Genomic DNA, 57,671 nt, shown 5'->3' with positions numbered 1-57,671 from the left:
ATGGATTCTGTCACAAATTAAAAATATTCTTGAAATCTTCGGATTGGGATTAACAACGCCGTTGCAGGATATTCCGGAGGAAGCACTGGATTACATTTACAACGGATGTCACAAAGAATTTAATAAAGACCTGAAATATGCGGGAATTACTAAGAAAATAAAGATTGGTTTTGATGGTTTGATCGCTTTCATGGAAGAAATTATCGATGAAAGAGAATCCTACGAAGCCATTTTATTGGAAAGACATTTTACCACAGAAGAAACCTGCCCGGAATGTCACGGAACCCGTCTTCAGCCTTCAAGTTTAAGCTTTAAAATTGACGGAAAGAATATTGCTGAGGTTAACGGATTAAGCTTAGCAGATTTAAAAGACTGGTTGGCTGATGTTAAAGATAAATTCTCGGAAAAAAATAAAATCATTGCTCACGAGATCTTAAAAGAAATTGAAACCCGACTTCAGTTCCTGCTGGATGTAGGGTTGGATTATTTGAGTTTGAGCAGAAGTTCAAAAACCCTTTCAGGAGGAGAGTCACAGAGAATTCGTCTGGCAACACAGATCGGTTCGCAATTGGTGAATGTGTTGTATATCCTTGATGAACCAAGTATCGGGCTTCACCAGAGAGATAACGAAAGACTGATCCATTCCCTGAAAAACCTGAGAGACATCGGAAACTCTGTTTTGGTAGTAGAACATGATAAAGACATGATTCTTGAAGCCGATGAGGTGCTGGATATTGGTCCGAGAGCCGGAAAATTCGGTGGAGAAATTCTTTGGCAGGGAAAACCAAAAGACCTGTTAAAAGCAGATACCATCACTGCTCAATACATCAATGGAAAAAGAAAAATCGCAATTCCTGAAGAAAGAAGAGCAGGAAGCGGTAAAAATATTGTTTTAAAAGGAGCTACAGGAAACAACCTTAAAAATGTAACCCTGGATATCCCTCTTGGAAAACTGGTAGTGGTAACCGGAATTTCAGGAAGCGGAAAATCTTCCCTGATTAACGGAACATTATATCCGATCCTCAACAAACATTTCTACAGAGCGGTTCAGGAGCCGTTACCCTACAAAAAGATTGAAGGGCTGGATAATATTGATAAAATTGTAGATGTAGATCAGACTCCAATCGGAAGGACGCCACGTTCAAATCCTGCTACGTATACCGGAATGTTTACCGATATCAGAAACCTTTTTGCCGAGCTGCCGGAAAGTAAAATCCGTGGTTATAAACCAGGCCGATTCTCTTTCAATGTAAAAGGCGGAAGATGCGAAACATGTCAGGGTGGAGGATTGAAAGTAATCGAAATGAATTTCCTTCCGGATGTATACGTACACTGCGAAACATGCAACGGAAAACGTTTCAACAGAGAAACCCTGGAAGTTCGTTACAAAGGAAAATCAATTTCTGACGTCCTAGATATGACGATTGATGAAGCGGTAGATTTCTTCCAGCCGATTCCTAAGATTTTTGCGAAAGTGAAAACATTACAGGATGTAGGTTTGGGATATATTACCCTTGGACAACAATCGACGACTCTTTCCGGAGGTGAAGCGCAACGTATCAAGTTAGCAACCGAACTGGCGAAAAGACAAACCGGAAATACCCTTTATATCCTTGATGAACCAACAACAGGATTGCATTTTGAAGATGTAAAAATCCTGATGGATGCCATCAACCAACTGGTAGAACTTGGGAATTCATTCATCATCATCGAACATAATATGGATGTCATCAAATTAGCAGACCACATTATTGATGTTGGTCCGGAAGGTGGAAAACACGGCGGACAGATCGTAGCACAGGGAACTCCTGAGGAAATTGTGAAATCTAAGAAAAGCTTGACAGGGAAGTTCTTGAAGAGGGAACTGGAATAAGTATTCATAAAATTATATGGCATTTTGTAACTCTGAAATAATCTAAATAATTTACATTAGGATATTGATCAACTTTTAATTTAAAAATCAAGATAATAATTGGCTAAACTCATCAGGTTTAGCCATTTTTATACTTAAAATGAACTTCCAATATTAAATTTTCAATTATTTTTAAAATTTATTACACTGATATTCAGTGTTTTATATTTTAATGTTAACTCAATGTTAACTGAATGTAAAATTAATATGAATTATTTTTAATAACTTTGGGTAAGAGATACAAAATAAGGTTAGTATAATATTTAAAACCAAATAGTTATGAAAAATAAAATTCAAATATTGATCGCCTCACTTTTCGTTTGCGGATTTGCTGCTGTTTTGAACACTGCTAAAGCTCAGACTACAGATCATAATACCATTCAGGAAATTCAGTTGAACAAAAGTGAAACGTTTAACGATATAAGAAATAAACTGGAAGCCAATTTTGACCTTACCAACCCTGATTACAAACAGGGAACCGTAAATTCCGTGGTAAAATTTGATATTGCAAAAAACGGGAAAATTGTAAATGTTCATTCCAGCGGAGATTGCAAAACCGTAAGCAAAGAAATTGAAACCGTGTTAAGCGATCTTGACTACAGAGTAGACCGTAAAAAACTGACTGATAATATGGTTGCCTACACTTACGTAATGCCTGTGACAGTAGAGATCCACAACAGATAGTATTTACTGCATATTATTCAATAATGTGTGAATAATGAAAACTTATCCCATGAAGTTATAATAAACAATAGAATATAAGATTTTAATTTTGGGCTACCATAAAATTAAAACTATATGAAAAATTTAAAGAAGCTGACAAAATCAGAGTTGAAGTCAGTGAATGGAGGAGAACCTGTAAAATACTGTACATTTTGCGAATGGGCGAATAAAGTAATTTGCAGCGAAATTCCAATCGTTCAGTGCCCTTAAAAATAAAGCCGCTTTTATCAGCGGCTTTTCTACTGTTGTGAACTTTGAACAAATTCTGTTAATCTGGCTTTAAGATCTTTAGAATTTCCTATTGGATCAAAAGTAACATTATCTACTCTTCATCCTTTATCTGTCCATAAAATATTTTTTACCAATCACAAAAATCGATACATTTGAGTAGATAAAAAAATTGTGAATCCTATTCTTAACGTTGCCGTCCGTTCCCTCTGCGTTTACCTTTTTATGGTAATTGCTATCCGTTTATTTGGTAAAAATCAGCTTTCCCAGCTTAATGCAGGGGATGTTGTATTACTGCTGTTAATTTCAAATGCTGTTCAAAACGCAATGGTAGGTCCTGATACCTCTCTTCAGGGCGGAATTATTGCGGCATTGGTTTTGTTTGTTGCTAATTTTGTTTTGAAAAGGATCATGTTTTCCAGCCGCTCCTTTCAGACTCTTATGGAAGATGAGCCGGTTATTTTGATCAGAGATGGAGTTGCTGATCAGGCAGCCCTGAATCGGGTAAAAATCACCGAAAGCGAATTGGAGGAAGCTATAAGAGAACACGGAATTGAAAAAATAGATAATGTAAAGCTTTCCGTTCTTGAAGTGGACGGAAATATCAGTGTTGTTTCTCAGGATGAAAAGAGTAAACAGACTCACTATTCAAGAATTAAAAGAAAAATTAAAAGAAAATACCATTAAACAAGATGAATTACGAACTAAGAGAAATGCTTCCCAGTGATGAGCCCAGAGTCCTTGAGATTTTTAAGCAGGGAGTAGACGGCGGTATTGCAACTTTGGAAACAGAAGTCCCTACAGCTGAAGCCTGGAGCATGGAATATTTTAACGACTGCCGTTGGGTGCTGGAAAATGACAATAATGAAGTAATAGGATGGTGTGCCCTGAAACCAGTCAGCAAACGGGAATCTTTTAAAGGAGTCGCAGAAGTAAGCATTTATTTTGATAATGAATACCAGGGAAAGGGATTGGGTTCCGTATTGCTTAAAAAGATAATTTTGGATAGCGAGGATCACGGATTCTGGACATTACAGACCAACATCTTCTCCGAAAATGAAATGGCCATTAAATCTCATCAGAAAAACGGTTTCAGAATGGTAGGTGTCCGAAAAAAAATCGGAAAGCTCAACGGGGAGTGGAAAGATCTTATCCTGATGGAAAAAAGAAGCGAAGTCATTTAAAAAATTATAAATGATGAATGATGAATGATGAATTTGTTTGATAAGCACACTAATCCGTTGTTACAATAAGGATACAATGCATCCGGCCAGGTAAAGAAAGTGTATATTTATGACGATTGCGGGCATCATTACAAAGGTAAAGGCCGTGATCATGGACATCACAGATAAAAAGAAAAGCACTGAAATTTTTTCAGTGCTTTTTTATGATTAGTTATAATCGCGATTTTTTGGGATTAAGGAAAGTATTAAAGACCATAACTTCCTGTCCAAACTTTTTCTCAATTCTTTCAGAAATATTTAAAAGTTCACTTTTAATAAAGTCTTCACGCAATTCTTCATTATCAAAAATTAACAGGAGATTATAATTTTTGCCTTCCTCGATAAAGTCACTGTGAACCTCGGAAAGAATATATTTGTTGACATCCATCAGGTTTTCAGTCATCAGAACCAGTGTTTCATCAATATAATTTTCCCATTCTTCCAGATTATCTTTTGTGCAGTGGAAAGTTAAACTTAATACGCTCATTTTTTTATGAATTTTTAAGATTTTTTGGATAAATTCTACCACAAAAATCGGCATTTTTTTCGTAAATTAGCCCGTTAATAAAAATTGGAAATAAATAATTTTCAAACCTACAGCTAAGAGTTTGAATATCATTACAATAAAATTTGTTTATGCAAAAAGAAGGAGAAAGACTGATTCCTATCAACATTGTTGATGAAATGAAGTCGTCTTATATCGATTATTCGATGTCCGTTATCGTTTCAAGAGCGTTGCCGGATGTAAGAGACGGCTTGAAACCCGTTCATAGAAGGGTACTTTATGGTATGTATGGACTAGGGGTATTTTCTAACAGAAAATATTTGAAATCTGCGAGAATTGTTGGAGATGTATTAGGTAAATATCACCCGCACGGAGATTCCTCTGTATATGATGCTATGGTAAGAATGGCACAGGATTGGAGCTTACGTTATCCTCAGGTAGACGGACAGGGTAACTTCGGTTCTATGGATGGTGACCCGCCGGCAGCAATGCGTTACACCGAGGCAAGATTGAAAAAAATCTCTGATGAGGTTCTTTCAGACCTGGATAAAGAAACAGTTGATTTTCAGAATAACTTTGATGACAGTTTACAGGAGCCGACAGTAATGCCGACTAAAGTTCCCAATCTTTTGGTCAATGGTACTTCAGGTATTGCAGTAGGTATGGCCACGAATATGGCGCCTCATAACCTGTCAGAATCCGTAGATGCAATCTGTGCTTACATTGATAATAAAGAAATTACGATTGATGAGCTGATGCAGCATATTATTGCACCGGATTTCCCTACAGGGGGTATCATCTATGGATATGACGGAGTAAGAGATGCTTTCCATACAGGTAGAGGCAGAGTGGTTTTAAGAGCTAAGGTGAATTTTGATGAAATTGGGAACAGAAACGCTATCATCGTTACTGAAATCCCTTATCAGGTAAACAAAGCTGAAATGATCGCCAGAACAGCAGAGCTTGTTAAGGACGAAAAAATCCCTGGAATTCATGAAATCAGAGACGAATCGGATAGAAAAGGACTTCGTATTGTTTACGAATTGAAAAACGATGCTATTCCGAATGTTGTTCTTAACCTATTATATAAATATACAGCACTTCAGACCTCTTTCAGTGTAAACAATATTGCATTGGTACACGGAAGACCGGAACAGCTGAACCTTAAAGATATCATTCATCACTTTGTAGAGCACAGACATGAGGTAATTGTAAGAAGAACTCAGTTTGAGCTTAAAAAAGCCAAGGAAAGAGCACACATTCTTGAAGGATTCATGAAAGTGATCGGAACTCAGGATTCCCTGGATAGAGCAATCTCTATTATCCGTCACAGTGCCAACCCTCAGGCAGCGAAAGAAGGCTTGATTGAGGCTTTTGAACTTTCAGACATTCAGGCTCAGGCAATTCTGGATCTTAGGTTAGCTCGTCTTACAGGAATGGAGCTTGATAAAATCCGTGATGAATATGATGCAATCATGAAAGAAATTGCAAATTTGGAAGATATCTTAGCAAATGAGCCAAGAAGATTCCAGATCATCAAAGATGAACTGATAGAAATCAAAGAAAAATACGGAGACGAAAGAAGAACTGAAATTGATTATTCAGGAGGAGAAATGTCTATTGAAGATATCATCCCGAATGAATCTGTAGTTCTTACCATCTCTCACGCAGGATACATCAAGAGAACTTCGCTTTCAGAATATAAAATTCAAAGTAGAGGTGGGGTAGGTAACAAAGCCGCAACAACAAGGGATTCCGACTTCCTTGAATATATTGTTTCAGCAACAAACCACCAGTATATGCTGTTCTTTACCGAAAAAGGAAGATGTTACTGGCTGAGAGTATTTGAAATTCCGGAAGGCTCCAAAACAGCAAAAGGAAGAGCAGTACAAAACCTTATCAATATTGAACCGGATGATAAGATCAAGGCATATATCAGAACCAACAACCTTAAGGATTCCGAATATGTAAATCAAATGAGTGTTGTGATGGTGACCAAAAACGGGACCATCAAAAAAACATCATTGGAAGCCTATTCAAGACCAAGAGTAAATGGAGTAAATGCTATCGAGATCAGAGATAATGACCAGTTATTAGGAGCTTACCTTACCAATGGAACATCTCAGATCATGATTGCTACTAAAAATGGTAAATGTATCCGTTTCCCTGAAGAGAAAGTAAGAGAAGTTGGTAGAGGATCGATCGGGGTAAGAGGTATTGCCATGGAAGACAATGATGAAGCTATTGGTATGATTGTTGTGAACGATGTGGAAAACGAAACAGTTCTTGTAGTATCTGAAAAAGGATATGGAAAAAGAACTGCAGTAGAAGACTACAGAATTACCAACAGAGGAGGAAAAGGAGTTATTACTCTTAATATTACCGAAAAAACAGGAAATCTTATTGCTATTCAGAACGTAACAGACGAAGACGGATTGATGATCATCAACAAATCCGGTGTTGCCATCAGAATGGGAATGGATGAAATGAGAGTAATGGGTAGAAATACTCAGGGAGTAAAACTGATCAACCTGAAGAAAAATGACGAAATTGCAGCCATTGCAAAAGTAGAAATGGATAAAGATGTAGAAGAAGATTCTGAAGAACTTGAAGAAACAGAAGAAGGAGTTGTAGGATCGCTATTTGATAACCAGGAAAACGATGAGGCACCTCAGGCTGAAAATGAAAATTCCGCAGAGGAAAATGAGAATTCTGATTCTGAAGAATAAATTGTACAATTAAATATAAATAGTTATTATGAAGAAACTAATTTTAGGAATGGCTATCGTGGCATCTGCTTTTGCTTTTGGGCAGAAAAAAGATGCCAATGCTCTGAATGCTCAGCTTCAGGAAGCTAATAAAGTGGCTATGGACGCATATAATGCAAAAAATTATGCAGCAGCAGCACCTAAGTTTATTGAAGTTTATGACTTATTAAAATCTAGCGGTCAGGACAATAAAATATACATGTATTATGCAGGGCTTAGTCATGCGTTAGCTAATAACACTGATCAGTCTATCAAAATATATACAGACCTTATCAATTCCGGTTTTACAGGAGTAGAAACTACTTATACTGCAAAAGAAAAGAAAAGTGGCCAGGTGGTAAATCTTGATAAAGCTACCTGGGAACTAATGAAAAAGAACCCGGATTATAGTGATTTTAAAACAGAACAGACTAAAAGTATAGAATCTGATTTGTATGAAACTTTGTCTTCATTACTTTTGAATGCAAAAAAACCAACCGAAGCTCTTACTATTATCGAAAAAGGTTTGGTTAAGTTTCCAAACAATGCTAAGCTTAAAGAAGCTCAGACTACAGCATATCTTCAGTCTGGAAATACAGATAAGTTCGTTTCCGGATTAAAAGAGCAGTTGGCTAAAAACCCTAACGATGCTACCAACTGGTATAACCTTGGGGTAATGCAGGCTAAAAACCCGGCTACTGTTAATGATGCTTTGGAAGCATTCAAAAAAGCTATCGAGCTGAAGCCCGATTTCTCTGATGCATATCAGAATTTAGTATATACTACTATTGGTGATGATGCTAAAGTAGTAGGAGAGATCAACGCATTAAGAAAAGACAAGCCAGATGAAGCTTCTAAGCTGATTGATGGAAGAAGAGAAAGATTCGGAAAAGCATTACCATATGCTGAAGGATGGTATAAAGCAAATCCAAAGAGTCTTGATGCGGTTACTGCGTTAAAAGAAATTTACATTGTAACTAAAAACATGGACAAAGTTAAAGAAATGAAAGCTAAAGAAGCTGAACTTACAGCTGCTGGAGCAAAATAATCATTTTGACAACAACAAATATGAAAACCGGAACAGGAATGTTCCGGTTTTTTTGTTTTTAAAAAAGTGTTGACTGAAGATCTTATCCGGATTGTATATTTCATGCAGGAGCTTTTAGATCTGTTATGATTTTGAATTAGATTCTATAAAAGTAACAGGTTTTAAAAACCTGTTACTTTTCGCCCTGCTATGCAGTTTCTGTCGAAAATTCTTCATGCCGGATTCAGGCATTTAAAATTTCTGTTTTTATAGAGATGAACCTTTAATTTCAACCTGAGAATTTCTCTGTAATTCCGTATCTTTGAGAAAAATTTTTATAAGATGATCGAGTGGAAAACCGCCAAGGAATACGAAGATATTACCTATAAAAAATCTAACGGAGTAGCAAGAATTGCTTTCAACAGACCTGAAGTGCGTAATGCTTTCAGACCTAAAACAACTTCAGAGTTATATGATGCTTTTTATGACGCCTATGAAGATCCTTCAATAGGGGTTGTATTGCTTTCAGGAGAAGGGCCGAGTCCTAAAGACGGAGGATGGGCATTCTGTAGTGGAGGAGATCAGAAAGCCAGAGGACACCAGGGATACGTAGGAGAAGACGGAAGACACCGTTTGAATATCCTTGAAGTTCAGCGCCTGATCCGTTTCATGCCGAAAGTGGTGATCGCAGTGGTTCCGGGATGGGCAGTTGGTGGAGGACACTCACTTCACGTAGTATGCGACCTTACTTTAGCAAGTGAAGAACATGCCATCTTCAAACAGACAGATGCCGATGTTACTAGTTTTGACGGCGGTTACGGTTCTGCTTATCTTGCCAAGATGGTAGGACAGAAAAAAGCCCGTGAGATTTTCTTTTTAGGAAGAAATTATTCCGCTCAGGAAGCTTTCGAAATGGGAATGGTCAATAAAGTAGTTCCTCATGCAGAATTAGAAGATACTGCTTACGAATGGGCGCAGGAAATATTAGCCAAATCCCCAACTTCTATCAGAATGCTGAAATTTGCCATGAACCTTACAGACGATGGTATGGTGGGGCAGCAGGTTTTCGCAGGAGAAGCAACCCGTCTTGCTTATATGACAGAAGAAGCTCAGGAAGGAAGAAATGCTTTTCTTGAAAAAAGAAAGCCCAACTTCGGAGAAGATCAATGGATATCTTAAAAATATAATTGATAATTGATGAATGATGATTGATATTATCATTTATCAATTATCGCTTATCAATGATAAAAATATGACGGATTGGATAAAGGCCGCAAGGCTAAGAACTTTACCGCTTTCCTTAAGCGGGATTATTATGGGGTCTTTCATTGCAAAATGGAGACTTTACGGAGAAGGCGGAACCTGGGATTGGAAGATTTTTGCGCTTGCCCTTTTGGTGACGCTTTTATACCAGATTTTATCAAACTATGCCAATGATTACGGTGATGGAGTAAAAGGAACAGATGCCAAAAGAATCAATGAAGCAGAAGCAAGAGCAGTAGCATCAGGAAAAATTACGGCAAAACAGATGAAAAATGCTGTGATTATTTTCGCTGCTTTATCTCTCATTGCTACCATTGCTTTATTGTATGTAGCTTTCATTCCAAACTATATGAATGAATTCTATATCTTCATAGGACTGGGAGTGGCAAGTATTCTGGCAGCTATTGGATATACAGTAGGTAAAAAACCTTATGGTTACCTGGGACTGGGAGATGTCTTTGTGTTTATCTTTTTTGGATTGGTCTCTGTATGCGGAAGCTATTTCTTATTTACGAAAACTTTCAGCTGGGATATATTGTTGCCCGGAACAGCTGTTGGAATGATGAGTATGGCTGTTCTTAACCTGAACAATATGAGAGATATCGAAAGTGATAGATTATCTGGAAAAAACAGCTTTGCATTGAGGATCGGATTCAAAAATGCAATGATCTATGAAATGGTTCTGTTGCAGCTTCCATTATTGCTTATTCTTGTGTTTTTAGGAATGAATGGTTTTATGCAGCAGCAAAACTATTACGTTTTCATCGTCATGATTCTGTTATTTCCACTATCAAAGCTAAGAAGAAAGATTCTATCTGTAAAAGAACCGAAAGAACTGGATCAATATTTAAAGCAGGTAGGAATCATGACATTTGTAATGGCGATTCTAACGGCAGCCGGACTTAATTTATTTAACTAATCCAAAGAACATGGGATTAATTTCAACTTAATTGAATATAAATTCCCATCGAAATAATAAATCAAAGAAAACACAGATGGCACGAATGCTTTCACAAATATCACTACTCTCTTTGTGTCGTTTGTGAAATTATTTGAGTCATTTGTGTTTAATAATAATTGAAACTAAATTTAAAATGAAAATACAATTCTTAGGGCAAAATTGTTTCCTGTTCACCTACAAGGACAAAACAATTCTGAGCGACCCTTTTTACAACTACAAGAAAGCAGAATCAGGTTTTGATATTGCTGCTCAAAAAATCGACTACATCCTGCTGACCCATGCTCATGGTGATCATATTGCCGATGTAGCAGAGGTGTTGCAGCATTATCCGGAAGCTACCATCATTGGAGTTCCTGAAGTATGCGGTTACTTCCAGCAGGCAAAAAATACAGATGATGTGAACTTAGGAGGATCGGCAAAAATCGACGATCTTAAAATTTCCATGGTTCCGGCCCATCATACAAGTTCTTTCCCGGATGGAAGCTACGGAGGCGTTCCTGTAGGGTATATCTTCAGACTTCCTGAAGGTAAAAACATCTATTTGGCAGGTGATACTGGTGTAATGGCAGATATGGAACTGTTCCCGAGACTATACGGAAACATTAATCTGTCTATTCTTCCCATCGGAAGCCATTATACAATGTGCCCCAGAAAAGCTTCTTTTGCAGCGGCAGAACTATTAAAAACACCGAAAGTAATCGGATGTCATTTTGATACTTTCCCTGCTATTGAAATTAACCATGAAAGTGCATTAAAGCATTTTGCAGATAAAAATGTAGAATTGGTTTTACCAAAATTAGGTGAGACTTTCGAATTTTAATCAATAACTGAACCGGAGGTAATCTGAAAATTAGAAAAATGAAAATGATGCGTAAGGTATTAAAAACAAAAAAAGATAATTATCAAATTACCTCTCTTCTTATTTTAAACCAAAAAAAAAATGGCAAGCTACCTAAATCACACCGCTACGACCGATTACCTTTGCTGCGTTCCCACCCTGGAGGATTCTCAGGAGCTGGTTGTTTAGGACTTGCCGTTGCAAAGGTAGGAATATTTTATAAACTTCAAAACTTTATTAAAGAAAATTAGTCGAAAAAATGCAGTGGTAAAGCTAAACGCCTGACATTTAGAGGGAAAATTTTTCAACTTTTTTCTAAAAATTTACATATGACGAAAAGTCCATCAACACTAGGAATTATACTTTTTATCGCTACAATGATCGTTTTCTTTGTAGTATATACTTTTTTCTCGGGAATCAATTACTTTGATATCTCTTTGAAAGCCAATGCTTTCGTTTTGCCGCTTTTATATGCCGGAGTTGCTTTCTGGTCTGTAAAATCGTTTTGGAACAACCATAGAGTGGTAAAATTCAAAGAAGCTTTTAAAAGAGCTTTCGTTCCGATGTTCATCGGAGGAATTCTTTCCATCTTCAGTATTTATGCTTTTTTAACTTTTGTAGATCCTGCAGCTAAAAGCCTGTTGAATTATCAATATGTTCAGAGACAAAAATCAGAACTGGATACAGAATACACTTCTGCCAGAAAAATTCTGAAGCATCAGAAGGATATTGATGAACTTGATCAGAAATACAAAGAGAGATTGCAAAGCTTCACTCCTGAAGCGGTTAAAGGAAAAGATATGCTTACCGCAAGTCATTTTTCAGGATATTTTGCAGCAATTCTTATATTTTACGTAGTTTTGTCGGTGTTTTTCGGAGCGTTTTTCAGAACAAGAACGATACATCAGCCCGAAGAAACAAATCAAGCCTAATTTTTATTAAAATTAAATGAATTTATCTATAGTTATTCCGTTACTGAACGAAGAAGACTCTCTGGAAGAGCTTTTTTCAAGAATTGATAAAGTATGCACAACCAGTAACTTATCTTATGAGATTTGGTTTGTAGACGATGGAAGTACGGATTTGTCGTGGAGTATTATTGAGAATATGAAAGTTCAGTATCCTCAGATCCACGCTATTAAATTTTCCAGAAATTATGGAAAATCACAGGCTCTTCATGCTGCTTTTGAAAGAACAAACGGTGATGTAGTGATTACAATGGATGCCGATTTACAGGATTTTCCTGAAGAAATTCCGGAGCTGTATAATATGGTAATTCATGATAATTATGATATCGTTTCCGGTTGGAAAAAGAAGCGTTTTGATAATGTAATGACGAAAAATATTCCGTCAAAACTATTCAATGCGGCAGCAAGAAAAGTTTCGGGAGTTTATCTTCACGATTTCAACTGTGGTCTGAAAGCTTATAAAAAACAGGTGGTAAAGTCTGTTGATGTGTACGGAGATATGCACCGTTATATTCCGGTACTGGCTGCCAATGCAGGTTTCAGAAGAATTACTGAAAAAGAAGTTCAGCACCAGGCAAGACCTTACGGAACTTCAAAATTCGGAACCGAAAGATTTATCAGAGGATTTCTGGATTTGATAACGCTTTGGTTTGTAAGCCGTTTTGGAGGTAGACCAATGCATTTCTTCGGAGCTGTAGGCACTTTAATGTTTATTGTGGGTTTTCTTTCAGCACTTTGGTTAGGAATTTCTAAACTGATTGATGTAGCAAGAGGAATCTACGGACATTTAATCACCAATAATCCCTGGTTTTATATTGCCTTAACCATGATGATTATGGGAAGCCTTCTGTTTGTCGCAGGATTCTTGGGAGAAATGATTATCAGAACCAACCGTGAGCATAAGAATTATAATATTGATGAAGTGATATAAAACAGAAAGTTATTCATTCAAAACAAAATGAAAATCAATCTGTTAGTATAAATAACCATTCGATGTATGACCATTCCCATCCTTTGGAGGGGTAGCAAAAATTCAAAGAATTTTTGACGGGGTGGTTAGCTGGATAATAATAACTTCAATCCCAATACAAAAAGCACTCTGCAAAAAACAGAGTGCTTTTTGTATTTTTGAACTTATCAGATTAAAAAGTAAAAGAAAAAGAGAATCGGAAACAGACTTTTTCTCAAAAGCCAGAAAATTGAAAATTATCAGGTATTTTATTGTCAAAAGACAAAGATTTTTAGAAATTTTAATCCTATTTTTGTTCAAAGTAATATTGAAAGTCCTGTGAGAGCAATGAAAAAACATTTCAGAGATTTTCAGTAAAGATCGTTACGATTGTAATGTAATATTTAAAAGTAAATATGAAAAAAGTTTTATACACATTGATGCTTGTGGCAGTGGTTTCCTGCGGGAAAGTTTCCCCAAAAGGAAATATTGAAAAGAAAGATGTGGATGTTTCGGAGTTCGTCAACCTTGATCTGGAAGGAAAATTCCGTGTATTTTATGCCAAAGGTCCAAAGAATTTTGTAGAAATAGAAACCTATCCGAATGTGGCAGGGAATCTTGATGTAGATGTAAAAGACAAAACACTTTTCATTAAAGAAAAAAGAGCTACAAAAGGAGTGGATTTTTATAACGTGACAATTTATTCCAAATATAATCTGGAAAAAGTAGCGGTTTCCGACTCTGTTGAAGTGAATATTTCAAGTGAGATCAAAACAGACAATTTCAGGCTTACTATGAAAAACAATGCAAGTTTCATGGGATCTGTAAACACCAGAAGAGCAGAATTGGAAATGCACAACAGAAGTCGCGCCAACTTTCTGGGATTGTCTAAAGATGCTGTTATAAAGATTTCAGATACAGCAAGTTTAATTGCTCCTTACTGGAAAATTACCAATCTGAATATTGATTCTAAAAACGGAAATTATGCAGAAGTCAATGTAAAAGATTCGTTAAAAGGACATATTCAGAATACTGCAAAATTTATCTATTACAACGACCCGATCAGGGCTTTTAAGATTGATAAGACGACGAAGGTTGAGAATAAGAAATTAGAGTAATTTGGGCTGGAAGTGGGAAGCTGGAAGCTGGGAGTGATGTTGGTTTTTCATACTTCTTGTTTTCAAGATTGAAAATTTTCTTCCAAATTTGAAAAATAAAAAACAGAAAAAATAAAACAAAGCCGGAATTTTGAAGCCGGGTAGGATATAACTTCCAGCCTCCCGCTTCCAACTTCCCGCTTAAAAAAGAATATGAGTTTTAAATTTGAAAAGTTAGTAATTTGGCAAAAATCTATGGATTTTGGAGAGTCTATTTTTAAATTGTCTCAAAAGTTTCCAAAAGATGAAATGTTTAATTTAACTTCACAAATAAGACGAGCTTGCGATTCGATTGCACTGAATATTTCTGAGGGATGTATTTTGCAGTCAAAATTAGAATTTAAAAAATTTTTGGGATATTCAATCCGATCTTTGGCAGAAACAGTAACCTGTTTATATAAAGCTAAAAATAGAGAATATATCATAGAAGAAGAATTTAATAAACTATATTCTGAAAGCTATAATCTTATGAACCAGATTATAGCTTTTAGGAATCAGATAAAAGAATAGATTTGTCTGGAAGAAAGAAGCTGGAAGCTGAGAGTAATGTTGGTTTTTCATACTTCTTGTTTTCAAGATTGAAAATTTTCTTCCAAATTTGAAAAATAAAAAATAGAAAAAATAAAACAAAGCCGGAATTTTGAAGCCGGGTAGGATATAACTTCCAGCCTCCCGCTTCCAACTTCCAGCTTAAAAAACTTAGACATAAATATGAATACACTAGAAAAAGCAAAACTTTGGTTAAGTGATACCTTCGATAAAGAAACGAGAGATGCCGTACAGGCTTTGATCAACAGCAATTCCCCTGATCTGGAAGATTCTTTCTACAGAGAACTGGAATTCGGTACAGGAGGTATGCGTGGGATAATGGGAGTAGGAACCAACCGCTTGAATAAATATACATTGGGACAAGCTACTCAAGGATTGGCTAATTATATGCTTCAGCAGTTCAAAGGAGAAGAGATTAAAGTGGCTATCGCTTATGATGTTCGTAATAACTCAAAAGAATTCGGAAAACTGGTAGCAGATGTTTTGACAGCTAACGGAATTAAAGTACTGCTTTTCAAAGATCACAGACCGACTCCGGAATTGTCTTTCACTGTTCGTGATAAAAAATGTAACGGAGGAATCGTGTTAACAGCTTCTCACAACCCGCCGGAATACAACGGTTACAAAGTATACTGGAATGACGGGGCGCAGATTGTTCCGCCTAATGATGAAGCCATTATCAATGAAGTATATTCCGTAAAATTTGAAGAAATTAAATTCAACGGAAATGATGATCTTATCGAGTGGATCGGAGAGGAGCAGGATGACGTGTATATTGATGCATGTATTGAAAACTCTACCTATCAGAATGTTGGAAAAGAAAACTTAAATATTGTTTTCACATCCATCCACGGAACAACGTATACCACTGTTCCTAAAGCTCTTGAAAAAGCAGGGTTCAAAAAGGTAGATCTTGTAAGAGAACAGATGATCCCGAGCGGGAATTTCCCTACCGTAGATTCTCCAAACCCGGAAGAGCCTGCAGCATTGGAAATGGCCATGGATCTGGCAAGAATCACCAATGCAGATATCGTTATCGGAACAGATCCGGATGGGGACAGATTAGGAATTGCAGTAAGAAATCTTGATGGCGAAATGCAGCTGTTGAATGGAAATCAAACCAATACCATTCTGACCTATTATATTCTGAACGAATGGAGAAAACAGGGAAGGATTACCGGAAAAGAGTTCATCGGTTCTACGATTGTAACTTCGGATATCTTCTTTGACATAGCCCAGAAATTCGGAGTAGAATGTAAAGTCGGTCTTACCGGATTCAAATGGATTGGAAAAATGATCCGTGAAGCAGAAGGAACACAGAAATTTGTATGTGGTGGTGAGGAAAGTTTCGGATTCATGACCGGAGATTTTGTTCGTGATAAAGACTCTTGCGGAAGTATTCTTTTAGCCTGCGAAATTGCTGCATGGTGCAAAGCCAACGGAAAAACGATGTATCAGTACATGATTGAGATCTATGAGGATCTTGGAATGTATTACGAAGGATTAATCAATATTGTAAGAAAAGGAAAAGAAGGAGCTGAAGAAATTCAGAACATGATGAAAAATTTCCGTGAAAATCCTCCAAAGGAACTGGCTGGCTCATTAGTAGAAGAAGTGAAAGACTTTAAAGAACAGACAAGTCTTACCATTTCTACGAATGAGAAAAAAGTAATGAATGATATTCCGAAGTCTAACGTTTTGATCTATTACACACAGGATGGAACAAAAGTATGCGTAAGACCTTCAGGAACAGAGCCAAAAATCAAGTTTTATGTTTCAGTGAAGGATTCCATTACTTCAGAAGCTGATTTCAGAGACAAATTAAAATCATTGGAAGCTAAAATAGGAGCCGTTAAAACAGATTTGAAACTGGATTAATTTCCCCGAAAACAGCAAATGATCAAAAAAATAATAGCAGTTTGCGTACTTTCTGCAGCTGTAGTTTCCTGTAAAAAGGAAACTGCAGTTTCAGAGACAAAACTTGAAAATGATTCGATTGCTACTACAGAAACCAAAGAAGATCAGTACAAACCGATAGATACAGCATGTTCTCCAGCTCATAAAACGGAGGATTATATCACATCACTTCAATGGTACCGTACAAAAATCGAAAAAGGAATGGCTGGAAACAGTCCGGAGCAGAATGACAAGGTATACGAAGATTATTTAAAAATAAGAGGAAAGTATACAGAATGTCTGATGAACCTGCATACTGATATTTTAGATAAATATGTGAATTATTATAACTATGATAAGGATCAGTACAACCTTCCGGATAATGTTAAAAAAATAGCCTCAGAACTGAAAAAAGAAGGCCTTGAGTTCCGGGAAGTAGGAGAAGGAATGACTGAAATCTGGACCATCCCGGGATATTATTCTTCACTTTTTAAGAATAAAGTAACTCCGGATTATGAAGCCTATATTTTACAGACTGATAAAGAAAGTGAATCCAATTATGCCGCTGATGCTGGATTAATAATTACCTGGGAACAGCTGGGAAACAGGCTGATGTTCTGGGAAAACTTTATGAACAAATATCCTAAGAGCAATCTTATAAAAGTTGTCAAACAGGATTATAAAATATATTTGTCTGATTATCTTTTGGGAATGGATAACACACCAACCTTTGAAAGAGACATGGACAAAGGAACCGGAAAATTAAACGATGAAAACAGAGCGGAATTCAACAGGATAATCAAAAAATATCCGAATTCCAATACGGCAAAAAAAGCAAAAGAAGCAATAACCCTTTTTGATGCACAAATGCCGGTAGATGAAATATATGAGAGGATCAATGGAGAACGATAATATAAATTTAAAATAAGAAAAAGTGAAAGTTTCAAAATTAGCAGCGAACCTGATCGGTTCTGAAATTGTAAAAATTGGTAACGAAGTAAATGATCTAAAAGCAAAAGGAGCAGAAATTGCCAATCTTACTATTGGTGATCTGAATTCTAATATCTATCCTATTCCGGCATTGCTGAAGGAAGAGATTCAGAAAGCATATCAGAATAATCTGACGAATTATCCGCCTGCAAATGGACTTTTATCTTTAAGAAAAGAAGTTTCCAAAGACCTTAAAAAAAGATGGGATCTTGATTACTCTCCAGATGATATTCTGATTACCGCAGGATCAAGACCTTTGATCTATGCCGTTTACAAAACAATCGTAGACGCAGGAGATAAAGTAGTTTATCCTACACCATCATGGAACAACAATCACTATGCTTATCTTACTTCAGCCAACGCTGTAGAAGTGAAAACAAAACCTGAAACTAACTTTCTTCCAACGGCAGATGATTTAAGACCGCATTTGGATGGAGCAGTATTATTGGCACTTTGTTCACCATTGAATCCTACGGGAACCATGTTTACAAGAGAACAACTTTCAGAAATCTGTGAATTGGTGATCGCTGAAAACAAAAAAAGAGGTGCAGACGAAAAACCGTTATACTTGATGTATGACCAGATTTACTCTTGCCTTACTTTCGGTGCTGAGCACGTAGATCCTGTTTCTCTTTTCCCTGAAATGAAAGACTACACGATCTATATTGATGGTATTTCAAAATGCCTTGCAGCAACCGGAGTGCGTGTAGGATGGGGATTCGGACCTTCTCATATTCTTGATAAAATGAAAGCGCTTCTTACGCATGTTGGAGCATGGGCACCAAAACCAGAGCAGGAAGCAACCGCTAAATTCTATGAAAATTCAGAGAACGTAGATACTTTTGTTGATGATTTTAAAGCGAAACTTGAAGAAAGTTTAAAAGTTCTTCACAACGGAGTTCAGCATTTAAAAGGAAAAGGGCTTGCTGTAGACAGTATTGAACCAATGGGAGCGCTTTATCTTACTATTAAATTAGACTATATCGGAAAAACAAAACCAGATGGAGCAGTCATTGAAAACTCTTCAGATCTGGTATTCTACTTGATTAATGAAGCAGGAGTGGCTTTAGTACCATTCTCAGCCTTCGGAGAAGAAAAATCTGAACCTTGGTTCCGTGCTTCTGTAGGAGGATTGGCTGTAGATGAGATCAAAGTAATGCTTCCAAAACTGGAAAGTGCTTTGAACAAATTAAAGTAATCTTTACTTAGAATATAAATGTTTCGGCTCTGTCCGGCATGACATCGTTAAAATAAACCAATAGTATTGACTGTGTCACGCTGAGCGGAGTCGAAGCGTTTTTACATACCTTATACAGCCATGAAACTTCCGCGAAAATCTTTTCTTAAAACAAAATATGTGTTTTTTTCAACGTTGGCAATCATCATAGTAGTGATTCTCAGCGTTTGGTTTTCAGGAAAAGCAGATCATCGTTCACTATTTCAGAATTCAATCTTGTCAACTTCTGTTTTGGCTGGGGCATTTTTCCTGTTTATCAGTATAGGACTCTATTCTGGGTTAAAATTAAAAGATAATGTAGGAAATATTTTAAACCAGGAAAGAATACAAAGATATGCAGATAAAATGCCAAAATTTGATGGTTTTGAGTTTGATCCACCAGCAATTGGTGATGGAATAGGAGGTGTTATTTTATCAATTCTTTTATGGATTGTAATTTCAATTCTACTTATTTTTCTTTCCTATTTTTTCGGTCTTTTCTTTTGGTCTGCTGTATTATTATTAGGAGCTATTCTGTATTGGATTTTTTTCAGAGCTTTGAGATTGGTTTTCAAAAACTCCGGAAAATGTAAGGGGGATTTGCTAAAAAGTTTCGGATTCGGATTTTTTTATTCTTTTCTCTATATCTCCTGGATGTATGGAATTATTTTTCTGATCAAATATTTGAATTGAAGTTACATTTACTTCTCAAAAAATTAAATAAATATTAAAAGTTAAATAATTACTTTTTCTACACCCAGTTAGGAATTATCTTTGAGGTTTTTACACACCTGAATATAATAAGTCGAAAATTATACGATGAAAAAACTGAGATTTCTATTCTTGCCAGTTTCAATACTGGTATGCTCACAAGAGGTTGATACTCTGAAGGTACAAGAACCTGCTAAGGAAGTTAAGCTTCCAAAAGTACAAACTTATACTTTAAAAGACGGATCTGTCCGAACATATCCGAAACCTAAACTTCTGGACTTTGTAACCAAATTACCCAGAAACTTTATCAATACCAATAAAGATTTTGTAGCAAAAGATCACGCTTACTATCTGGGAGGAGCTGTTGCATCGACTTTGATTCTCATACCATTTGACCAGAAACTGATTGACAATTCAAGAGAACTGGCAGAAAGATGGGGAATGGATAAGGATAACAATTATCACAAACTGGGAGGTGTTTTTAAAATTCCTAAAGACATTGGATCTACCCTGTACCTGATAGGAAATGGTTCTACATTAGTATTGTTAGGAATTGGTTTCGGAACCTATGGACTGATAAAAGATGATTACAGAGCCCAGGCTACCGCCAGTGGTTTAATGGAAAGCTTAATTCTTTCAGGAGTTTTTACCCAAACCCTTAAAAGAATTACCGGAAGAGAAAGCCCTTTTATTGCTGAAGAATATGGCCATAAAGGAGGGGCGTGGAATCCGTTTCCAAGCTTTTCGGCATTCAGCAAAAATACTTCGAATTATGATGCAATGCCATCAGGGCATTTAACCACCTTTATGGCTGGGATTACAGTAATTGCAGATAATTATCCGGATGCAAAATGGATAAAACCGGTAGGATATACCTTAGCCGGAGCGTTATGCTTTCAAATGATGCAGAGTAAGGTTCACTGGGCTTCAGACTACCCTCTGGCTTTATTAATGGGATATTTTATAGGAAAAACCATCTCAAAAAGCAGATACACATCATCAGAAGGAACAATCGGAAAAACAAAGTATAATCTCAACTTTATAGCATCCCGCCAATGGGAATACAATATGGTAGGTGTAAAACTCTCTTTTTAAACTGCTGAAATCTCTGTTTTTTTGAGTAAATAAGATACTTTTCACTACATTTGATCTCAGGATAAAAGGATTTTCGGATTTTTATAATTACCGGAATGAAACCTGCTGATTTTAAAAGAATTACTTAATATCGTATTGAATGAAAATAATCGCTGTTATCCCTGCCCGTTACGAAGCAAGCCGTTTTCCGGGGAAATTAATGCAGATTTTAGGAGAAAAAACAGTTATTACCACTACCTATCAGAATGTAGTGGAAACCGGACTGTTTGATGAAGTGTTTGTCGCCACAGACTCAGAAATTATTTTTGATGAAATTGTAAAAAACAACGGAAAAGCCGTGATGACAGGGCAGCACGAGACGGGAAGCGACCGTATTGCTGAAGCAGTACAGACTATAGACTGTGACATCGTGATCAATGTTCAGGGAGATGAACCTTTCCTTAAGCTCGAACCTTTACAGCAGCTGATTGAAGTTTTCAGAAATGACAACCAACAGGAAATATCTTTAGCTTCTTTGAAAATACAACTGCATGAAAAAGAAGAAATTGAAAACCCGAATAATGTAAAAGTGATTACTGATAATAATGATTTCGCTTTATATTTTAGCCGCTCCGTAATTCCTTTCCACAGAGAGATTTCTTATGATGTAAGCTATTTCAAGCATATTGGAGTATATGCGTTCAGAAAAGAAGCTTTATTACAGTTTTCAAAGCTGGCTATGAAACCATTGGAAATTTCCGAAAAGATTGAATGCATCCGCTATCTTGAATATGGAATGAAAATCAAAATGATAGAAACCAATTTCGTAGGAGTTGGTATTGATACTCCGGAAGATCTTGAAAAAGCACGGAAACTGATCTGAAATTAGCAAATTGACCTTTATCATTTTGCCTTTTTGCAATTTTACATAAATCCCCCTATATTTGAATTTATAAATAAAATTAATGAAGAAGTTACTATTAGTATTTGGACTGATATTTTCGCATGTGATATTCGGACAGACCGCAAAGGAAATTATTGATAAGAACATTGAATTATCCGGAGGATTAACCAATTGGAAATTGTTAAACTCAGTATTGCTTCAGGGAAAAGTAATATTGGGAATCAAAGATGAATATCCGATCAGAATTTTCCAGCAACGTCCAAACCTTACTAAGACATTGATTACTACAGGCGGAAAAGAAACCGCAATTGAAGGTTTTGACGGTACGAAAGGGTATGCCATGAATTATGCAGCCAACAAGCTTCAGGAGTATCCTGAATATGTACCGGAAAGCTTTGATAATGACTTCATTGATTGGGAAAACAAAGGGTTTGATGCCAGATATCTCGGAAAAGAAAAAGTAGGAGAGATCTACTGCCATAAGGTAGAGCTTACCAAAAATGTGAATAAGAATATGTATTATTTTGATACAAAAACTTATATGCTGATCAAAGAAGTGAAAAAAGATGAAACGCTGATCTATTCTGATTTTAGAAAAGTTGGAAACATAATAATGCCTTTCAGAATTGAATCTTCAAGTGCTAAAAAAGACGGAGATTATGTGATGTTATTAAACAGAGTAGACATCAATAAAGTATTCCCCGCTAATATTTTTAAGTTTTAACTCAACTGCAGTTCTCTGCACAAAATTATAAGAAATGAAAAAGATTTTTTTAATGCTGCTTTCTTTCATGGCATTCCTGCAAAGCTGCAACAACCAAAAAAGTGAAATTTCTAAAGCTAAAACCACAGAACTTATGGGAAAAACAATATATGACTTCAAAGTAGAAGGTCTTGATGGCAAAGAAATCAATTTTGAAGATTTCAAAGGGAAGAAAATCCTGATTGTCAATACGGCTTCAGAATGTGGATTTACCCCACAGTATGCAGATCTTGAAAAGGTATATGAACAATATAAAGATAAATTGGTAGTGATAGGATTTCCTGCTAATAATTTCGGTGGACAGGAACCTGGAACCAACACCGAAATTGGGGCTTTCTGTCAGAAAAATTATGGAGTAACATTCCCAATGGCCGCTAAAGTTTCTGTAAAAGGAGATGATACCGCACCCATCTTTAAATATCTTACTGAAAAGGAGTTGAACGGAGTAAAAAATACAAGCATCCTTTGGAACTTCACCAAATTCCTGGTGGACGAAAACGGAAAACTGATTGATTCTTTTGTAAGTACTACAAAGCCTACTGACGAGGCTATTACAAAGTATCTGAAATAAGATAAAGTTATAAAAACAACACTTCGACTCTGCTCAGTGTGACAGCTTAGAAAATACAGAAAGTATTAGAAATGTCACGCTGAGCGGAGTCGAAGCGTTTTTATCATTCAAGTTGTCAAATTCTAGTCATTAATTTTCTCTGCAAAACAGAAAATATTCCCCAGTTTGATACTGGAATAGCCATTGCTTTTTATTTTCGAAGAATTGATCATGGCCTTTGCCAGAATATCCGTCGGCAGTGGTTTTTGACTTTCTAATAACCCCAGTTTATTAGCAAATTTGATAATACGGCTTCCCAAAACTTCCCCGGTTCTTTCAGAGTCTTTTCGTTCAAGCATTCCAGGTTTAAAAATAGTGATCTTATTAAAATGTAACTGTTTTACAGCTTCTTCCAGTTCACCTTTCATTTTGGAATAAAAAATCTTAGACTGTGGATTCGCACCATAAGCCGATACCAGAATATAATCTTCCACTTCATTATCTTTCGCTGCTTTCGCAAATTGATATTGGTAGTCAAAATCTACTTTCTTCTGGGCCTCTTTGCTTCCGGCATCCTTTAAAGTGGTTCCCAGGCACGAAAATGCCACGTCTCCCTTCACCATCTCTTTCCACTCCTCTGGTTTTTCAAAATTTACCACATGAACTTTTAGCTTATCATTTTGAATATCAACAGGCTTTCTGACAAAAATATCCACTTCATCAAATTCTTTATCATTCAATAACTGATTGACAAGATCTTTTCCTGTGGCACCTGTAGCACCTATTACCAGAGCTTTCATAATAATTGTGGTTTTGTGAGATTATTTCTTTCTTAAATTTACTAAATTTGAATCAAAGATTAAAGAATTATCTCAGATATGATTTAATCATTACCCATTACTGATCACTCATTATTTATATTTGATATGGATGCCAACGAAATTTTAGATTACTGTCTTGCCAAAAAAGGAGTTACGGAAAGTTTTCCGTTTGATAATGAAACTCTTGTGATGAAAGTAGACACCAAAATGTTTTTACTGATGGGACTTGAGAGACAACCGTTGGCTATTAATGTAAAAACAGATCCTGAATGGAGCGCAGAGCTTAGAGAGCAATATCCTCAGATTACAGGTGCCTATCACATGAATAAAACCCACTGGAATTCTGTAACTGTAGATGGATTGAAAAGAGATCTGATCTTTAAACTCATTGATCAATCCTATGATCTGGTTTTTAAATCCCTGACTAAAAAAGCTCAGAATGAAGTAAATTCTTTATAGTAAATAAAATAAATTGAGGTACGGAATTTGTTATCTATTACCGGTGAAATAATATACTTAACATTAATAAAATAAATAACAAATGAGAAACCACCTTTTATTATTCTTAGCAGCGGGCACAATAGTGCTGTCAGGCTGCACTAAACCACAAAACAAAAGTACTGCTGAAAAAGCCGTTCCGGCTGCTTCAACATCTGAAGTTTCTTCTTCCGAAACTCTTACATTAGAATTTACAGGGACAGATAATTTTAATATCAAAAATCCAAAGTTAAAGGTAAGTTTATATGCCCATGATCCCCTTTTAGCTGATGCTCCAGCTACATTAATTACAGAAAAAGAGTATGAGCAAACATCCGTTCCTTTTACTATTGATCTTCCCGTACCTAAAGATGCTGCCAGCCGTATTAATCCCAAAGCAGCCGGAGATATGAAATATTACGTCTCAATAGAATGGGACTCTGACGGCAATGGTAAAGCAGGTGAAAAAAGAGATATCTACATAGACCACGATAAAGAATTTCCCAATGTTAAATTAAACGGTGAACCACAAAAAGTCTATCTAAAAATATTAAAATAATCAAAAAGGCTATTCAGAAATGAATAGCCTGTATTTTAAAAATTGAAATTTTCTGTTATTTTTTTATCCTCATCCAGTCTTTCAATTAACTTGTCAAGACCTTCAAATTTGATTTCATCATGAAGAAAATCCCTGAAACTTACCGTAATCTTTTCATGATAAATATCATCATCAAAATCAAGGATATAAACCTCCACAGTTAGTTTTTCTCCATTTACCGTGGGATTGGTTCCAATGCTCAGCATACCTTTATATTGATTGTCCTTTACAAATACTTCAACAATATAAGCTCCTTTTTTAGGCAATAGCTTAATCGATTCACTATCAATATTGGCTGTTGGATATCCAATGGTTCTCCCAATCTTTTTCCCATGAACTACAGTTCCGGAAACAGAGTAGGAGTATCCCAACATTTCGTTGGCCTCTTTAATATTTCCTGCTAAAAGTGCATTACGTACTTTCGTGGAACTGATATTATTTTCATGAATATTGATCGCTTCCATTTGCTCTACTTCAAAATCGAGTTCTTTTGATAATTTCTGAAGAAGCTCAAAATTTCCGCTTTTATTTTTTCCGAAAGAATGGTCGTATCCAATAATAAGGTACTTTACATTCAGTTTATCAACTAAAATCTGACGTACAAATTCTTCTCCGGTCAGATTTCTGAATTCTTCATCAAATTCTTTCAGGAAAAGATTATCAATGCCATATCTCTCAACCAGCTGTTTCTTTTCCTCTAATGTATTCAGAAGTTTTAAATCTTCGTTAGGATTAAAAACAAATCTTGGATGCGGCCAGAAAGTAAGGATTGCAGTTTCCAGATTGTTTTCTGTCCCTATTTTAGCAAGTTCATCGATAATACTCTTGTGCCCGAGATGTACCCCATCAAACATTCCTAAAGACAATGCTAAAGGCTTCTGTGAGGAATAATCTGTAAAATTCTTGAAAACTTTCAAAACGGAAAAATTTTGATTGCAAATATAAAACCTTTATTTTTAATGTAACGGCGGGAAAGTGAAAATTTGAAAATGAAAAATTCTGAAAATAATTTACATTATATTATATGATAATAGCGACAAATTAATGAATTGCAGATTTGCTGTTAAATATAATGATAAATATTGAATTTTATCCATTAAACAATAAACTCATTCGTCTCTTGAAAAGCATGATAAAAATCTTTTTTTTACCAATTGCGGGTTTATGAAGAATCACTATATTTGCACCAAGAAAAAATTTAGCAATGGCAAACCAAATTAAAGGTAAAATTTCTCAAATTATTGGTCCGGTAATCGACGTTGTCTTCACAGATGTGGAAGCTGTTCCAGCAATCTATGACGCGTTAGAGATTACAAAAGAAAACGGTGAAAAAGTAGTTTTAGAGGTAGAACAACATATTGGCGAAGATACAGTAAGATGTATCGCAATGGACGCTACTGACGGTCTTAAAAGAGGGCAGGACGTAATTGGATACGGAAATCCTATTATGATGCCTATCGGAGAGGCTGTAAACGGAAGACTATTCAACGTTGTTGGTGATGCTATCGATGGACTTCAAGATATTTCTAAGGATGGTGGTCTTCCAATTCACAGACCAGCTCCAAAATTTGATCAATTATCAACTTCAGCAGAAGTTTTATTTACAGGTATTAAAGTAATCGACCTGGTTGAGCCTTACGCAAAAGGAGGTAAAATTGGATTGTTCGGTGGTGCCGGTGTAGGTAAAACAGTATTGATTCAGGAGTTGATTAACAATATTGCAAAAGGACACGGAGGTCTTTCTGTATTCGCCGGAGTAGGTGAAAGAACGAGAGAAGGAAATGACCTTTTGAGAGAGATGTTGGAATCAGGTATTATCAAGTATGGTGATGATTTCATGCACTCTATGGAAAACGGAGGTTGGGATCTTTCTAAAGTAGACTTAGAAGCTATGAAAGATTCAAAAGCTGCATTCGTTTTCGGACAGATGAACGAGCCGCCAGGTGCAAGAGCCAGAGTAGCACTTTCTGGTCTTACATTGGCTGAGTACTACAGAGACGGTGGAGAAAGCGGACAAGGTAGAGACGTACTTTTCTTCGTAGACAACATCTTCCGTTTTACACAGGCTGGTTCTGAGGTATCTGCACTTCTTGGTCGTATGCCATCAGCGGTAGGTTACCAACCAACCCTTGCTTCTGAAATGGGTGCGATGCAGGAAAGAATTACTTCCACTAAAAACGGTTCAATTACTTCAGTACAGGCGGTATACGTACCTGCGGATGACTTAACTGACCCGGCTCCTGCAACTACGTTTGCTCACTTGGATGCAACTACGGTACTTGACAGAAAGATTGCGTCATTAGGTATCTATCCAGCGGTAGATCCACTTTCTTCTACTTCCAGAATCCTAAACCCTGAAATTCTAGGTAATGATCACTACAACTGTGCTCAAAGAGTAAAAGAAATCCTTCAAAGATATAAAGCACTTCAGGATATCATTGCGATCCTTGGTATGGAAGAACTTTCTGAAGAAGATAAAGCTGTTGTATACCGTGCTAGAAAAGTTCAGAGATTCTTATCTCAGCCTTTCCACGTAGCGGAGCAGTTTACAGGTATTCCAGGATCATTGGTAGACATCAAAGATACTATCAAAGGATTTAATATGATTATGGACGGTGAATTAGATCACTTACCAGAAGCAGCTTTCAACCTGAAAGGAACCATCGAAGAAGCTATCGAAGCTGGACAAAAAATGTTAGCTGAAAACGCATAAATTATTAACAATTTGAGATTTGAAATTTGAGATTCGGTAAGTAATTTCAAATTTCAAACATCAAATTTCAAATTTGTTTCTATGAATATAAAAATTTTAACACCAGAATACGTAGTTTTTGAAGGAGAAGTAGACTCAGTATTACTGCCTGGAAAAAATGGTGAATTCCACATCATGAAAAACCACGCAGGAATTGTTTCTTCTTTAATCGGAGGTGATGTAAAGCTTTTTGCTAATTCTATTGATGAGGCTTATGCTAAAAACTTCACTAAAGAAACCGGAAAAGACTCTGTTTTTGCTTATGCTATCAAAAGCGGTGTTGTAGAATTTAATCATAATAAAGGAATTATCCTTTGTGAATAATTAAATGAAAAGCTAAATATATTTTCAAGAAAGTGTAACTTTGTGTTACACTTTTTTTATTTGTAAAAGTCTGATTGTATGAAGAGAGGCATAATCATATTATTTACAGTTCTGGGTGTTTTCCTGCATGCTCAGAATATCAAAACCAAAAGAGGAATTATTAATCTTGACGGTGTTCCGGTAGCTAAAATATCCAGTAAATCCAGCGAATATACGTTTATGGATCTGAAGGAGACCCCGATGTATACTATAAAATTCATTGACAAAAGCATCGTTGATTCTGTTCGCGACAGCTATATCAGTGTCAACAGAGTATATAACAGGGATAAAACCATCGAAATTGATTATTCATCACCTTCTGCATTTTCCGGAGAAGAAAAATCTGCAGTCTTTACATCAGTTAAGGACCTTAAAATAATTGATAACAAAGGGATCAATGTCAAAAATCTTGATGAACTTTTCTCCAATGTACCCAAGAGAAAACTGGATACTAAAACAAAAGATGCTTATGCCATCCGAAAGAAAATAGACAAGATGAATATTGAGGTCAATAAAGTAGGAGAGATCCTTAGTAATGGTGTTCCTGTAGGGTATTTTACCAATTTGCCGGTAAGTTTCGGTTCAGAAGATACCATCATGGATAAGACCTCTATAGATATTGAGATCTATGACGCCAAAAGTAAACTTATAGGAAGATATATCACCACAACAAAACAGCTGAAAACAGCAGGAGGAAAATCTTTTACCCTATACAAGGAAATGTCCGGCAGAGCTTCTATCTTAAAATTTCCAACCTATAAAGCACTGGCTGAGCGCATGGCAATTATGGATCCCAATTTTATTAAAATACAGGAGAAAGTGTCGGTGGGTACTGTAACAAAAGAGACTTCTAATTAATTATTTATTAGAAAAAATAGACTTTTTATATCAATAGAGACGGGCTTTAGCCCGTTTTTTTATAGATAAAATTCATCTGGCTTTAGGAGCCAAAACTTATAAGAATTTTGATGCATATCTTTTGTGAGATCGTATGATCCTTTCAAAAATCCCTGATAAAAAAACGAAAATTTTTATAAGCTTAAAATCACTCCATTTTCCTTCAATTGCTGCATCGGTTTTGAGAACCAAAACAGCTCAAAATCATCAAAATTTTCCTCAAATTGATTTTTAAGTTGTTGAATTGTAGGTTTTTTAGAATTTTCAATAGCATTCTCTTCCAATATATTCATCAGCCATTCTGCCTTTTCCTGTTCCAGTTCAACCTTTACAATATTGGTTTTTAGGTGGAATGTAAGCAACGTATACGTACCAGAATATTTCTTTTTATTTTTTACGCGATTCTCAGCGATTACGTTTTTGGTTAAAAAGATGACTTTGGAATTGGTCTTCAATTGAAACTGCCCATCTTCCAAAAGACAATCGTGAATATAATCCGGATGAATGGTTGTTCTTGGAATTTTAAAATCAAACCATTCCTGAAGCGGCAGTTCGAAGTTGATTCCATGCATATAATTGAATAAAGATTTTTTTAACCCGAAGCTGAACTTGTTATGATCAATTCCTGTTTTATCCTTAAAGTCAATATCATTATTGGCAAACAGAATTTCCTGCTTTACCGGAACTACTCCAAAATCTTCCGGACTCATTCCAACGGGTGAGTGAGCAGTCATCGCAAACTGATGCCAGAATCCACTTTGAAGAATTCCCATCTCAAACATTTGCCTCACCATTTCTAAGGAATCGACAGTTTCCTGAACTGTTTGGGTAGGGTAACCATACATCAGATAAGCATGAACCATAATTCCTGCTTCTGTAAAATTTCTGGTTACATTGGCAACCTGTTCTACAGAAACTCCTTTATCAATTAATTTCAGCAGTCTGTCACTCGCTACTTCAAGTCCTCCGGAAACAGCCACGCATCCCGAAAGCTTCAGGAGGTAACATAAATCACGGGTGAAGCTTTTTTCAAAACGGATATTGGTCCACCACGTTACCACAAGATTTCTTCTGAGAATTTCCAGAGCAACCTCTCTCATAAGGGCAGGCGGTGCAGCTTCATCTACAAAATGGAATCCTGTCTCACCGGTTGTCCGGATTAATTCTTCAATCCGGTCTACCAGAATTTTAGCAGAAATAGGTTCGTAGATTTTAATATAATCTAAAGAAATATCACAGAATGTACATTTTCCCCAGTAGCATCCGTGTGCCATGGTCAGCTTATTCCACCTTCCGTCGCTCCATAAACTGTGCATCGGATTGGCAATTTCGATAACGGAAATATATTGATCCAGTTTTAAATCTGTATAATCGGGAGTTCCTGTTTCAGACTGTTTGAAGTCATGCCTTTTAGAATTGTTCTTATAGACGACTTCTTTATTTTCGAGAAGAAAAGTTCTTTTAAACTCAGCTTCCTCAGTGGCAATTTCTAAATTTTGGTGAAGAAGTTCCAACGGAAGCTCACCGTCATCTAAAGTAATAAAATCAAAAAATTCGAATACTCTCTGATCTTTGACTTCTCTTAATTCGGTATTGGGAAATCCTCCTCCCATAGCGGTTTTAATGTGAGGATAATGCTTTTTGATCCATTGGGCACATTTGAAACCGGAATAGAGGTTGCCGGGAAACGGTATTGAAAAGCAAACCATTTTTGGCTGAACAGTTTCTATTTTTTCACGAAGAATTTTTAATGTAAATTCATCAATAAATGTAGGCTCACCCGATAGTTTTGAGTATAATTCGTTAAAAGAATTGGCACTTTTTCCGAGACGTTCCGCGTATCTGCTGAAACCAAAATCAGCATCGATATTTTCTACAATATAATCGGAAATATCTTCTAAATAAAGCGTTGCCAGATGTTTGGCTTTATCCTGAAGACCCATGTTTCCAAAAGCAAATTCCATATCATCCAGCTGGTTGAAACGGGAAGCTTCGGGAAGGAAGTTCATGCTGCAGATCTGTCTGGCCAGTGTAGGTGTTTTTCCCTGTAAAAAAGGAATTACCTGATCTATCGTTTTTAAATACTCTTCTTTTAAAGCATAAATTCTCTGGGAGTTTTCAGAGGTGTTCTGAAGATCAATTTCTGTATTGAAAACCTTGCGGATTCCATCCTTTGAAAATAATTCCAAAATAACATCGATCCCCAAATCTGCCTGATAACTGGAAATATCTTTGGTATTTAAAAATCCTTTAATATAAGCCGTTGCAGGATAAGGAGTGTTAAGTTGGGTAAAAGGCGGAGTAATAAGAAGCAGGTCTTTCAACAGAAATTTTTTGCAAAGTTATTCTAAAGTTTTTTCAGAAAAAAATTTTTTCTCCTGATTATAAACATTGAGAAAAAGTCTTAGCAATATTGCGTCTTATTAAAATCTGATTCTGTCACAATTCTTTTATTTCCACTCTATAAAAATAAAAAAGTAGTTTAAAATAAATTCGCAGGTCTGTTAAACAAAGCATCGGTTGTATTATTCTCAATAAAACTTAGGAAAGCATTTTCATCAAAATATCCATCTTCATCAAGAATTACCGGATTTAATAGTCCGATTTCACTGGGCTTTTCCAGGCTGATATTTTCAATAAATTTTCCGGTCTTGCCTGTGATCTCATTGTGAAAACTGATTAAGTATCTGGAATAAATATTTCCTTCTGCAACAGTGTAATGTCCGTTTTCTGCAATAAGGGAAGTCATAATACTTCCTCCGATGTAGGTTTCATTATCATTTCCTGAAGCACCAAACAATACTTTTGAGGTAACATTTCCAGAGCAATACAGTGACCCATTGATGATGATATTTTCTGCCTTTATATTACCTGTAACTATAAGAACAATATAATCTTCAACAAACAGTTTTTTGGATACATAAAGATCACCTTCTACAAGAATAATTTTATAGCCTTCACCTTCTTCGGTAATCAGTTCAAGAGAATTACCATTTTCATTTTGTATAAGGACAATCTCAGGAGCATCATCTTCATGATTAATATGCAGAGAGGCTTCTTTTATCTTTTCCGCTGTTTCATCATCCAGCATTTCGAGAAATTCAGCAAGACTTTCCTCATCTAAATAGCTTTCTTTGAAAAAATTGTTTTCCAGAGCTTCATGAGCAATGCTGTATAGATTTTCTGATTTTTCTTTGAGCTGTTTGTATAGTTGATCTTTGGTAAGTTTTTGCAATTCTTTCATCGGCTTTTAAAAGTATATACATGGGGCTTTTCAGTGGGGAAACACCTATTAATAGACAGATGCAATATAGTCAGATAAATTTTGTTATGCCAGAAAGTAGAGGATTTATTTTTTTAAATATTTTTCTTATGGATGACTTTTTGAGCTGAAATATCAGATTATTTCACAATTAGTTTTGGAGGTTCTGTATGCGTTTGCTTTGAAATATAGTAAGTTTTGAGAAAGCTCAGTCAATAGAAAAGCCAGACTCGTCAAGAAGTCCGGCTTTATATTATATTTTTATATCAGTCTAATAATTTATCCTAAATGTGACCTGTTTTCTTTTGGTCTCCAATCACATTCAGGGTAACTCCCAAAAGAATTAAAGTAATCCCGATAAGTAAATTGGGAGTAAATTTTTCATGAAACATCAGGACACTGATCAGTACAGCAACTACAGGTTCCAAAGCTCCTAAAATTGCAACAGGAGTAGAACCGATATATTTAATACCATATACCAGACAAAGACTGGAGATCACCGTAGTAAGAAATGCAAAAACAAGAAAATTAAGGAAAATCTCTGTTGAAGGTATAGCAAACGACGCATGAGCTGTTACAGCTTTGGACATAAAGAACATTGAGGTGAAAAGCATTGAGTAAAACGTAAGCTTGAATCCGGATACCTTGATATTCGATTTGTTGACGATAACCATATATAAGGCATAGAACAGTGAGCTGAGCATGACGATTCCCAATCCTGCAAAATTGATTTCCAGTCCGTTTCCTTTTAAACATAAAACAATAACTCCCGCGAATGCCAGAAGTAAAGAAACTCCGGATAATCTGGTAAGCTTCTCTTTGTAAAAGAAAAACATGATCAGTGCTACAATGACCGGGTAAACAAATAAAACGGTGGAGGCAATTCCTGGTGTTAGGAAATCATATCCTAAAAACAAAAATTCAGAAGAAAGGGCATAACATACTCCAAGGATGGCAAGAATTAAGGCTTCTTTCTTATTGATTTTAAAACTTTCTCTGGAATACAGCAGATATCCTCCCACCATTAAAGCTGAAAAGAAAAATCTGTAAAACAGTGTGATATCCATTGAAAAGTGTGCCCGCTTCACAGGCAGAATAAAAATCGGAATCAGACCATATGAAACAGCCGATAAAATTCCCAGTGTGTAACCTCTAAGTTTCATTTGCTTTTATAGGTATTAAACAAAAAAGCCACTGAATCAATCAGTGGCTTTCTTTATTTTTTAAGATTAAATCGGTTTAAAACTCAATCCTTGTTCCTGCAGTAATTTTTGTTCCTGCTCTTTGTAGTAGCCACCTACTAATTTATCATGAATTGCTTCAAACGCTGCCAGAGTTTCATTGATCTCTGCATCTGTATGAGAAGCGGTAGGAATCAGTCTTAAGAGAATCATTCCCTTCGGAATGACCGGATAAACCACCACAGAGGTGAAAATACCGTAATTTTCCCTTAAATCTTTAACCAATAGAGTAGCTTCTACCGGGGTTCCCTGCATCATTACCGGAGTTACACAAGTATTTGTGTCACCAATATTGAATCCTCTTTCTTTAAGTCCGCTCTGTAGTTTTTCAACATTCTCCCAAAGTTTAGCTTTGATCTCAGGTCTTGATCTCAAAAGCTCCAATCTTTTTAATCCTCCGATTACCATTGGCATCGTAAGAGATTTTGCAAAGATTTGTGATCTCAGGTTGAATTTCAGATATCTGATAATTTCTTTATCACCCGCAAGGAATGCTCCGAAACCAGCCATCGATTTAGCAAAAGTAGAAAAGTAAACATCAATCTGGTCGTTACAATCCTGTTCTTCACCTACACCAGCACCTGTTTTACCAAGAGTTCCGAAACCATGAGCATCATCTACCAATAGTCTGAACTGGTATTTTGACTTAAGATCACAGATTTCTCTGATTTTTCCCTGTTGTCCTCTCATCCCGAAAACCCCTTCTGTAATTACAAGAATACCTCCTCCTGTTTCTTCAGCCACCTTGGTTGCTCTCTGAAGATTTTTCTCAAGGCTTTCCATATCGTTATGCTTGTAGGTAAATCTCTTACCGGAATGAAGTCTTACTCCATCCACGATGCAGGCATGAGAATCCATATCATAAACAATCACATCATTTCTGCTTACCAAAGCATCAATGGTAGAAACCATTCCCTGATAACCAAAATTCAACAGGTATGCTGACTCTTTTTTTACGAAGTCTGCCAATTCTCTTTCCAACTGAAGGTGCTGGTCTGTTTCTCCAGACATTGCTCTCGCTCCCATTGGATAGAACATTCCATATTCTGCAGCCGCTTTTGCATCCGCTTCTATTACTTCAGGATGATTACACAATCCTAAATAGTCATTGGCACTCCAGAAAATTACTTCTCTCCCCTGAAACTGCATTCTAGGGCCAATAGGACCCTCTAATCTTGGGAAAATAAAATAGCCTTCACCATAATCTGCAAATTGTCCAAGTGGTCCTGGATTTTCTTTTATTCTTTCAAAAATATCCAACATTGTATCGTAATTTTTAAGTAATAAAGCCTTTTTTGTCTGAATACGCAAAAGGCTTTATTTATTTGTATCGTGATTTTATTCTTTTTTACTTGATAAACTCAGTTTTGAAAACTTCGTCATAGTTGTGAACACAGTTGTTGACAAATCCCTGTTCCGCCATCCATTTGTCACTGTATACTTTAGTGATGTATCTGGAACCGTGGTCAGGATATATTAAAACAACTACGTCATTTTCTGTAAGTTCATGAGACTGGGCATACTGTATTAGTCCCTGCGTTACAGCTCCTGTAGTATAACCTCCCATGATAGCTTCTTTTAAAGCAATCTCACGGGTTCTGTATGCAGACATTTCATCATTAACCCTTACAAACTCATCTACCTTGTCGAAAAGCAGGGCAGAAGGGATCAGATTTTTACCCATTCCCTCAATCTGATAAGGGTGTACATCTTCTTTGTGTATTTCTCCTGTTTCGTGATAGCTTTTAAGAATAGAACCGTCTGCGTCTACACCAATAATTTTGATATCCGGATTTTTTTCCTTCAAAAATTTGGCAGAACCAGACAATGTACCCCCAGTTCCGGTGCACGCAAAAAGGTGAGTAATCTTACCCTGTGTCTGTTCCCAGATCTCGGGACCTGTTGTCTGATAGTGTGCATCAATATTCAGTTCATTAAAATATTGATTGATGTAAATAGAATTAGGAGTTTCCTGAGCGATTCTTTTAGCTACTTCATAATATGATCTTGGATCATCTGCCGGTACATTGGCCGGGCATATGTACACCGTGGCTCCCAATGCTTTCAGATAAGCAATCTTTTCAGGTTTTGTTTTATCACTTACTGCAAGAATACATTTATATCCCTTAATGATACATACCATCGCAATAGAAAATCCGGTATTACCGGAAGTAGTTTCTACAACTACAGAATCTTCCTTTAAAAGGCCTTTTTTTTCTGCGTTCTCTATAATATGAAGTGCGATTCGGTCTTTGGTGGAATGTCCAGGATTATATGATTCTAACTTGGCATAAATGGTTGCTGGAATATCTTTTGTAACAGTATTTAGCTTCACCATCGGAGTGTGTCCTATCAGGCCAAGAATATTATCGTAAACATTACTCATTATTTGTTATTTTCAATAAAAATCTGACTGCAAAAATACAAAAAAATAAATAATTACTAAACTTTTGTTTGATTTCTAGGGCATAGTTTTGTAAAAGTTATTTTCGTATTTACAGTTTTGACACGTCTATAATCGCAAATATTACGCCAAAATTTTTAAATTTTGTTAAAACCCGCATAAAATAAGATAAAAGCCTTATTTTCGCATAATTGATTTAATACTATGAAAAATTGGACTTTTAGGCAATGGAACACCGTTTCAGGATGGGTGATTTTCGTTATTGCTTTCTTCACGTACTTGTCCACCATAGAACCCAATTTCAGTTTCTGGGATTGTGGCGAGTACATTTCTTCTGCAGTAAAACTTGAAGTAACGCACGCTCCCGGAGCGGCTTTATTCCAGATAGTGGGTGCCGTGGCAGCCATTTTTGCATTAGGGAAAGGCGAAAACTATTCTATCGTGATCAACGCGATGTCTGCATTGTTCAGTGCGCTGACTATTTTATTTTTGTTTTGGACGATCACTCATTTTGTGAGAAGACTTTTAAACAAAGATTTTGAAGAAATTACAAAACATCAGGAAATTTCTATTTTATTTGCCGGAGCGGTAGGAGCGCTTTGCTTTACGTTCTCAGATACATTCTGGTTCTCGGCAGTAGAAGGTGAAGTTTACTCTATGGCTTCTATGTTTATCGCGCTTTTGGTCTGGTTAATCACCAAATGGGAGAATGAGTATAAAGCGGGAGACAGTGAAAGATGGATTATTCTTATTTTCTTTGTTTTAGGACTTTCTGTGGGTGTGCACATGATGTGTATGCTGGCAATTCCTGCAGTATGTCTGGTATATTATGCAAGAAATTACAAGTTTACCTGGAAAAACTTTATCTGGGCAAACCTTATCACATTGGGGATTTTGATTATCGTTTTCAAAATTATTTTCCCTTTAATTATGACGATGTTCGGAAGACTTGAGATTTTCTTTGTGAATGGTCTTGGACTTCCTTTCCACTCAGGAACAATTGCTGCATTTATTTTAATGGTAGCGATTTGCTATTTCTTAATCAAATATGCAAGAAAAGCAAAAAGAAACATCTATCAGACGGCTGCATTATCTGTAGTCTTCATGATGATCGGGTTCTCCTGCTGGATGGTGATTCCTATCAGAGCGAATGCCAACCCTCCAATGAACCTTAACGATCCGGATACGGCAATTGGTATGCTGGATTATTATAACAGAGAGCAGTATGGTGACTGGCCAACAATCTACGGGCAAAATTACACAGCATTCCTTGATGCTAACGGAATTGAGAAAAACGAAGACGGAAGCTTCAAAACACAAAAAACCGGGGAAATCTACGAAAAAGATGAAAAAACCGGAACGTACAGAAAAACCGGAGACCGTTTCAATTATGTATTCAACAAGTCTCAGGTGAGCTTAATGCCAAGAATGTTTAATGAGGATAAGGATGTAATGGCGAACTATATTTCTATGTATGGTGCTCCTGATTTTACCTTCAACTATGGTAATGAAGATGTGGCAGATAATCCTCAGGCTAAGCAGATTTTTGATGAGCTGAGAGCTAAATACGAAGACAAATCTATTACAGCTTCAGATTATCTGAAAGTAAAGCCTTATAACCTGATCAATGTTCAGAAGCCTTCATTACTTCAGAATATGGATTACTTTATTACTTTCCAGAACGGATATTACTTTGTAAGATATCTGATGTGGAACTTCGTGGGAAGACAGAATGACCTTGAAGGAAACATGGAAAGCACAAAAGGAAACTGGATTTCCGGAATTCCTTTTATTGACAATGCTGTGGTAGGAAATCAGGATAAAATGCCTGCTAAATTCAAGAATGAAAGTACGGTAAAATTCTTCTTCCTTCCATTAATTTTAGGTTTGATCGGATTCTTTTTCCAATTGAACAGAGACTTCGGAAGATTCTATGCACTGTTATCTTTATTTATTTTAACAAGTGTAGGAATTGTTTTCTACACAGGGGTAAAACCTTTTGAACCGAGAGAAAGAGATTATGCAATGGTAGGTTCATTCTATGCATTTGCAATCTGGATTGGTTTGGGAGCAGGAGCAATCTTATGGTTCTTACAGTCTAAAATAAAATCAAACGGAGCTAACATTGCTTTAGGAGTGGTTTTATTAGGAGTACCTTTCATGATGGGCTTCCAGAACTATAATGTTCATGACAGAAGCAACAGATATACAGCATACGATTATGCATATTCAGTATTAAAATCATTACCGAAAAATGATATCCTTTTCGTTTACGGAGATAACGATACTTATCCGGTTTGGGCAATTCAGGAGACAGAGCAGTTCAGAGATGATGTGAAGGTAGTAAACTTTACCCTTGCTTCAACTCCATGGAACCTTGATCAGATTAAAAGAAGAACGTACAACGCTATGGGAATCCCTAGCCAGTTGACACATGACGATTACAGAGATGGTGTAAATGATCAGATCTATATGATGAAGAAAGAAGATTGGGAAGGTGTTTTCTCTATGTTGAAAGAACAGGGAGCACCGGAAACAGAATTCCAGTCTTTCAGAAAATATCTTACTCAGGATTCTTTAACACTGAAACAGGCTATTGAATTCATTAAGTTCAAATCTCCTGAAAAAGACGAGTTATTGAAAATGTACTTCGGGGAAGAGAAGTTTGAGAAATACAATATTCTTCCGGTTAACAAATTCATCCTTCCGGTGAATAAAGAAAATGCTTTGAAAGCAGGAATCATCAACAAAGAAGATCTTCCAAACGTAGTCAATCAGATTATGATTACTTACAAAGGAAACACATTGTATAAGAACAACCTTATTTTGATGGATCTTTTAGCGAACTTCGACTGGAAGCGTCCGATCAACTTTTCATCAGGAGGCATTTATGACAGTGAGAATATTTTCTATCTGAACGATTACCTTCAGTTTGACGGATTCAGCTACAGATTAATTCCTATCCAAACGCCTCCGACAGCTGACGGCGATATGGGAAGAGTAGATGCCAATTCTCTTTATAACGTAGTGAAAAACTTCAGATGGGGGAACTTTAAGAACTTAAATACTCACTTTGATGAAACGGCTACTTCCAATATCATCAGCTACAGAATGTCTGCAAGCAGAGCGGCAGCAGCCCTAGCATTAAGCGGACAGAAAGCTAAAGCATTGGAAATTCTGGATCTAGCAGCAAAAGAAATTCCGGCAGAGAAATATAATGATCCCCGTTCTTTAAGCTCAATTGTTTCAGGATACATCATCGCAGGACAGGAGCAGAAAGGTCTTCAGCTTGCTGAGGTACTTAAGAAAGGAATCTTTGAAGAGTATGATTATTATTTAAGTCTTTCTAAAGCAGATCAAAGCTATCTGAGAAGACAAATGAGAACAAAACCTATGGAATATTCTCTTGTGGTTTCTGCAGTAACGGATGCTTACACAAAGATCGGACAGAAGGAAAAAGCATATGCTTATCTGGTAAAATCTATAGAGCCGATTGACAAGAAGTTCAATGTATTTATCAAAGATCTTCAGGAAATGGGTAGAGAAAAGGCCATGAAAGAGTCTGAAAATGTACAGCAGATCACGCCGTTCTATCAGTACTTGTTTGATGTGATGGAACCTTATGATTCTACTTATTCAAAAGAAAAAGAAAATCAGATTACGACTGCGATTATTAAAGCAACAAAATAAAATATTGTAAAACGGAACTTCGGTTCCGTTTTTTTATTATTGGCAATCCTGAATTTTAAGGTTATATTTGTGGAAGTAAAAATACATAATGTCCGAAACACAAAATAGCAAATTCCCAATCTATGCCGTCATTGCTACGGTTCTTTTTAAGCTTCTTTTTTTATTAACGCACTACATTCAGGAAGATGCATTTATTACCTGGAGGGTTGCTCAGAACCTGTTGGATTATGGAGTAATCGGCTTCAATGGCGATACCAAGATTTCTGCATCTACAACACATCTGTATGTTTTTGTATCCTATATTTTCAATCTTGTTTTTGGAAAAGAAAACTTTATTGAACCTCTTTTGATTTTTAACTCCCTGCTGTTTACCATAGGAACTTTATGGCTGTCTCATTTGGTTCTTAAAAACCCATGGCATAAAGCGATCTTTATATTTCTGATCGGTATTTTGCCGCCTTCCATTAAAATTTCAATCCTCGGTATGGAATACGGAATTCTGTTTTTTCTGGAGATGGCATTGCTGTATTACGGTTTCCATAAAGGGAAAAAATGGGTGTTAACATTTCTTCCTGTTTTAATCATGTTTACAAGGATTGATACAGTAATCTTCCTGGGAATTGTATTTCTTGTGGATCTATTCTGGAACAGAAAAATCAGATGGAATTATATTTTTGGCGGAGCTTTGGGAGTCTTAGCTACGGTTGCTTTCAACTGGTTCTACTTTGGAGAATTAGTTAATAATACCATTACTGCGAAAAAATTGCTTTATAGTGAAAATTTTACGGTCCAGCAGCATATCGGATATTTCTTTAAAAGTTTTGGAAACTTCTGGGGAATGCTGAAAGTTCCGGGAGATTTCAATCCTCTGACAATTGTAATAATGATTTTTGAATTACTTTGCTTTATTTATCTCATCAGGCAAAGGGAAAAAAGAAACTACTTTTTGTGGATGATTTTTCTTTTCGGATGGGCAAAACAAATTATATTCATTTCTCAGAAAAGCTTGTTCGACTGGTATTACTGGGTACCGCAGCTTTTGCTTTTTGTTCCTGTTCTTATTTTTGTACTGGAACAGAAGGAAAAGAAAAAACTATGGCTTTCATTACTCATTATATTCTATATTTTCCCGATGCTTATTTTCCAGACGGTTCACTGTATTGCAACAGGAAACGGAGAGTGGAATTACCGCAGAACAATTGGTACGTTTTTACATCAATATGAAAAAGATAAAAACCAATGGATTTTACTGGAACCGGCGGGCTATGTTCCTTATTTTTCAGGATTAAAAACAATTGATGAGGTGGGATTGGTAGATAAGCAGATTCAGGAAGAAATTAAAAAAGATAAGGTCAATTACTGGATCAACACCGTAAAAACAAGAAAACCGAAATATCTTCTTTCTTATCAGAATTTATACGAAGGAAACAACGCGAATTCATTGTACTATCAAACCCATTATAAACTGCTGAAAGAATTCCGTGTGAAAGATCATCTGAAAAGCGACAATAAGATTCTGGAAAAAATTTATCATCTCAAACCTTCCGGAACAGACTATAATTTGTACATTAGGGTTGATTAAAAGATTGAAATATTTAAAAATTGAAAGAATTCAGAAAAAAAGTTTTATAATAACTCTAATACTCTCAAACCCTCCGACCCCAACAATCACTGCAACCTGATATCTAAAACCTGATCCCTGAAAAAGATGAAATACTGTGCTTTTCTCCGTGGCGTCAACGTAAAAGGAACCAATATGAAAATGGCTGATGTATGCCAGGTTTTTAAAAATGCCGGAATGAAGGATGTGAGTTCAATTCTGGCTTCAGGAAATATTGTTTTTTCTTCGGATAAAAAGGTAGAGGAACTGAAAACCATTTTGGAAAAAGCGATGTCGGAACATTTTTCTTACGAAGCCTTTTTATTTGTAAAATCTCAGGAAGAGATAGAGGTGTTCTGGAACAGTATTCCTTTCGAAAAGAATGAAAATTTTCATATTTATGGTTTCTTAGGAATTCCTGGAGTGGAAAAGGTTTTGATGGAGGAGTTTAAAAAAGCGGCACAGGCTGAAAACGAAAAGGCAGAAATTATTAATGATCTATTTTACTGGCAGGTTCCGAAAGGAAGTACCTTAGATTCTACTTTCGGGAAAGTTTTAGGAAAGAAAAGTCTTAAAGATCAGTTTACCAGCAGAAATGTGAATACATTTGAAAAGATTCTGAAGAAATTCTAATAAATCATCGCGGATGCTTCGACAGGCTCAGCATGACATCGTTATAAATTAACTTTGTTTGCAAAGACTTTAAATTGTAATATTTCAGTATCGATTAACATATCATCTTGTAAATGTTAATAAAGCAGTTAGTATTAGAGCTGTCATGCTGAGCCTGTCGAAGCATCTATCAATTATCAAGTACACATTAGCATATAGTATTAGAGTTCTCATGCTGAGTCTGTTGAAACACCTATCTATTATACCGCAAATTCAAAAATCCAAAAGACTCAAAAACTCATGCAGCCATAGCCTGTTAAAGCAATCAAATAATTTCCATTTGTGAAACTTTCTCAGTATTTTTACTGAACTTTTTAATTACAATAAAATGATTCAGTATTTAGATAATATTTCGCACAAAGATTCAAAAAACTTTTTCCTTATTGCCGGACCTTGTATCATTGAAGGAGAAGATATGGCGCTAAGGATCGCTGAAAAAGTAATCAATATCACAGATAAATATAATATTCCCTATATTTTCAAAGGAAGTTTCAAAAAGGCTAACAGAAGCCGTGTAGATTCTTTCACAACCATTGGTGAAGAGAAATCTCTTGAAATCCTTAAAAAAGTAGGAGAGACCTTCAATATTCCTACCACTACAGATATTCATGAGAATGAACATGCGGCACTGGCAGCACAGTACGTAGATGTTTTACAGATCCCTGCATTCCTTGTACGCCAGACAGACCTATTGGTGGCTGCAGCACAAACCGGAAAATGTGTTACTTTGAAAAAAGGACAATTTCTTTCTCCGGAAGCCATGAAGTTTGCCGTTCAGAAAATTACAGATTCTGACAATCAGAAAGTAGCCATCATTGAAAGAGGAAACTCTTTCGGTTATACTGATCTGATTGTGGATTACAGAGGAATTCCTACTATGAGAGAGTATGCTCCTGTGATTCTGGATGTTACACATTCTTTACAGCAGCCTAATCAAAGCTCAGGAGTTACAGGAGGAAGACCGGATCTTATTGAAACTGTTGCCAAAGCAGGAATTGCAGTTGGAGCAGACGGAATTTTCATCGAAACTCATCCTACACCCGAAACGGCATTATCTGATGGTGCCAACATGTTAAGATTAGATTTATTAGAAGATTTGTTACAAAAATTGACAAGAATTAGAGAATCGATTTTGTAATTGTTAAAAAAACATTAATTTTAGAAATTCTAAAACATTTCTTTTGAAAAAACTAGTTTTACCGCTAAGCCTTATGGTCCCTGTACTGTTTTTCTCCCAACAAAGAAAAAAAGATACAGCAACCACTAAAGTGACCGATATAGAGGAAGTTGTCTTCCAGAAAAAAGCAACAGGAAGAACCAATGACCTTACCAATGTAAGAATTTCAGCGAAAGAAGCAAAATCAGTAGCTTCTATTAATGGTGGGATTGAGGGATTGCTTAAAACACTGCCTTCCGTAAACTCCAATACCGAGCTGTCTTCCCAATATATGGTTCGTGGTGGAAACTATGATGAAAACCTTATCTATATTAATGATATTGAAATCTACAGACCTTTCCTGATCAGAAACTCACAACAGGAAGGGATGAGTATCATCAACCCGGATATGGTGTCTGCAGTAAATTTCTCTGCAGGTGGATTTGAAGCCAAATATGGGGATAAAATGTCTTCTGCTCTGAATATCTATTACCGTGAGCCTGAAAAATTTGAAGTTTCAGGTGAGGCGAGTTTAATTGGAGGAAGACTTACAACAGGTCTGGGTTCCAAAAATAAAAAATTTACCGCCTTATTTTCCGGGAGATACAGAAATACCAACCTTGTTCTTAATACCTTAAAAGAAGATACAGATTTTAATCCAACCTATTGGGATTTCCAGTCTTATCTGAACTATCATGTGAGTGATAAATTCAGCATGTCATTCATCGGATATTATTCCAAGAATGATTATGAGATGATTCCCAGAGCCAAAAGTGTAACTTTCGGAAGTCTTCAGCAGCCTATTACCGTCAATATTGGTTATGGAGGTCAGGAAAATGACCAATATAAAAATATGATGGGTACATTTTCTATGAACTATAAGCCTGCAGACAAATGGAAGCTTACTTTAGATGCTTTTGCTTATCAGAACAGAGAAAGAGAATATTACACGATACAGTCAGCTTACGAGCTGCAGACTTTTGATCCGGTAACACAGCAGCCTGTGACTTCTTTCGATGTAGGAGGACAGATAGAGCATGCAAGAAACGATTTGTTTGTAAGAACATACGGAACACAGTTCAGAGCGAAATTTTCACCCAATGTCAATACAGACTTTGAGGTTGGTTTTAAATATGAAAAAGAAAACCTGAAGGATCTTACCAATGAGTGGAAACTGATAGATTCTGCCGGATATAGCCTTCCAAGGCCGGAAATTATTGATCCGAGAACAGGAACAACAGGCGATCTTAAGCTTGCTTATTATATTGCCGGACAAAATAATATAGAGCCTACAAGACTTTCAACATACGCACAGTATTCACAAAAGTTCTACTGGGGAGCCAGTAAAGTATTTGTGAATGCCGGAGTACGTGTTGCCAACTGGAGTTTCAATAAAGAAACCATATTCTCACCAAGAGCTCAGTTTGCCATCAAACCGGACTGGGACAGTGATATGTTGTTTAAAATTTCAGGGGGAATCTACTATCAGGCTCCTTTTTATAAAGAAATCAAGGATTTAGATGGTAATTTTAATTCCAATATAAAATCACAACGCTCTATCCAGGTCATTCTTGCCAATGATTATGAGTTCCAGATGTATGACAGGCCATTCAAACTGACAACGGAACTCTATTACAAGAAAATGGATAATCTGATTCCTTATTATATGGATAACGTAAGAATCCGATATTCAGGGCAGAATAATTCCAAAGGATATGCCTATGGTATTGATACCAGATTATTCGGAGAATTTGTTCCAGGTGTAGATTCTTGGTTATCTGCGAGTTATGCAAGGGTGTATGAAAATATTGATGGAAGAGGAGATATTCCAAGACCTACAGATCAGAGGTTGAGGTTTGCGATGTTCTATCAGGATTATATGCCAAGTTTTCCGTCTATGCGCGTGAACCTTACTCTGGTGTACGCTATGGGGTTACCTACAGGAGCTCCCGTCATGTTTAACAGTAACGGACAGCCGGATTTTGGCTCAGCTTATAATTATCAGCAGACTCTTCCTTCCTATAAAAGGGTAGATTTAGGGCTGACAAAAGTATTTATTGATCCGAAAGAAAAAAATAAGAGATCCGGTTTCTGGGGTAATTTTGAAGAACTGACATTAGGCGTTCAGGTTTTCAATGCATTTAACATCAACAATACTGTTGCAAACCAGTGGATTACAGACTATAACAGCAATTATATGTATCCAGTTCCGGTACGTCTTACAGGGCGTTTCTTCAACGTGAAGCTGGAATTCAAACTATAGAATTACGATCAAAAATAAAATAGCAGAGAGCTTTCGAATTTTTTCGGAAGCTTTTTTGTTTACCCGAATTTTATAACAACATTACCAAATTCTATAACAAAGGTTTCGAAGATCTTTTTACCTTTGCCTTATCAATGAAAAAGATTCTTGCCATACTGTTTTCTGTTTTCTACTTCGGGTTTTCTTCCGGAGCAGCTTTCAGCATTCATTATTGCATGAAAGAATTTGTTTCTGTAAGCCAGAAAGCAGATGATATCTGCGGGAAATGCGGTGTTAAAGACAAAAAAGGATGCTGCAAAACAGAGATTAAAATAGTAAAAACAGATGATTCCCAGAAGTCAGATCTGCTCAAAATTGATTTTTTAGGCCAGATTTCAGAGATCCCTGTGAAACAGCAGTTTGCAATTGTAGACAAGTCTTTTTCGGCAACCAAATTTACCCAGATTCAGATCAATGCACCGCCAGAATACCGGCCGGTACCAATCTACATTAATCATTGTAATTTTAGAATTTAGAATCCGTCAGTCGTTTCCGGTATCATTTTCATATACTGTTTAGGCGACATGTTCTGACGCATTTACTGATGCGTTACCAATATTCCTTATTAAAAAATTAATTCTAAAATTTAATACAATGAAAAAATATATCATCACAGCAGCCTTATCTTTATTCTCAATCGTTTCATTATCTGCACAATCTAAAAAGGATGCTCAGGTTTCTAAACTATACCAGAATTATATTGCTATCAAATCAGCGTTAGCTTCAGATGACGCAGAAAAAACTTCAAAAGCCGCAACAGAATTTATTAAAACAGCTTCTGTTATTGATTATAAAGTAGTTTCTGAGGGAAATCTTAATATTCTCCGAAAAGATGCTTCTGTTATTTCTGAAGCAAGAAATGTTGCCGCACAAAGAGAAACCTTTTTCAATCTTTCGGATAATATGATCGCTCTGACCAAACAGTTCAAACTTTCCGATAAACCAGTTTACGTTCAATATTGCCCAATGGCAGACGGAAGCTGGCTAAGCGATGAAAAACAGATCGTTAATCCATACTACGGAAAGTCTATGCTTTCATGCGGAAGTGTAAAGTCAGAGATTAAATAATTATCGTATTATTCATTAAAATAACAAGTTGCATAACTTGAGTTATAATTAACTTTAAGTTATGCGATTTCTAAAAAGTTCGAAATATTATGAAAAAGCTGATAATGTTTCTGGTGCTTTTGTTCTCTGTATTTACTTTCGCACAAACAACAAAAATATCTTATACATGCCCCATGCATCCTGAAATTGTTTCAGATAAACAGGGAAAATGCCCTAAATGTGGGATGGAATTGGTAGAAAAAGAAATTGATTCTTCTATAAATATGGAAAATCTTAAAGAAGAAAAATCTATTTTAAAACGTAATTCTGAAAACGGAAAAATTACTTTTGGAGGGAAACCGGTTCGTTATGATCTCTATGTAAAAGATACTATTGTCAATTTTACAGGAAAAAACAGAAGAGCCATTGCGATCAATGGAAAACTTCAAGCTCCTACTTTATATTTTACAGAAGGTGACACTGCCGAAATCTACCTGCACAATATGCTTAAAGAAAATACAGGGCTGCACTGGCACGGAGTAATTCTTCCCAATGAGCATGACGGTGTTCCATACCTTACTACAAAACCTGTAAAACCGGGAGAAACCCATTTATATAAATTCAGGATTTCTCAGAACGGAACGTATTGGTATCATTCTCACGAAGCACTGCAGGAGCAGATAGGAATGAATGGTATCCTGGTTTTCAAAAAAAGAGAAGGAGAGCCTCAAACACAATATAATGCTGAAATTCCGGTATTATTGGGAGATTGGAGTGATGATGATCCTATGCAGATTGCAAGAAGACTTCATATGGCCAACACAGACTGGTATGCGGTAAAGAAAAATGCAGTACAGAGTTACTGGGAAGCCATTAAATCCGGAAATTTAGGTACAAAAGCCCTGAATGAATGGAAAAGAATGGAAGCGATGGATGTAAGTGATGTCTATTACGATAAATTCTTAATCAATGGTACTCCCAGTTCAGATTATTCTGATTTAAAAGCTGGTGATAAAGTAAGGCTGAGAGTTGCCAATGGAGGTTCATCTACCTATTTCTGGCTCAATTATGGAGGCGGAAAGATAAAAGTAGTGGGTAATGATGGTAACGATGTTGTACCAACAGAAGTTGACCGCCTGATTGTAGGAGTTTCTGAAACCTATGATATTGAAGTGACAATTCCCGAAAATAAAAGCTTTGAATTCAGAGCAACTTCTGAAGACAGAATAGGACACGCTTCTCTTTGGCTGGGTTCAGGTGAAAGGGTTGAAGCTCCCAATCTTCCAAGGCTGATGCTTTTTGAAGGAATGAAAATGATGAACGGAATGATGGAGATGAGCGGAAATATGAAACCGATGAATATGACGATGGGAAACCAGATGATGGATATGAATGAAGTGATGTATCCGGAATTGTCTGAAAATCAAAGAAAAACTACGGCAAAGCATATCAATGAGATGATGGGAGTGAAAACCCAAGAAGATAAAAAAGAAGATCATTCCCAACACTCAGGAATCGATATGAAGGAAGAGAAAACAATCAAGAGACTGTCTTACAATATTTTAAAATCTCCTGAGAAAACCATTCTTCCTGCAGACAGCATTCGTGAAATGAAATTTACGCTGGAAGGAAATATGAACCACTATCTTTGGACGCTGGATAATAAAACGGTAACAGAAACGGATAAAATTCTGATCAAAAAAGGAGAGGTTCTTAGAATCACGATGTATAACAATTCTATGATGCGTCACCCGATGCACCTTCACGGTCATGATTTCAGATTAATCAATTCAAAAGGAGAATACTCTCCCTTGAAAAATGTAGTAGATATTATGCCGATGGAAACGGTAACAATAGAATTTGCTGCCAATCAGGATGGAGACTGGTTTTTCCACTGCCATATTTTATACCATATGATGGCAGGAATGGGAAGAATCTTCAGCTATGAAAATTCAAAACCTAATCCTCAGCTGCCCAACAGAAAACTGGCCTGGAAAAACTTTATTCAGGATAATAAAATGACCAGTTCTATGGCAATGCTGGATGTTGCAAGCAATAAGATCCACGCAGAGACAATGACGATGTTCGGACCAAGATGGGCTAACCTTAATGAGTTTCATTCCAACTGGAATTTTGATCATTTTGAAGGAAGTGCAAAAGTAGGACGATTTTTAGGAAAATTCCAATGGGCGCTTCCTTATGCAGGAGTAAGAGTTCAGAAGAATCATGAAATTATAGAAAGACAGATGGCAGAAGATATGGGAATGGATTTTTATGGTAAAAAGACCTGGTTCGGACAGCAGAAAGCTTCAAAAAACAGATTTGCATTCATGTTGGGAATGCAGTATGTATTGCCAATGTTGATCACGGCTGATGCAAGTGTCGATCAGAACGGAAAAGTATTATTAGGGCTAAGTCGTGAAGATATACCACTTTCCAGAAGGCTGAGAGGGAATTTCAGTGTCAATTCAGACGGTGAGTTTTCAACAGGACTGAGATATATTTTTCAGAAATGGCTGTCCCTTTCAGGAAATTATGATAATGAAATGGGCTGGGGTGCAGGTGTTACTTTAACCTACTGAATAAAACCAAATTATAGTAAAAAGCTGTCTCTTATTGAGGCAGCTTTTTTTGGACACGGTCAATTTTCGTGTGGAGAATTTCTTTGTAAACGCAGAGAATAGATGATTCTACGGTATTGTTTAAGGCAGCAAAGAGATGTAACTTTAAGTGATACATTCACTTAGAAATGATCAATGAAATGGATTCCAGCTTTTGATCCCTTAAAAATTTCTGCGCTTTTTTATTGTATTAAGTCATAAATTTTAAAACTCATAACTCATCATTTATAATTATCCTAGCACTGTAACTCCTTTTTCAATCATTTCATAGATGGCATCTCTGGCGTTATCAGGTTTTACGTTGACGGCACGTGTACCGTTGAAATGAAGACAAGTTACATATCCGTTGGCTACCGCATCCTGTGCTGTGAACTTAACACAATAATCCAGGGCCAGTCCAACGATTTCTACCAATTGAATGTCGTGATATTTTAAGAAGTCATCCAAACCGGTTTTCATAAAGTGGTTGTTATCCTGGAAACCGCTATAGCTGTCAATTTCAATATTTTTACCTTTCTGTACAATATGGGTTACTTTGTCTCTGTTCAGATCTTTATGAAATTCTGCTCCGAAAGTTCCCTGAATACAGTGATCCGGCCACATAAACTGAGGAACACCATTTAAAATAATACTTTCTCCTACCTTTCTTCCATTGCTGCTCGCAAAGCTTTTGTGCCCTGCAGGATGCCAGTCTTGTGTAAGAACTACCTGATCATATGCATTTTCCTCCATCAAAAGATTGATGTATGGAATAATTTCGCTGGCTCCAGGGACTGCAAGTGCTCCGCCTTCACAAAAATCATTCTGTACATCGACTATTATTAACGCTTTTTTCATATTTTGATTTCTCGAATTTTTGATAAATTTACAAAACTAATCTTCAAAAATTTGTCCAAACCCGAATTATCGGACAAATCGGCAACATAAATTTTTCAATGCATATCAGGGAAGAACTTAAAAATTAAAATAATTAAGTTTTGTCTGCAGCGTATGCTATTTTGAGACCCAAACCAAATATCAATAGCTTATCTTTGCGGAAATAAGTATTTTATGTCATTTGAATCGTTAGGATTATCACACAATATTATTCGTTCTGTCAAAAAACTAGGGTATTTAAAACCGTTCCCAATACAGGAGCAGGCTGTTCCTGTCATTTTACAAGGGAAAGATCTCATGGGAATTGCCCAGACAGGTTCCGGAAAAACGGCTTGCTTTGTAATGCCGATTCTGGAAAAACTACAGAATGCAGAAGTTAAAAAAGACCGTAATGTTCAGGTTTTGATATTGGTTCCTACCCGTGAGCTGGCAATCCAGATTGATGAAGTGTTCAGAGCGTTCACAGAAAATTTAAAGAGAGAAGTTCGTACAATGGCAGTGTATGGAGGGGTTTCTATCAATCCACAAATGAAGGGAATGTTTGGTGTGGAAGTTTTGATTGCCACTCCGGGACGTTTGCTGGATTTGATTGATCATAATGCAGTGAGTATTTCGGGAATTAAGCATCTGGTGATTGATGAAGCTGATAAAATGTTTCAGCTGGGCTTTGGTGAAGAAATGAATAAACTTTTTGCCATGATGCCTGTAGCGAAACAAACTACTTTGTTTTCAGCGACCCTGAATGATAAAGTTTCAGAAATGAAAGAACGCCTTTCTATCAATCCCACGATTATTGAAATTACAAAAGAAGAAGTTGAAATTGATAATATCGAACAGCTGGCGTATCATGTTGCTCCGGAAAATAAAGGACCTTTTTTACGATATCTGATCAAAGAAAAGAAAGTGGAAAAGGCTTTGATTTTTGTTTCGTCTACAAGATCTGCAGATAATCTGGTAGAGAAACTTAAAAAGAATAAAATAAAAGCGGTGGCCATTCACAGTCAGAAGTCTCAGGGAGCGAGAAGAAACAATCTTGAAGAATTTAAAGTAAACGGAGCTCAGATCTTGGTGGCTACAGATTTAATAGGCCGTGGAATTCATATTGAATCCCTGCCGTGTGTGATCAATTACGAGTTACCCCGTTCGCCGCTGGATTATATCCACCGTATTGGCAGAACAGGACGTGCCAATGAAAAAGGAACGGCAATCAGTATTCTGACGGATGATGAATTGCAGCATTTTCGGGTGATTCAAAAGAAAATGGGTAGAAAAGTAACCCTGCAAAGAACAGAAGGTATTGATTTACATGGATATTAATCATTGATTATAAATAGAAGGGCTTCAGTTTATACAATTGAAGCCTTTTTTAATGAAAAATCGATACCACAAAAATCATTATCGGTACAATTAATGCTTTATTCACTTTAAATTCTTGAATTTTTGATAAATTCGCACAAGCTGATATTTGTAAATTATTCTAATGAATAATGAGAGGACAAATCGGCAATAATTAAAAAAATTAAAACCTGAGTAATGAGTGATTTAGAGAAAAAAAAGTTTCCAATAGGACCATTTGAAGTTCCTGAAAACATTTGTGATACCACATTGGATACTTATATCAACGTAATTAAAGACTTTCCCGGCAGACTAAAAAATCTCATTGAACATTTTACAGATGACCAGTTAGATACTCCTTACAGAGAAGGAGGCTGGACGGTAAGGCAGCTTGTGAATCACCTTTCTGACAGCCATATGAACAGTTTTATGCGTTTCAAACTGGCTCTGACAGAAGAAAACCCTACCATAAAACCTTATGATGAAGCGAAATGGGCGGAACTTCAGGACAGTTTTCATATGCCTGTAAAACCGGCAATGAGAATGTTGAAAGGAACACACCAAAGATGGGTAGTTCTTCTTAAAAGCCTTACGAATAAACAGTTTGAAAGAACTTTTCATCATCCTGAGCATCAAAAGAATTATAATTTAAGAGAAAGCCTAGCTTTATACGTGTGGCACTGTAATCATCATTTTGCTCATATTGAAAATCTGAAGATAGAAAAAGGTTGGTAAGGAAGAGTCTCAATAGTCCAATATATTATCAGGAAATTAAAGACAGAATTTCCCTGTTATCTGAAAATTCTCATGGAAAATGGGGAAAAATGAATGGGTGTCAAATGTTAAAGCATTGTGATCTGGTTCTTCAGGTGGCTTTGGGAAAGCTGGAACTTCCCCGTATTCATGTTATGTTTGAGGCAATAGGGATTTTTACTAAAATAGAAATGTATATTTTCAATAATGGAATTCCCAGAAACATGCCTACTTTTCAAAAACTAATCGTTAATTTTGAATGTGATTTTGATGTATCAAAAGCCAATCTGCTGAAAACACTGGAGGAATTCCGGGAAGCTTGTGAAAAACACAGACTGCCGGAACGTCACAGATTATTTGGTAAAATGACTGAAAAAGACTGGACATTTTTAGAATACAAACATCTTGATCACCATCTAAAACAATTTAATGTATGAGTTTTTTTGATAAAATATTCGGTGGAAAAAGCGAAACCCCTGACCAAAAAACATTCTGGAAAAAGATAGAATCTGAGGAGGATCTTACAAAAGCTATAGAAGACTCTTTTCAGAATAAGATCGCAATATTCAAACATTCTACAAGCTGTTTTATCAGCAGAACTGTTCTGAAAAATTTTGAAAAAGAAGTAGAGAATTCAGACCATCCGGTGAATGTGTACTATCTGGATTTATTGGCTCACAGATCTCTTTCCAACAAAATAGCAGCAGATTTTGAAATCAGACATGAAAGTCCGCAGCTCATTGTCATAGAAAACGGAAAACCTGTTAACAGTGCCTCGCACCAGGACATTTCTTTAAGTCAGATTGTATCATGAAGAATATAAATAATTATTTAGCCAAAGTTTTAAATGTTCCGCTTCAGAATGTGAACACCTGCAGCCTGCACTATGAAGTAAAGAAAATTCCTAAAAACCAGTTTCTTCTTCAGTATGGTGAAATCTGCCGTCATATTTTCTTTGTAGAAAAAGGGCTGATAAAGATGTATTCCATTGATAAAAACGGAAAAGAACATATTATCCAGTTTGCCCCGGAAAGCTGGCTGATTTCTGACCGAAGCAGCCTTTATTTCAATGAAAAATCCATTTATTATATAGAAGCAGTGGAAGATTCTGAAGTTTTGTTTCTTCATCCGGATTTCTTCAACAAGCTGGTAGAACAGTTTCCAAACAGCATAGAAAGAAGTGATTTCCTTCTTCAGAAACACATCAGAAGTCTTCAAAACAGAATCAACTCCTTATTGGGAGAAACTGCAGAAGAAAGGTATATGAAATTCATAAAAATGTACCCGGATTTGCTGCTGAGAGTTCCACAATGGATGATTGCTTCCTACCTTGGAATTACTCCTGAAAGTCTGAGCCGTGTAAGAAAAGAGCTGGCAAGAAAAAATTTCATCCCGGATAATAAATAGGAAAGGCCGGAAGAAGGAAGCTTGAAGTTCTGGTAAATATAAAAGAACTTCAACAGCTATTGTTTAGATAGAATTGAAATAAGTTATTCTTAAAACTATAATAACTTCCATCATCCATCATCCTTACTTCAAATAAATCTTTTTGGCAAGCTGTCCAACCTGTCTGAGTTTCGTCTGTGTATTTTCCGACCAGGGAAGCCCTATACAGAGCCTCATACAGTTTTCAAACTGCTCCTGAAAGGTGAACATTCTTCCGGGAGCTATACTGATGTTTTGCTTGATGGCGAGATCGTACAATTCTGTTGTGCGGATATTTTTATCAAATTCTACCCACAAAGACAAACCTCCCTGAGGACGGCTTGTTTTCGTACCTTCCGGAAAAGATTCTGCAATAGTCTGTACATAGTTCTGATAATTGAACTGTAATGTTTTGCGAAGCTGCTGGAGATGCTTTTCATATTTTCCGGATTTCAGGAAGTTAGCCACTGCTTCATTCACAATGGAAATAGAAGAGGTAGAATGCAGAAGTTTCAGCTTCATGATTTTTTCTTTATATTTTCCCGGAGCAATCCAGCCTACACGATATCCGGGAGCCAGAGTTTTTGAAATTGAGCTGCAATACAGTACATTTCCGTTTGTATCAAAAGATTTGCAGCATTTCGGACGGCTGGAACCAAAATAAAGGTCTCCATATACATCATCTTCTATCAACGGAATATCATTTTCAGAAAGTATTTTTACAATTTCCTTTTTATTCTCATCAGGCATACAGCTTCCCAAAGGCGAATTAAAATTGGGTATCAACAGGCACAGATCTATTTTAGGAATTAATTTTTTTAAAGTATTGATTTCTATTCCGGTAGTAGGATGGGTAGGAAGTTCCAGAACCTTTAAACCCAATCCATTGGCCAGCTGAAGAATTCCGGGGTAGCAGGGACTTTCGATCGCAACGGTATCTCCCGGTTTTCCCAAAGCCATCAAACAGAAAGAAAGGGCATTCATCCCGCCATTGGTGGTAATCAGATCATTTTCGCTAAGATTTCCTCCCCACTGTAAGGAACGTACTGCAATCATTCTTCTTAATTTCAGATTTCCCTGAAGCTCTTCATATTCGGTTCCTCCGTCTTTTAATTCTCTGGTGGCATTTACAATTTCTTTCTTCAGTTTAGCCTGAGGCAACAGATCTCCGGAAGGAATTCCAATTGAGAAAAAGGTAAGGTCTTTTTTACCCATATTTTCATATACTTTACTGATCAGCTCATCCGGTTCATCGTTATTGGCGATCAATGACGGACGGCTTACTTCGGGCAAAGGAAGTTTTGCAGAGAGCAGCTGGCTTACAAAATAACCGGATTGCGGCCTGGACTCTACCAATGACTGGGATTCCAGTTCCAGAAAAACACGTTTGGCTGTATTCATACTTACCTGATGCTCCTGGCATAGCATTCTCACTGAAGGAAGCTTGTCTCCAGCCTTTAGAATACCATTTCTGATCTGTCCTGCAATGCCATCTGCAATTTCTGTATACAAAAATTCTTTACTCATATTTTTAAACTGTGCTCATGCAAATATACAAAACTGATACTGTGTTTATCGAATTATCCTTTCTAATTTTGAACATCAATTAAAAGCTTGAATACAATGTTGACAAAACAAATATCAAAAGATGAAAATATAAGTGGCTGGATCAATGGTTTTATAGGGGTAGTCTTGTTTAGTGGAGGTTTGCCGGCCACTAAGTTAGCCGTAATGGAAATGAGTCCCATTTTTGTAACGATTGTTCGTGCAGCTGTGGCAGGAGTTCTGGCACTGGTTGTATTATGGCTGGGTAAAGAAAAACGGCCTGTCAAAAAAGATTTAATCCCGTTATTGCTGGTTTCTCTTGGCTGTGTGGTAGGGTTTCCCCTTCTTTCTGCATTGGCTCTTCAATATCTCACTTCAGCGCATTCTATTGTATTCCTGGGAATGCTGCCTTTGGCAACTGCAGTATTTGGGGTTATGCGAGGTGGGGAAAGACCTCATCCTATATTTTGGTTTTTTTCTATTATAGGAAGTCTTTTGGTGATCGGCTATGCTGTTTCGCAGGGAATATCAGCTTCACCTATTGGCGATATTCTGATGCTTTCTGCTGTTATTTTATGTGGGATGGGCTATGCTGAAGGAGCTAAATTATCCAAAACATTGGGAGGATGGCAGGTAATTTCCTGGGCTTTGGTATTGGCGCTGCCTGTAATGATTCCTTTATTTTTTATGTATTTTCCGGCTGATATTCAGAATGTCAGCTTTCAGGGATGGTTTGGGATGGCTTATATCTCTCTTTTCAGTATGTTCATTGGTTTTATATTTTGGTATAAAGGATTGGCACAGGGTGGAATTGCTACTGTTGGTCAGTTACAATTGCTTCAGCCTTTCTTTGGCCTCGCACTCGCTGCATGCTTTCTTCATGAGCAAGTGAGTATGGGAATGCTTGGTGTAACAGTAGGAGTGATACTATGTGTTGCAGGAACTAAGAAATTTGCAAAATAAGTAGAAGTGCGATCCTTAAAAATCCTTTTGCTGCTGCAGTAGGATATATGGAAAGCCTTATTTCTTTTTGAAATGAGGCTTTTCGTTTTCATAATCGAAATGTTGCAATAAATTTCCTGCGGTTTTAATTCTCAAATAACAAATATAAAATAGATTCGTTATTAAATGTAAGTCCATAAGATAAAATGAGTGATAATCACTAAAAAAATTAACACTATTTAACTTTTTAAATAATTGTTAAGGTGTGGTTTTTGTATACGCACTGTAACCGATTACCAATGATATTTTTACTAAGAATAAGAAGATAGGAATAAGAAAACAATTCCAAAAAAAGCTATTATGGTTATCGACGAAAATATTTTGATTTCAGCGGGAGCAGAAACAAAGCATTATATCTCTTCAGAAACAATTTTCTTTGAAGGGCATATTCCTAATTATTATTATCAGATTATTAAAGGGGAAGTAAAACTTAACAATTATAATGAGGAAGGTAAAGAGTTTATTCAAAATATTTTATCAGACGGGGAAAGTTGTGGAGAATCTATCCTTTTTATAGAAAAACCTTATCCTGTAAATGCGGAAGCCATTACAGAATGTAGCGTTTTAAGACTTCATAAGTCTGCTTTTTTCAATCTGCTGAATCAGTCTCCGGAATTATATATGGAGGTAAACAGCTTCCTGTCAGAACGTCTTTATTATAAATTCATTATGATGCAGAGCCTCTCATCTCAAAACCCTTCTATACGGCTTAGAGGACTAATGGATTACCTTAAAAGTTCTCAAAAAGATCGTACTCCTTATTCTTTTTTAATTCCCTTAACCAGACGGCAAATGGCTAGCCTTACAGGGCTTTGTGTGGAAACCGCTATAAGAACGATTAAACATATGGAAAGAGATAAAATTGTGAGAATTGAAAATCGCAAAATTCTATATTAATCTTGTTTCAGGCATATTATTTGTTTTTTTATTTAAAATATATCGAAATTATGAAAACAATAAGCTGCATGAATATTGATGAAAATCTTTTGTACTCTTTTGGTGCAGAAGATAAGAACTATAAAAAAAGGGAATCGGTTTTTAGAGAAGACGATCATGCAATTTATTATTTTCAGATCAGTGAGGGGAAAGTAAAACTGAATAATTATAATGAAAACGGAAAAGAATTCATTCATAATATTCTGGGCAAAAAACAAAGCTTCGGAGAAGCCATGCTTTTTCTCAATCAGGATTATCCAATCAATGCCATATGTCTTGAAGATTCCCGGATTATAAGACTTCCCAAAAAAAAATTCTTTGAAATGATCACGCAGAATCCTGATCTTTCTCTGGAAATGAATGCATGCCTTTCACAGGAAATTTTTTACAAATTAAAAATGATGCAAAGTTTGGCATCACAAAACCCCATGCAAAGATTAAAGGGTTTACTTGATTATCTTAAAAGCTATCATGATGAAGACTGCCATCAGTGTTTCCATATTGCATTTACTCGGCAGCAGATCGCCAATCTTACAGGCCTGCGTGTAGAAACTGTAATCAGAAACTTAAAAAAAATGGAAAAGGAAGGGATGCTTTCTTTACAAGATCGTAAAATTTTATATTAAATATGATTTTAGTGACTCAAATCATAAAAAAGTGAGTTATTCTTATGTACATTTGATGCAACAGTTTTCAATACCATTCCTGAGATATTAATTAAGATGAATATAAAATATTCATT

The 57,671-nt window shown here is 36.3% G+C and carries 53 protein-coding genes and 1 other RNA gene (1 of these 54 only partly in view); 43 read left to right on the top strand and 11 right to left on the bottom strand.

What is annotated here, in order from left to right; all coding sequences use genetic code 11:
• The 5 genes from uvrA to C8D70_RS02280 all read left to right on the top strand — a co-directional run.
• A protein-coding gene (uvrA, locus tag C8D70_RS02300; RefSeq protein ID WP_110366254.1) for an excinuclease ABC subunit UvrA crosses the window boundary here: on the top strand, positions 1-1,873 show its 3' portion. The gene continues 959 nt to the left of window position 1, outside the view; 1,873 of the gene's 2,832 nt are visible here — the last part of the coding sequence; the start codon falls outside the window, past its left edge; the stop codon is at positions 1,871-1,873.
• 318 nt (positions 1,874-2,191) lie between these two features.
• Positions 2,192-2,596: a hypothetical protein gene (locus tag C8D70_RS02295; protein WP_076594607.1), complete on the top strand. Its 405-nt coding sequence runs from the start codon at positions 2,192-2,194 to the stop codon at positions 2,594-2,596.
• Between the two features lie 114 nt (positions 2,597-2,710).
• Positions 2,711-2,845, top strand: a complete 135-nt coding sequence (locus C8D70_RS02290) for a bacteriocin-like protein (protein ID WP_076594608.1) — start codon at positions 2,711-2,713, stop codon at positions 2,843-2,845.
• Between the two features lie 192 nt (positions 2,846-3,037).
• Positions 3,038-3,550, top strand: coding sequence for a DUF421 domain-containing protein (locus tag C8D70_RS02285; RefSeq protein WP_110366253.1), 513 nt, complete (start codon positions 3,038-3,040; stop codon positions 3,548-3,550).
• Between the two features lie 5 nt (positions 3,551-3,555).
• Positions 3,556-4,047, top strand: a complete 492-nt coding sequence (locus C8D70_RS02280; protein ID WP_076594610.1) for a GNAT family N-acetyltransferase — start codon at positions 3,556-3,558, stop codon at positions 4,045-4,047.
• A 211-nt stretch (positions 4,048-4,258) separates the two neighbouring features.
• Here the strand turns inward: C8D70_RS02280 and C8D70_RS02275 are convergent, their stop codons facing one another.
• Positions 4,259-4,573, bottom strand: coding sequence for a DUF4286 family protein (locus tag C8D70_RS02275; RefSeq protein ID WP_076594824.1), 315 nt, complete (start codon positions 4,571-4,573; stop codon positions 4,259-4,261).
• Positions 4,574-4,722: 149 nt separating this feature from the next.
• Between C8D70_RS02275 and gyrA the strand changes: the two genes are divergently transcribed.
• The 5 genes from gyrA (at position 4,723) to C8D70_RS02250 (ending at position 11,409) form a co-directional block, all read left to right on the top strand.
• On the top strand, positions 4,723-7,320 hold the full coding sequence (gene gyrA / locus C8D70_RS02270; RefSeq protein ID WP_076594611.1) for a DNA gyrase subunit A: 2,598 nt from the start codon (positions 4,723-4,725) through the stop codon (positions 7,318-7,320).
• 28 nt (positions 7,321-7,348) lie between these two features.
• Complete coding sequence (locus C8D70_RS02265; RefSeq protein ID WP_076594612.1) at positions 7,349-8,386, top strand: tetratricopeptide repeat protein; 1,038 nt, start codon at positions 7,349-7,351, stop codon at positions 8,384-8,386.
• 321 nt (positions 8,387-8,707) lie between these two features.
• On the top strand, positions 8,708-9,544 hold the full coding sequence (locus tag C8D70_RS02260) for a 1,4-dihydroxy-2-naphthoyl-CoA synthase (RefSeq protein WP_034697698.1): 837 nt from the start codon (positions 8,708-8,710) through the stop codon (positions 9,542-9,544).
• Between the two features lie 73 nt (positions 9,545-9,617).
• A complete protein-coding gene (gene menA, locus C8D70_RS02255; RefSeq protein WP_110366380.1) occupies positions 9,618-10,547 on the top strand; it encodes a 1,4-dihydroxy-2-naphthoate octaprenyltransferase in 930 nt (309 codons plus the stop codon).
• Between the two features lie 175 nt (positions 10,548-10,722).
• Entirely contained in the window at positions 10,723-11,409 is a 687-nt protein-coding gene (locus tag C8D70_RS02250) for a metal-dependent hydrolase (RefSeq protein WP_110366252.1), read from the top strand.
• Positions 11,410-11,527: 118 nt separating this feature from the next.
• On the opposite strand, the gene ffs is transcribed toward C8D70_RS02250, so the two are convergent.
• Positions 11,528-11,625, bottom strand: an RNA gene (ffs, locus tag C8D70_RS02245) — signal recognition particle sRNA small type.
• A gap of 131 nt (positions 11,626-11,756) precedes the next feature.
• Here ffs and C8D70_RS02240 point away from each other — a divergent pair.
• The 12 genes from C8D70_RS02240 to C8D70_RS02175 all read left to right on the top strand — a co-directional run bounded on the left by C8D70_RS02240 (position 11,757) and on the right by C8D70_RS02175 (position 23,175).
• Complete coding sequence (locus C8D70_RS02240) at positions 11,757-12,359, top strand: DUF4199 domain-containing protein (protein WP_034697710.1); 603 nt, start codon at positions 11,757-11,759, stop codon at positions 12,357-12,359.
• A 16-nt stretch (positions 12,360-12,375) separates the two neighbouring features.
• On the top strand, positions 12,376-13,326 hold the full coding sequence (locus C8D70_RS02235; RefSeq protein ID WP_076594614.1) for a glycosyltransferase family 2 protein: 951 nt from the start codon (positions 12,376-12,378) through the stop codon (positions 13,324-13,326).
• Positions 13,327-13,760: 434 nt separating this feature from the next.
• Entirely contained in the window at positions 13,761-14,462 is a 702-nt protein-coding gene (locus C8D70_RS02225; RefSeq protein WP_076594616.1) for a GIN domain-containing protein, read from the top strand.
• Between the two features lie 192 nt (positions 14,463-14,654).
• Positions 14,655-15,011, top strand: coding sequence for a four helix bundle protein (locus tag C8D70_RS02220; RefSeq protein ID WP_110366250.1), 357 nt, complete (start codon positions 14,655-14,657; stop codon positions 15,009-15,011).
• A 201-nt stretch (positions 15,012-15,212) separates the two neighbouring features.
• The gene (locus C8D70_RS02210) at positions 15,213-16,928 is read left to right on the top strand and encodes a phospho-sugar mutase (protein ID WP_076594617.1); all 1,716 of its coding nucleotides are present in this window, start codon (positions 15,213-15,215) and stop codon (positions 16,926-16,928) included.
• An 18-nt stretch (positions 16,929-16,946) separates the two neighbouring features.
• Positions 16,947-17,858: a hypothetical protein gene (locus tag C8D70_RS02205; RefSeq protein ID WP_110366248.1), complete on the top strand. Its 912-nt coding sequence runs from the start codon at positions 16,947-16,949 to the stop codon at positions 17,856-17,858.
• Between the two features lie 22 nt (positions 17,859-17,880).
• A complete protein-coding gene (locus C8D70_RS02200) occupies positions 17,881-19,134 on the top strand; it encodes a pyridoxal phosphate-dependent aminotransferase (RefSeq protein WP_076594619.1) in 1,254 nt (417 codons plus the stop codon).
• A 159-nt stretch (positions 19,135-19,293) separates the two neighbouring features.
• Positions 19,294-19,845: a hypothetical protein gene (locus C8D70_RS02195; protein ID WP_136522319.1), complete on the top strand. Its 552-nt coding sequence runs from the start codon at positions 19,294-19,296 to the stop codon at positions 19,843-19,845.
• A gap of 126 nt (positions 19,846-19,971) precedes the next feature.
• Positions 19,972-20,958 carry a phosphatase PAP2 family protein gene (locus C8D70_RS02190; RefSeq protein ID WP_076594621.1) on the top strand — a complete coding sequence of 329 codons (987 nt, stop codon included), beginning with the start codon at positions 19,972-19,974 and terminating at the stop codon, positions 20,956-20,958.
• A gap of 139 nt (positions 20,959-21,097) precedes the next feature.
• Positions 21,098-21,820, top strand: coding sequence for a 3-deoxy-manno-octulosonate cytidylyltransferase (kdsB, locus tag C8D70_RS02185; RefSeq protein WP_076594622.1), 723 nt, complete (start codon positions 21,098-21,100; stop codon positions 21,818-21,820).
• An 82-nt stretch (positions 21,821-21,902) separates the two neighbouring features.
• Positions 21,903-22,565: a histidine kinase gene (locus C8D70_RS02180; protein ID WP_110366247.1), complete on the top strand. Its 663-nt coding sequence runs from the start codon at positions 21,903-21,905 to the stop codon at positions 22,563-22,565.
• A gap of 34 nt (positions 22,566-22,599) precedes the next feature.
• Entirely contained in the window at positions 22,600-23,175 is a 576-nt protein-coding gene (locus C8D70_RS02175) for a glutathione peroxidase (protein WP_076594624.1), read from the top strand.
• Positions 23,176-23,297: 122 nt separating this feature from the next.
• Here the strand turns inward: C8D70_RS02175 and C8D70_RS02170 are convergent, their stop codons facing one another.
• On the bottom strand, positions 23,298-23,954 hold the full coding sequence (locus tag C8D70_RS02170; protein ID WP_110366246.1) for an NAD(P)H-binding protein: 657 nt from the start codon (positions 23,952-23,954) through the stop codon (positions 23,298-23,300).
• 126 nt (positions 23,955-24,080) lie between these two features.
• Between C8D70_RS02170 and C8D70_RS02165 the strand changes: the two genes are divergently transcribed.
• Complete coding sequence (locus C8D70_RS02165) at positions 24,081-24,434, top strand: MmcQ/YjbR family DNA-binding protein (RefSeq protein WP_047433219.1); 354 nt, start codon at positions 24,081-24,083, stop codon at positions 24,432-24,434.
• Between the two features lie 82 nt (positions 24,435-24,516).
• Positions 24,517-25,011, top strand: a complete 495-nt coding sequence (locus C8D70_RS02160; RefSeq protein ID WP_110366245.1) for a hypothetical protein — start codon at positions 24,517-24,519, stop codon at positions 25,009-25,011.
• A gap of 35 nt (positions 25,012-25,046) precedes the next feature.
• Here C8D70_RS02160 and C8D70_RS02155 read toward each other — a convergent pair whose 3' ends face one another.
• A complete protein-coding gene (locus C8D70_RS02155) occupies positions 25,047-25,967 on the bottom strand; it encodes a bifunctional riboflavin kinase/FAD synthetase (RefSeq protein ID WP_076594628.1) in 921 nt (306 codons plus the stop codon).
• A 287-nt stretch (positions 25,968-26,254) separates the two neighbouring features.
• Between C8D70_RS02155 and atpD the strand changes: the two genes are divergently transcribed.
• From atpD to C8D70_RS02140, 3 genes are all read left to right on the top strand, one after another.
• A complete protein-coding gene (gene atpD, locus C8D70_RS02150) occupies positions 26,255-27,763 on the top strand; it encodes a F0F1 ATP synthase subunit beta (RefSeq protein ID WP_034697748.1) in 1,509 nt (502 codons plus the stop codon).
• An 81-nt stretch (positions 27,764-27,844) separates the two neighbouring features.
• Positions 27,845-28,126, top strand: a complete 282-nt coding sequence (locus C8D70_RS02145) for a FoF1 ATP synthase subunit delta/epsilon (protein ID WP_034697749.1) — start codon at positions 27,845-27,847, stop codon at positions 28,124-28,126.
• Between the two features lie 78 nt (positions 28,127-28,204).
• Positions 28,205-29,023, top strand: coding sequence for a hypothetical protein (locus C8D70_RS02140; protein ID WP_076594629.1), 819 nt, complete (start codon positions 28,205-28,207; stop codon positions 29,021-29,023).
• A 173-nt stretch (positions 29,024-29,196) separates the two neighbouring features.
• Here C8D70_RS02140 and C8D70_RS02135 read toward each other — a convergent pair whose 3' ends face one another.
• The 5 genes from C8D70_RS02135 to C8D70_RS02115 form a co-directional block, all read right to left on the bottom strand.
• Entirely contained in the window at positions 29,197-31,386 is a 2,190-nt protein-coding gene (locus tag C8D70_RS02135) for a B12-binding domain-containing radical SAM protein (protein WP_110366244.1), read from the bottom strand.
• A gap of 158 nt (positions 31,387-31,544) precedes the next feature.
• Positions 31,545-32,306, bottom strand: a complete 762-nt coding sequence (locus C8D70_RS02130) for a hypothetical protein (protein WP_110366243.1) — start codon at positions 32,304-32,306, stop codon at positions 31,545-31,547.
• A 302-nt stretch (positions 32,307-32,608) separates the two neighbouring features.
• Complete coding sequence (locus C8D70_RS02125) at positions 32,609-33,487, bottom strand: DMT family transporter (RefSeq protein WP_110366242.1); 879 nt, start codon at positions 33,485-33,487, stop codon at positions 32,609-32,611.
• Between the two features lie 66 nt (positions 33,488-33,553).
• Entirely contained in the window at positions 33,554-34,825 is a 1,272-nt protein-coding gene (locus C8D70_RS02120) for an aminotransferase class I/II-fold pyridoxal phosphate-dependent enzyme (RefSeq protein ID WP_181416087.1), read from the bottom strand.
• A gap of 88 nt (positions 34,826-34,913) precedes the next feature.
• A complete protein-coding gene (locus tag C8D70_RS02115; RefSeq protein ID WP_076594634.1) occupies positions 34,914-35,951 on the bottom strand; it encodes a PLP-dependent cysteine synthase family protein in 1,038 nt (345 codons plus the stop codon).
• 222 nt (positions 35,952-36,173) lie between these two features.
• On the opposite strand from C8D70_RS02115, the gene C8D70_RS02110 reads away from it, so the two are divergent.
• The 8 genes from C8D70_RS02110 to C8D70_RS02075 all read left to right on the top strand — a co-directional run bounded on the left by C8D70_RS02110 (position 36,174) and on the right by C8D70_RS02075 (position 49,018).
• Positions 36,174-39,659 (top strand): DUF2723 domain-containing protein, encoded by a 3,486-nt coding sequence (locus C8D70_RS02110; protein ID WP_110366240.1) that lies wholly within the window; start codon positions 36,174-36,176, stop codon positions 39,657-39,659.
• An 88-nt stretch (positions 39,660-39,747) separates the two neighbouring features.
• On the top strand, positions 39,748-41,241 hold the full coding sequence (locus tag C8D70_RS02105) for a hypothetical protein (RefSeq protein ID WP_110366239.1): 1,494 nt from the start codon (positions 39,748-39,750) through the stop codon (positions 41,239-41,241).
• 126 nt (positions 41,242-41,367) lie between these two features.
• Positions 41,368-41,892: a DUF1697 domain-containing protein gene (locus C8D70_RS02100; protein WP_110366238.1), complete on the top strand. Its 525-nt coding sequence runs from the start codon at positions 41,368-41,370 to the stop codon at positions 41,890-41,892.
• A gap of 367 nt (positions 41,893-42,259) precedes the next feature.
• A complete protein-coding gene (gene kdsA / locus C8D70_RS02095; RefSeq protein ID WP_110366237.1) occupies positions 42,260-43,069 on the top strand; it encodes a 3-deoxy-8-phosphooctulonate synthase in 810 nt (269 codons plus the stop codon).
• 43 nt (positions 43,070-43,112) lie between these two features.
• Positions 43,113-45,350, top strand: a complete 2,238-nt coding sequence (locus tag C8D70_RS02090) for a TonB-dependent receptor plug domain-containing protein (protein ID WP_110366236.1) — start codon at positions 43,113-43,115, stop codon at positions 45,348-45,350.
• Positions 45,351-45,484: 134 nt separating this feature from the next.
• Positions 45,485-45,865 carry an HYC_CC_PP family protein gene (locus tag C8D70_RS02085; RefSeq protein WP_228407958.1) on the top strand — a complete coding sequence of 127 codons (381 nt, stop codon included), beginning with the start codon at positions 45,485-45,487 and terminating at the stop codon, positions 45,863-45,865.
• Between the two features lie 118 nt (positions 45,866-45,983).
• Positions 45,984-46,457 carry a DUF3347 domain-containing protein gene (locus C8D70_RS02080; RefSeq protein ID WP_076594641.1) on the top strand — a complete coding sequence of 158 codons (474 nt, stop codon included), beginning with the start codon at positions 45,984-45,986 and terminating at the stop codon, positions 46,455-46,457.
• Positions 46,458-46,546: 89 nt separating this feature from the next.
• A complete protein-coding gene (locus tag C8D70_RS02075; RefSeq protein WP_110366235.1) occupies positions 46,547-49,018 on the top strand; it encodes a multicopper oxidase domain-containing protein in 2,472 nt (823 codons plus the stop codon).
• A gap of 270 nt (positions 49,019-49,288) precedes the next feature.
• On the opposite strand, the gene pncA is transcribed toward C8D70_RS02075, so the two are convergent.
• Complete coding sequence (gene pncA, locus C8D70_RS02070) at positions 49,289-49,894, bottom strand: bifunctional nicotinamidase/pyrazinamidase (RefSeq protein ID WP_076594643.1); 606 nt, start codon at positions 49,892-49,894, stop codon at positions 49,289-49,291.
• Between the two features lie 213 nt (positions 49,895-50,107).
• Here pncA and C8D70_RS02065 point away from each other — a divergent pair, with 213 nt between their 5' ends.
• The 5 genes from C8D70_RS02065 (at position 50,108) to C8D70_RS02045 (ending at position 53,428) form a co-directional block, all read left to right on the top strand.
• A complete protein-coding gene (locus C8D70_RS02065) occupies positions 50,108-51,250 on the top strand; it encodes a DEAD/DEAH box helicase (protein ID WP_110366234.1) in 1,143 nt (380 codons plus the stop codon).
• Between the two features lie 216 nt (positions 51,251-51,466).
• The gene (locus C8D70_RS02060; protein WP_110366233.1) at positions 51,467-52,003 is read left to right on the top strand and encodes a YfiT family bacillithiol transferase; all 537 of its coding nucleotides are present in this window, start codon (positions 51,467-51,469) and stop codon (positions 52,001-52,003) included.
• Complete coding sequence (locus C8D70_RS02055; protein WP_228407957.1) at positions 51,997-52,458, top strand: DUF1569 domain-containing protein; 462 nt, start codon at positions 51,997-51,999, stop codon at positions 52,456-52,458. The genes C8D70_RS02060 and C8D70_RS02055 overlap by 7 nt, the downstream gene beginning before the upstream one ends.
• Positions 52,455-52,835 (top strand): bacillithiol system redox-active protein YtxJ, encoded by a 381-nt coding sequence (ytxJ, locus tag C8D70_RS02050; RefSeq protein WP_110366232.1) that lies wholly within the window; start codon positions 52,455-52,457, stop codon positions 52,833-52,835. Before C8D70_RS02055 ends, ytxJ begins: the two co-directional genes overlap by 4 nt.
• Entirely contained in the window at positions 52,832-53,428 is a 597-nt protein-coding gene (locus C8D70_RS02045) for a Crp/Fnr family transcriptional regulator (protein WP_034698263.1), read from the top strand. The genes ytxJ and C8D70_RS02045 overlap by 4 nt, the downstream gene beginning before the upstream one ends.
• Before the next feature lie 123 nt (positions 53,429-53,551).
• Here C8D70_RS02045 and C8D70_RS02040 read toward each other — a convergent pair whose 3' ends face one another.
• Positions 53,552-54,973, bottom strand: a complete 1,422-nt coding sequence (locus C8D70_RS02040) for a PLP-dependent aminotransferase family protein (protein WP_110366231.1) — start codon at positions 54,971-54,973, stop codon at positions 53,552-53,554.
• Positions 54,974-55,069: 96 nt separating this feature from the next.
• On the opposite strand from C8D70_RS02040, the gene C8D70_RS02035 reads away from it, so the two are divergent.
• From C8D70_RS02035 to C8D70_RS02025, 3 genes are all read left to right on the top strand, one after another.
• Positions 55,070-55,954 (top strand): DMT family transporter, encoded by an 885-nt coding sequence (locus tag C8D70_RS02035; protein ID WP_076594648.1) that lies wholly within the window; start codon positions 55,070-55,072, stop codon positions 55,952-55,954.
• Positions 55,955-56,293: 339 nt separating this feature from the next.
• Positions 56,294-56,890: a Crp/Fnr family transcriptional regulator gene (locus C8D70_RS02030; protein ID WP_110366230.1), complete on the top strand. Its 597-nt coding sequence runs from the start codon at positions 56,294-56,296 to the stop codon at positions 56,888-56,890.
• A 50-nt stretch (positions 56,891-56,940) separates the two neighbouring features.
• Entirely contained in the window at positions 56,941-57,555 is a 615-nt protein-coding gene (locus tag C8D70_RS02025) for a Crp/Fnr family transcriptional regulator (protein WP_228402423.1), read from the top strand.
• Positions 57,556-57,671: the final 116 nt, after the last annotated feature.

Origin of the sequence: Chryseobacterium sp. CBTAP 102, from assembly GCF_003201365.1 — a bacterium.
GTDB lineage: Bacteria > Bacteroidota > Bacteroidia > Flavobacteriales > Weeksellaceae > Chryseobacterium > Chryseobacterium candidae.
Note: the sequence above shows the minus strand (reverse complement) of the source record. Positions and strands in the feature narration are given on the sequence as shown.

Excerpts from the sequence above, each read along its gene's own strand:
- C8D70_RS02295 (WP_076594607.1), top strand. The coding sequence starts at position 2,192 with ATGAAAAATAAAATTCAAATATTGATCGCCTCACTTTTCGTTTGCGGA.
- C8D70_RS02290 (WP_076594608.1), top strand. The coding sequence starts at position 2,711 with ATGAAAAATTTAAAGAAGCTGACAAAATCAGAGTTGAAGTCAGTGAAT.
- C8D70_RS02280 (WP_076594610.1), top strand. The coding sequence starts at position 3,556 with ATGAATTACGAACTAAGAGAAATGCTTCCCAGTGATGAGCCCAGAGTC.
- C8D70_RS02275 (WP_076594824.1), bottom strand. The coding sequence starts at position 4,573 with ATGAGCGTATTAAGTTTAACTTTCCACTGCACAAAAGATAATCTGGAA.
- gyrA (WP_076594611.1), top strand. The coding sequence starts at position 4,723 with ATGCAAAAAGAAGGAGAAAGACTGATTCCTATCAACATTGTTGATGAA.
- C8D70_RS02265 (WP_076594612.1), top strand. The coding sequence starts at position 7,349 with ATGAAGAAACTAATTTTAGGAATGGCTATCGTGGCATCTGCTTTTGCT.
- C8D70_RS02260 (WP_034697698.1), top strand. The coding sequence starts at position 8,708 with ATGATCGAGTGGAAAACCGCCAAGGAATACGAAGATATTACCTATAAA.
- menA (WP_110366380.1), top strand. The coding sequence starts at position 9,618 with ATGACGGATTGGATAAAGGCCGCAAGGCTAAGAACTTTACCGCTTTCC.
- C8D70_RS02250 (WP_110366252.1), top strand. The coding sequence starts at position 10,723 with ATGAAAATACAATTCTTAGGGCAAAATTGTTTCCTGTTCACCTACAAG.
- C8D70_RS02240 (WP_034697710.1), top strand. The coding sequence starts at position 11,757 with ATGACGAAAAGTCCATCAACACTAGGAATTATACTTTTTATCGCTACA.
- C8D70_RS02235 (WP_076594614.1), top strand. The coding sequence starts at position 12,376 with ATGAATTTATCTATAGTTATTCCGTTACTGAACGAAGAAGACTCTCTG.
- C8D70_RS02225 (WP_076594616.1), top strand. The coding sequence starts at position 13,761 with ATGAAAAAAGTTTTATACACATTGATGCTTGTGGCAGTGGTTTCCTGC.
- C8D70_RS02220 (WP_110366250.1), top strand. The coding sequence starts at position 14,655 with ATGAGTTTTAAATTTGAAAAGTTAGTAATTTGGCAAAAATCTATGGAT.
- C8D70_RS02210 (WP_076594617.1), top strand. The coding sequence starts at position 15,213 with ATGAATACACTAGAAAAAGCAAAACTTTGGTTAAGTGATACCTTCGAT.
- C8D70_RS02205 (WP_110366248.1), top strand. The coding sequence starts at position 16,947 with ATGATCAAAAAAATAATAGCAGTTTGCGTACTTTCTGCAGCTGTAGTT.
- C8D70_RS02190 (WP_076594621.1), top strand. The coding sequence starts at position 19,972 with ATGAAAAAACTGAGATTTCTATTCTTGCCAGTTTCAATACTGGTATGC.
- kdsB (WP_076594622.1), top strand. The coding sequence starts at position 21,098 with ATGAAAATAATCGCTGTTATCCCTGCCCGTTACGAAGCAAGCCGTTTT.
- C8D70_RS02180 (WP_110366247.1), top strand. The coding sequence starts at position 21,903 with ATGAAGAAGTTACTATTAGTATTTGGACTGATATTTTCGCATGTGATA.
- C8D70_RS02175 (WP_076594624.1), top strand. The coding sequence starts at position 22,600 with ATGAAAAAGATTTTTTTAATGCTGCTTTCTTTCATGGCATTCCTGCAA.
- C8D70_RS02170 (WP_110366246.1), bottom strand. The coding sequence starts at position 23,954 with ATGAAAGCTCTGGTAATAGGTGCTACAGGTGCCACAGGAAAAGATCTT.
- C8D70_RS02165 (WP_047433219.1), top strand. The coding sequence starts at position 24,081 with ATGGATGCCAACGAAATTTTAGATTACTGTCTTGCCAAAAAAGGAGTT.
- C8D70_RS02160 (WP_110366245.1), top strand. The coding sequence starts at position 24,517 with ATGAGAAACCACCTTTTATTATTCTTAGCAGCGGGCACAATAGTGCTG.
- atpD (WP_034697748.1), top strand. The coding sequence starts at position 26,255 with ATGGCAAACCAAATTAAAGGTAAAATTTCTCAAATTATTGGTCCGGTA.
- C8D70_RS02145 (WP_034697749.1), top strand. The coding sequence starts at position 27,845 with ATGAATATAAAAATTTTAACACCAGAATACGTAGTTTTTGAAGGAGAA.
- C8D70_RS02140 (WP_076594629.1), top strand. The coding sequence starts at position 28,205 with ATGAAGAGAGGCATAATCATATTATTTACAGTTCTGGGTGTTTTCCTG.
- C8D70_RS02130 (WP_110366243.1), bottom strand. The coding sequence starts at position 32,306 with ATGAAAGAATTGCAAAAACTTACCAAAGATCAACTATACAAACAGCTC.
- C8D70_RS02125 (WP_110366242.1), bottom strand. The coding sequence starts at position 33,487 with ATGAAACTTAGAGGTTACACACTGGGAATTTTATCGGCTGTTTCATAT.
- C8D70_RS02115 (WP_076594634.1), bottom strand. The coding sequence starts at position 35,951 with ATGAGTAATGTTTACGATAATATTCTTGGCCTGATAGGACACACTCCG.
- C8D70_RS02110 (WP_110366240.1), top strand. The coding sequence starts at position 36,174 with ATGAAAAATTGGACTTTTAGGCAATGGAACACCGTTTCAGGATGGGTG.
- C8D70_RS02105 (WP_110366239.1), top strand. The coding sequence starts at position 39,748 with ATGTCCGAAACACAAAATAGCAAATTCCCAATCTATGCCGTCATTGCT.
- C8D70_RS02100 (WP_110366238.1), top strand. The coding sequence starts at position 41,368 with ATGAAATACTGTGCTTTTCTCCGTGGCGTCAACGTAAAAGGAACCAAT.
- kdsA (WP_110366237.1), top strand. The coding sequence starts at position 42,260 with ATGATTCAGTATTTAGATAATATTTCGCACAAAGATTCAAAAAACTTT.
- C8D70_RS02085 (WP_228407958.1), top strand. The coding sequence starts at position 45,485 with ATGAAAAAGATTCTTGCCATACTGTTTTCTGTTTTCTACTTCGGGTTT.
- C8D70_RS02080 (WP_076594641.1), top strand. The coding sequence starts at position 45,984 with ATGAAAAAATATATCATCACAGCAGCCTTATCTTTATTCTCAATCGTT.
- C8D70_RS02075 (WP_110366235.1), top strand. The coding sequence starts at position 46,547 with ATGAAAAAGCTGATAATGTTTCTGGTGCTTTTGTTCTCTGTATTTACT.
- pncA (WP_076594643.1), bottom strand. The coding sequence starts at position 49,894 with ATGAAAAAAGCGTTAATAATAGTCGATGTACAGAATGATTTTTGTGAA.
- C8D70_RS02065 (WP_110366234.1), top strand. The coding sequence starts at position 50,108 with ATGTCATTTGAATCGTTAGGATTATCACACAATATTATTCGTTCTGTC.
- C8D70_RS02060 (WP_110366233.1), top strand. The coding sequence starts at position 51,467 with ATGAGTGATTTAGAGAAAAAAAAGTTTCCAATAGGACCATTTGAAGTT.
- ytxJ (WP_110366232.1), top strand. The coding sequence starts at position 52,455 with ATGAGTTTTTTTGATAAAATATTCGGTGGAAAAAGCGAAACCCCTGAC.
- C8D70_RS02045 (WP_034698263.1), top strand. The coding sequence starts at position 52,832 with ATGAAGAATATAAATAATTATTTAGCCAAAGTTTTAAATGTTCCGCTT.
- C8D70_RS02040 (WP_110366231.1), bottom strand. The coding sequence starts at position 54,973 with ATGAGTAAAGAATTTTTGTATACAGAAATTGCAGATGGCATTGCAGGA.
- C8D70_RS02035 (WP_076594648.1), top strand. The coding sequence starts at position 55,070 with ATGTTGACAAAACAAATATCAAAAGATGAAAATATAAGTGGCTGGATC.
- C8D70_RS02030 (WP_110366230.1), top strand. The coding sequence starts at position 56,294 with ATGGTTATCGACGAAAATATTTTGATTTCAGCGGGAGCAGAAACAAAG.
- C8D70_RS02025 (WP_228402423.1), top strand. The coding sequence starts at position 56,941 with ATGAAAACAATAAGCTGCATGAATATTGATGAAAATCTTTTGTACTCT.